At 49.8% G+C, this 50326-nt stretch carries 42 protein-coding genes; 15 read left to right on the top strand and 27 right to left on the bottom strand.

Going from position 1 to position 50326, the window contains the following annotated elements; translation table 11 throughout:
• Positions 1-187: 187 nt before the first annotated feature.
• Both E1189_RS15450 and E1189_RS15445 read right to left on the bottom strand, forming a co-directional pair.
• Positions 188-1117: an electron transfer flavoprotein subunit alpha/FixB family protein gene (locus tag E1189_RS15450; protein WP_155161228.1), complete on the bottom strand. Its 930-nt coding sequence runs from the start codon at positions 1115-1117 to the stop codon at positions 188-190.
• Positions 1117-1866, bottom strand: coding sequence for an electron transfer flavoprotein subunit beta/FixA family protein (locus E1189_RS15445; RefSeq protein WP_155161227.1), 750 nt, complete (start codon positions 1864-1866; stop codon positions 1117-1119). Before E1189_RS15445 ends, E1189_RS15450 begins: the two co-directional genes overlap by 1 nt.
• Positions 1867-2186: 320 nt before the next feature.
• On the opposite strand from E1189_RS15445, the gene E1189_RS15440 reads away from it, so the two are divergent.
• Positions 2187-3839, top strand: a complete 1653-nt coding sequence (locus tag E1189_RS15440; protein WP_155161231.1) for an electron transfer flavoprotein-ubiquinone oxidoreductase — start codon at positions 2187-2189, stop codon at positions 3837-3839.
• A gap of 116 nt (positions 3840-3955) precedes the next feature.
• On the opposite strand, the gene E1189_RS15435 is transcribed toward E1189_RS15440, so the two are convergent.
• A complete protein-coding gene (locus E1189_RS15435; protein WP_408014752.1) occupies positions 3956-4531 on the bottom strand; it encodes a DUF1285 domain-containing protein in 576 nt (191 codons plus the stop codon).
• Between the two features lie 324 nt (positions 4532-4855).
• Here E1189_RS15435 and E1189_RS15430 point away from each other — a divergent pair, with 324 nt between their 5' ends.
• Positions 4856-5851, top strand: coding sequence for a hypothetical protein (locus tag E1189_RS15430; RefSeq protein WP_230460431.1), 996 nt, complete (start codon positions 4856-4858; stop codon positions 5849-5851).
• On the opposite strand, the gene E1189_RS15425 is transcribed toward E1189_RS15430, so the two are convergent.
• The 5 genes from E1189_RS15425 to E1189_RS15405 all read right to left on the bottom strand — a co-directional run bounded on the left by E1189_RS15425 (position 5848) and on the right by E1189_RS15405 (position 12728).
• Positions 5848-6738 carry a prenyltransferase gene (locus E1189_RS15425; RefSeq protein ID WP_155161225.1) on the bottom strand — a complete coding sequence of 297 codons (891 nt, stop codon included), beginning with the start codon at positions 6736-6738 and terminating at the stop codon, positions 5848-5850. The two genes, E1189_RS15430 and E1189_RS15425, sit on opposite strands and share 4 nt — an antisense overlap.
• A 779-nt stretch (positions 6739-7517) precedes the next feature.
• Positions 7518-7913: a hypothetical protein gene (locus tag E1189_RS15420; protein ID WP_155161224.1), complete on the bottom strand. Its 396-nt coding sequence runs from the start codon at positions 7911-7913 to the stop codon at positions 7518-7520.
• Between the two features lie 286 nt (positions 7914-8199).
• On the bottom strand, positions 8200-9654 hold the full coding sequence (locus E1189_RS15415; RefSeq protein ID WP_155161223.1) for an aminoacyl-histidine dipeptidase: 1455 nt from the start codon (positions 9652-9654) through the stop codon (positions 8200-8202).
• A gap of 117 nt (positions 9655-9771) precedes the next feature.
• Entirely contained in the window at positions 9772-10578 is an 807-nt protein-coding gene (locus E1189_RS15410; protein WP_155161222.1) for an MOSC domain-containing protein, read from the bottom strand.
• Positions 10579-10664: 86 nt separating this feature from the next.
• A complete protein-coding gene (locus E1189_RS15405) occupies positions 10665-12728 on the bottom strand; it encodes a S9 family peptidase (RefSeq protein WP_155161221.1) in 2064 nt (687 codons plus the stop codon).
• A 161-nt stretch (positions 12729-12889) separates the two neighbouring features.
• Here E1189_RS15405 and E1189_RS15400 point away from each other — a divergent pair, with 161 nt between their 5' ends.
• The 3 genes from E1189_RS15400 (at position 12890) to E1189_RS15390 (ending at position 15975) form a co-directional block, all read left to right on the top strand.
• Positions 12890-13282 (top strand): hypothetical protein, encoded by a 393-nt coding sequence (locus tag E1189_RS15400; protein WP_155161220.1) that lies wholly within the window; start codon positions 12890-12892, stop codon positions 13280-13282.
• A 21-nt stretch (positions 13283-13303) separates the two neighbouring features.
• Positions 13304-14074, top strand: coding sequence for a class II glutamine amidotransferase (locus E1189_RS15395; RefSeq protein WP_155161219.1), 771 nt, complete (start codon positions 13304-13306; stop codon positions 14072-14074).
• A gap of 80 nt (positions 14075-14154) precedes the next feature.
• Positions 14155-15975 (top strand): hypothetical protein, encoded by a 1821-nt coding sequence (locus E1189_RS15390; RefSeq protein WP_155161218.1) that lies wholly within the window; start codon positions 14155-14157, stop codon positions 15973-15975.
• Here E1189_RS15390 and E1189_RS15385 read toward each other — a convergent pair.
• From E1189_RS15385 to E1189_RS15375, 3 genes are all read right to left on the bottom strand, one after another.
• Positions 15945-16931, bottom strand: coding sequence for a LysR family transcriptional regulator (locus tag E1189_RS15385; RefSeq protein WP_155161217.1), 987 nt, complete (start codon positions 16929-16931; stop codon positions 15945-15947). The genes E1189_RS15390 and E1189_RS15385 overlap by 31 nt on opposite strands.
• Positions 16932-17104: 173 nt before the next feature.
• On the bottom strand, positions 17105-18346 hold the full coding sequence (locus tag E1189_RS15380) for an OmpP1/FadL family transporter (protein ID WP_155161216.1): 1242 nt from the start codon (positions 18344-18346) through the stop codon (positions 17105-17107).
• A gap of 267 nt (positions 18347-18613) precedes the next feature.
• Positions 18614-19963: an OmpP1/FadL family transporter gene (locus E1189_RS15375; RefSeq protein WP_155161215.1), complete on the bottom strand. Its 1350-nt coding sequence runs from the start codon at positions 19961-19963 to the stop codon at positions 18614-18616.
• Between the two features lie 283 nt (positions 19964-20246).
• Between E1189_RS15375 and E1189_RS15370 the strand changes: the two genes are divergently transcribed.
• From E1189_RS15370 to E1189_RS15355, 4 genes are all read left to right on the top strand, one after another.
• Entirely contained in the window at positions 20247-20924 is a 678-nt protein-coding gene (locus E1189_RS15370) for a pseudouridine synthase (protein WP_155161214.1), read from the top strand.
• A gap of 95 nt (positions 20925-21019) precedes the next feature.
• Positions 21020-21862: an AAA family ATPase gene (locus E1189_RS15365; protein ID WP_155161213.1), complete on the top strand. Its 843-nt coding sequence runs from the start codon at positions 21020-21022 to the stop codon at positions 21860-21862.
• Positions 21863-22107: 245 nt separating this feature from the next.
• On the top strand, positions 22108-22920 hold the full coding sequence (locus tag E1189_RS15360) for a helix-turn-helix transcriptional regulator (RefSeq protein ID WP_155161212.1): 813 nt from the start codon (positions 22108-22110) through the stop codon (positions 22918-22920).
• 109 nt (positions 22921-23029) lie between these two features.
• On the top strand, positions 23030-24208 hold the full coding sequence (locus tag E1189_RS15355) for a vWA domain-containing protein (RefSeq protein ID WP_155161211.1): 1179 nt from the start codon (positions 23030-23032) through the stop codon (positions 24206-24208).
• Here the strand turns inward: E1189_RS15355 and E1189_RS15350 are convergent.
• The 4 genes from E1189_RS15350 to cysB all read right to left on the bottom strand — a co-directional run bounded on the left by E1189_RS15350 (position 24193) and on the right by cysB (position 31730).
• Positions 24193-24843, bottom strand: a complete 651-nt coding sequence (locus E1189_RS15350; protein WP_155161210.1) for a hypothetical protein — start codon at positions 24841-24843, stop codon at positions 24193-24195. The genes E1189_RS15355 and E1189_RS15350 overlap by 16 nt on opposite strands.
• 188 nt (positions 24844-25031) lie before the next feature.
• Positions 25032-29624, bottom strand: coding sequence for a tetratricopeptide repeat protein (locus E1189_RS15345; RefSeq protein WP_155161209.1), 4593 nt, complete (start codon positions 29622-29624; stop codon positions 25032-25034).
• Between the two features lie 199 nt (positions 29625-29823).
• Positions 29824-30585, bottom strand: a complete 762-nt coding sequence (locus E1189_RS15340) for a hypothetical protein (protein WP_155161208.1) — start codon at positions 30583-30585, stop codon at positions 29824-29826.
• Between the two features lie 170 nt (positions 30586-30755).
• On the bottom strand, positions 30756-31730 hold the full coding sequence (cysB, locus tag E1189_RS15335; RefSeq protein ID WP_155161207.1) for an HTH-type transcriptional regulator CysB: 975 nt from the start codon (positions 31728-31730) through the stop codon (positions 30756-30758).
• 174 nt (positions 31731-31904) lie between these two features.
• Here cysB and E1189_RS15330 point away from each other — a divergent pair, with 174 nt between their 5' ends.
• Together E1189_RS15330 and E1189_RS15325 are read left to right on the top strand one after the other, a co-directional pair.
• Positions 31905-32696, top strand: a complete 792-nt coding sequence (locus E1189_RS15330; RefSeq protein ID WP_155161206.1) for a sulfite exporter TauE/SafE family protein — start codon at positions 31905-31907, stop codon at positions 32694-32696.
• Between the two features lie 102 nt (positions 32697-32798).
• Positions 32799-33884 (top strand): 3-deoxy-7-phosphoheptulonate synthase, encoded by a 1086-nt coding sequence (locus tag E1189_RS15325; RefSeq protein ID WP_155161205.1) that lies wholly within the window; start codon positions 32799-32801, stop codon positions 33882-33884.
• 67 nt (positions 33885-33951) lie between these two features.
• Here E1189_RS15325 and E1189_RS15320 read toward each other — a convergent pair whose 3' ends face one another.
• Complete coding sequence (locus tag E1189_RS15320; protein WP_155161204.1) at positions 33952-34143, bottom strand: hypothetical protein; 192 nt, start codon at positions 34141-34143, stop codon at positions 33952-33954.
• Positions 34144-34439: 296 nt separating this feature from the next.
• Positions 34440-34925 carry a transcription elongation factor GreB gene (gene greB / locus E1189_RS15315; RefSeq protein WP_155161203.1) on the bottom strand — a complete coding sequence of 162 codons (486 nt, stop codon included), beginning with the start codon at positions 34923-34925 and terminating at the stop codon, positions 34440-34442.
• Here greB and E1189_RS15310 point away from each other — a divergent pair.
• Entirely contained in the window at positions 34906-35907 is a 1002-nt protein-coding gene (locus tag E1189_RS15310; RefSeq protein ID WP_155161202.1) for a DUF1853 family protein, read from the top strand. The genes greB and E1189_RS15310 overlap by 20 nt on opposite strands.
• 48 nt (positions 35908-35955) lie before the next feature.
• Here the strand turns inward: E1189_RS15310 and E1189_RS15305 are convergent, their stop codons facing one another.
• From E1189_RS15305 to gspE, 10 genes are all read right to left on the bottom strand, one after another.
• Positions 35956-38004, bottom strand: a complete 2049-nt coding sequence (locus E1189_RS15305; RefSeq protein ID WP_329602061.1) for an NADPH-dependent 2,4-dienoyl-CoA reductase — start codon at positions 38002-38004, stop codon at positions 35956-35958.
• Between the two features lie 301 nt (positions 38005-38305).
• Positions 38306-38809: a type II secretion system protein M gene (locus tag E1189_RS15300; RefSeq protein WP_155161201.1), complete on the bottom strand. Its 504-nt coding sequence runs from the start codon at positions 38807-38809 to the stop codon at positions 38306-38308.
• On the bottom strand, positions 38809-40158 hold the full coding sequence (gene gspL / locus E1189_RS15295; RefSeq protein WP_155161200.1) for a type II secretion system protein GspL: 1350 nt from the start codon (positions 40156-40158) through the stop codon (positions 38809-38811). Before gspL ends, E1189_RS15300 begins: the two co-directional genes overlap by 1 nt.
• A 6-nt stretch (positions 40159-40164) precedes the next feature.
• Positions 40165-41145, bottom strand: a complete 981-nt coding sequence (gspK, locus tag E1189_RS15290; RefSeq protein ID WP_155161199.1) for a type II secretion system minor pseudopilin GspK — start codon at positions 41143-41145, stop codon at positions 40165-40167.
• The gene (gene gspJ / locus E1189_RS15285; RefSeq protein WP_155161198.1) at positions 41145-41933 is read right to left on the bottom strand and encodes a type II secretion system minor pseudopilin GspJ; all 789 of its coding nucleotides are present in this window, start codon (positions 41931-41933) and stop codon (positions 41145-41147) included. Before gspJ ends, gspK begins: the two co-directional genes overlap by 1 nt.
• Entirely contained in the window at positions 41930-42346 is a 417-nt protein-coding gene (gene gspI / locus E1189_RS15280) for a type II secretion system minor pseudopilin GspI (protein WP_196221463.1), read from the bottom strand. Before gspI ends, gspJ begins: the two co-directional genes overlap by 4 nt.
• Positions 42324-42833: a type II secretion system minor pseudopilin GspH gene (gene gspH, locus E1189_RS15275; RefSeq protein ID WP_155161196.1), complete on the bottom strand. Its 510-nt coding sequence runs from the start codon at positions 42831-42833 to the stop codon at positions 42324-42326. Before gspH ends, gspI begins: the two co-directional genes overlap by 23 nt.
• 37 nt (positions 42834-42870) lie before the next feature.
• Positions 42871-43323: a type II secretion system major pseudopilin GspG gene (gspG, locus tag E1189_RS15270; protein ID WP_196221462.1), complete on the bottom strand. Its 453-nt coding sequence runs from the start codon at positions 43321-43323 to the stop codon at positions 42871-42873.
• Positions 43324-43386: 63 nt separating this feature from the next.
• Complete coding sequence (gspF, locus tag E1189_RS15265) at positions 43387-44610, bottom strand: type II secretion system inner membrane protein GspF (RefSeq protein WP_155161195.1); 1224 nt, start codon at positions 44608-44610, stop codon at positions 43387-43389.
• Positions 44611-44614: 4 nt separating this feature from the next.
• Entirely contained in the window at positions 44615-46117 is a 1503-nt protein-coding gene (gene gspE / locus E1189_RS15260) for a type II secretion system ATPase GspE (RefSeq protein WP_230460432.1), read from the bottom strand.
• A gap of 404 nt (positions 46118-46521) precedes the next feature.
• Between gspE and E1189_RS15255 the strand changes: the two genes are divergently transcribed.
• The 3 genes from E1189_RS15255 (at position 46522) to E1189_RS15245 (ending at position 50236) form a co-directional block, all read left to right on the top strand.
• Entirely contained in the window at positions 46522-47154 is a 633-nt protein-coding gene (locus tag E1189_RS15255) for a type II secretion system protein N (protein WP_155161193.1), read from the top strand.
• A gap of 87 nt (positions 47155-47241) precedes the next feature.
• A complete protein-coding gene (gspD, locus tag E1189_RS15250; protein ID WP_155161192.1) occupies positions 47242-49290 on the top strand; it encodes a type II secretion system secretin GspD in 2049 nt (682 codons plus the stop codon).
• Positions 49291-49579: 289 nt separating this feature from the next.
• Entirely contained in the window at positions 49580-50236 is a 657-nt protein-coding gene (locus E1189_RS15245; RefSeq protein WP_155161191.1) for an endonuclease, read from the top strand.
• Positions 50237-50326: the final 90 nt, after the last annotated feature.

The following is a 50326-nucleotide window of genomic DNA, read 5'->3' as shown; positions in this document are numbered from 1 at the left end:
ATTATGCGAAAGCAATAGTCCGGGCACTTAGACTTTATTAAAAGTTGCTCTTTAAATGATTAAAGGCAAGTTGGGCTCCTGCTTGATTTTTTCTGCACAAAAAACGAAAAAGCCCGCATTAACAAACCGTTGTTAATGCGGGCTTCTGCACAGGGCCGGTGCAGTCTCTTATGTGAAGCGCACAAGCTTAAATCTTGCTGGTCAGCTCCGGTACAGCTTCAAACAGGTCAGCCACCAGACCGTAGTCGGCAACCTGGAAGATTGGAGCCTCTTCATCTTTGTTAATGGCAACAATGATCTTGGACTCTTTCATACCTGCCAGATGCTGGATAGCGCCGGAGATACCCACAGCCACATACAACTCGGGAGCAACAATCTTACCGGTTTGACCCACCTGCATATCGTTGGGAACAAAACCAGCGTCAACTGCCGCACGGGATGCGCCAACAGCCGCACCCAGCTTGTCTGCCAGGCTGTAGAGAATCTCAAAGTTCTCGCCGTTACCCATACCACGACCACCGGATACCACAACACCCGCAGCCGCCAGCTCAGGGCGATCAGACTTGGCCAGCTCTTCACCAATAAAGGCAGAAGTGCCTGCATCTTGAGTTGCCTCCAGCTGTTCTACGGTAGCAGAACCACCGCTAGCAGCCGCTTTATCAAACGCAGTACCACGCACAGTGATCACCTTTACAGCGGCAGAAGACTGCACTGTCGCAATGGCATTACCGGCATAGATAGGACGCTTGAAAGTGTCGGCACTTTCTACGCTGACGATATCGGAAATCTGGTCAACGTCCAGCAGGGCCGCAACCCGTGGCAGTACGTTTTTACCAGTGGTGGTAGCAGGTGCCAGAATATGGCTGTAACCCTTACCCACTTGTGCAATTAGCAGGCTTACGTTTTCGGCCAGCTGGTTCTGGAAAGAGGCATTGTCTGCTACCAGCACCTTGCTCACACCGTCAACCTGAGCGGCTTCTTCGGCAACAGAACCACATGCGGTTCCGGCAACCAGTACGTTAATATCACCACCAACAGCCTTGGCGGCGGTAACAACAGCCAGCGTTACAGCATTCAGGCTGGCGTTGTCGTGTTCAGCTATTACCAGAATGCTCATCAGATCACCTTCGCCTCATTCTTGAGTTTCTCGACCAGCTCTTCCACACTGCCTACCTTAATACCCGCCTGACGCTCAGCCGGTGCTTCCACCTTCAGCAGGGTGATGGAAGAGGCGACTTCCACACCGTATTCCGCCGGGGTCTTCACAGCCAGAGGCTTGCGTTTAGCTTTCATGATGTTTGGCAGAGACGCGTAACGGGGCTCGTTCAAACGCAGGTCTGTGGTCACAACCGCAGGCAGGTTCAAAGCAACCGTTTGCAGGCCGCCATCGACTTCACGGGTGACATTCACCTTGCCATCCGCCACTTTCACTTCAGAAGCGAAGGTGCCCTGGGGCAGGCCTGCCAGCGCCGCCAGCATTTGTCCGGTCTGGTTGTTATCACTGTCGATGGCCTGCTTGCCGAGGATAACAAGGTCAGGTTTTTCTTCTTCGTAAACAGCTCTCAGGAGTTTGGCGACAGCCAGAGAATCCAGCTTGTCTTCGGTTTCAACTTGAATGCCACGGTCTGCACCCAGTGCCAGAGCAGTACGAATTTGTTCCTGGCAGGCCTTGGGGCCCATGGATACAACAACAATTTCTGTAGCAACCCCCTGCTCTTTTAATCGCACAGCTTCTTCAACGGCGATTTCACAGAAAGGGTTGATGGCCATTTTTACGTTGGTCAGATCAACATCGGTATTGTCAGACTTAACGCGTACCTTGACGTTGTAGTCTATTACGCGTTTGACAGCTACAAGAACCTTCATATGTTTGCAGCCTTCCTTTATTCATTGTTGGGCTGGAGCGGTGTGTGAGTCGGTCAAGGCGCGCTCACGCCTGACTCCCCCTTCGCGGAACCGAGTGTATCAGCAGACAAATACGTATTCAAACGTATGTTTGAGATGCACACACCCACTCACTTTTCATCAACAAATAGGCAAGCGAATAGCTTTTATATACGTATTTGCCGTTGGCACTTCCTGAACTCGGCTTTATAATGCCTCAAAAAATTCAAACAACTGTTTGACTCTAGGATAAGTCCAAAATTGCCGAATTGACCACACTGGAGGTCCCGATGTCCGATGAAATGCAACGTGAATCCATGGAATTTGATGTTGTCATCGTTGGTGGTGGCCCGTCAGGTTTGTCCGCAGCCTGTCGCTTGATGCAGCAGGCTCAGGAAGCCGAACAGGAACTGACCGTCTGTCTGGTGGAGAAAGGCTCCGAAGTGGGTGCCCATATTCTTTCCGGTGCTGTCTTTGAGCCTCGTGCCCTGAATGAACTCTTCCCGGATTGGAAAGAGAAAGGCGCGCCGTTAAACACACCCGTTACCGATGATGAAATCCACTATCTCACCGGCCCTGAAAGTGGCAAAAAGTTCCCCGCCTTCATGACCCACAAAACCATGCACAACGAAGGCAACTATATTATCAGCCTGGGTAACCTGTGCCGCTGGCTCGGTGAGCAGGCCGAACAACTGGGGGTAGAAATCTTCCCCGGTTTTGCCGCGCAGGATGTGATTATTGAAGACGGTGTGGTGAAAGGCATTATTACCGGCGATATGGGTATTGCCGAAGACGGCTCCCATAAAGACAGCTACATGCCCGGCATGGAGCTACGCGCCAAATACACCCTTTTTGCTGAAGGTTGTCGTGGTCATCTGGGCAAGCAGCTGATCAGTCAGTTCAAACTGGATGAAGGCAAAGATCCTTCCCACTACGGCATCGGTATCAAAGAGCTGTGGGATATTCCTGCAGAGAAGCACAAGCCCGGTCTGGTACTGCACTCCGCAGGCTGGCCTCTGACCGAGAGCGGCTCCACCGGCGGCAGCTTCCTCTATCATCTGGAGAACAATCAGGTGGTTGTGGGCCTGATTACCGACCTGAACTACTCCAACCCTCACGTCAGCCCGTTTGACGAATTCCAACGACTGAAAACCAACCCGCTGTACAAGCAATACCTGGAAGGCGGCAAGCGCGTGTCCTACGGCGCCCGCGCTTTGAACAAAGGCGGCTTGCAGTCTCTGCCAAAGATGGCCTTTGCCGGTGGTCTGCTAATCGGCTGTGATGCCGGCACTATGAACAACGCCAAAATCAAAGGCTCTCACACCGCTATGAAGAGCGGTATGCTGGCGGCTGAAACTGTATTCAAGGCCATTAGCGGTGGCGACGAAGGCGGTAAGGAGCTGACATCCTTTGCTACGGCCTTTGAGAACTCCTGGCTTCACGAAGAGCTGCACGCCCAACGTAACTTCGGCCCGCTGTTGCACAAGTTTGGTGCCTTTGTGGGTGGCGCTATCGCCTGGTTTGATATCAACATATTCAACGGTAAGCTTCCGTTCACTCTACGCGACCCGATTGCAGATCACACCCAGATGAAGCCTGCGTCGGCATGCTCTAAGATTGATTATCCAAAGCCAGACGGCAAGCTGACCTTTAACAAGCTGGATTCTGTATTCCTGTCCAGCACCAACCACGAAGAAGACCAGCGCTGCCACCTGCAGCTGAAAGACCCGGAACTGCCTATCCGCGACAACCTGCCAAAATTTGACGAACCCGCCCAACGGTACTGTCCGGCCGGTGTTTACGAAGTGGTAGAGAATGAAGACGGCAGCCAGCGATTCCAGATTAACGCCCAGAACTGCGTGCACTGCAAAACCTGTGATATTAAAGATCCAGCTCAGAATATTACCTGGGTAACACCTGAAGGGGCTGGTGGGCCGAACTATCCAAATATGTAAATGACGCCCATAACCAATAAGGCAGGGAAACCCCTGCTTTATTGGTTTTAACGAGCAAAGCTACTCTAAAATCTGTTACGCGAAAGAACTTCCAACGATTTAGCGATGAGTGGAGCTTACCGAGAGACTGGTGCGATCTGAAAAAACACGCCGCCACTTTCAACTCCGTACCACTCTCGCTCTCCCATGGAACGAATCTCTGCCATATCAACCAGTTGGTAGAACACATTCCTGTGCAGGCGCGCCTCAAGACCTTTTCGGACCAGAATGTAAGGAGCAGGCTCTTCTGTTCCCGGTGCCAGCTCAACACGCAGAGGGTTATCCGTGCTGGCAATCACACTGTCCCCGACATTGGTCATAAACCTCAGGGCAGACTTGCCATCCTCTTCCACCCGCTCCACAGAAATTGCAATGAACGGAACATCCTCAACTGTGATACCCACCTTCTCAACAGGCGTGACCAGAAAGTAATCGTCATCATCCTTACGCAACACTGTGGAGAACAGCCGTACCATGCGCTCACGGCCAATCGGGCTGTTCATGTAATGCCATGAACCATCCCGCTTGATGACCATATCACTATCGCCACAGAAAGGAGGGTTCCACTTGTGCACGGGAGGCAGAGCATTCTTTTTACTGGCTTCAGCTACCTGCTCAAGCAGGTCTCCTGTACGATCATTTTTCTCTGACACGAAACTGCCCTCTCCCACCATAAAACAGCACAAATTCACTGAATTTTTTTCAACTAGTATATGGCTTCAACGGATGGAAAATCGAGGAACTCGTGGGTGATTTTTTCATAAATCCTTCGCAGTCTCTTTTACCTATGGCACATTATCAGCCAGACAAGCTGCATTATCAGGGAACTTGTAAACCAGCGTCACAAAATAAAACTGTAAAAAGTGGAAGGTACAGAAATACCTGCTAAATAATGAGAATCATTCTCACAAAAATATGGTATTTCAGTGAAAAACTGGTGCATACCCCTTCGACAATTCGCCCTTAACCTTCTGTTTTTGATCTCCATTTTATCCTATGGAAGCAGTTATGGAGACAACCATGAAAACATTACCGAGCTATTCCCTGAAGGCTCCGCAGCATCATTCAAAATCCATGAAAAAACCTCCAGCAATAACAACCGCCAGGCCACGATTACACTGAAAGGGTCCTACGGCACCTATCCCTATCTCGCCCCATGGGACACAAGCAGCCGTCCTGATTGCCACACTCTTCAGCATGAAATTCTTGAGGCTTTCGACCTGGAAGAACAGCAGGTGCACTTTCAGTGTTTCCAGCCAGAAACAGCAGAGCACTCTATCGCCCTGCGATTAAAGGAAGATCCACAGTGGCAATTAGAGAGTCTGGTCTGGCATAACGGCTGGGTCGGCATAACAGCATGGGTTGTATCATCTGTAGCGGTGGACACCGAGAAAATGAAAGAGCTTCTGGCCAGACAAAACCGTCTTATGGAAAACTCCCGGCTGATGGCTACACAATGGCCAGGGCTTGGGACAAGAGAACAGAGCCTGCCATCTGCCGCCCTGTCCTTCCTCTATGGCAGCAAAGCCGCCTTACTTAACGGATTTGTGATTGCCTGGCATACCAAAGAGATAGTGGAACATGGAGCGCATATTGTAGCGGCCATGAAAAGCCATAACCTGAGTAGCTTTTCCCTGAACCTGCTGGCTTTGGCGTTACATACCCTGGATGGACTGGAACATATAGACAGCACTTTTGTCGGTGATTATGTGCACCTGAATTTTCGAGGCGACATCATTAAAGCCAGCCCTGCCCCCCATGCCACAAACATTAGTATGAGCGGTACATCACTGGCTTTTGCCGTACACGATTTATTTTTTGGACACTGCCACGACTGCCACACTCAATCAAAACTGAATAAAGTGTGGAAAGCCTTTGGCTACCTGCATGCAGGCTTCCACACTTATGAGCTTTATGAGGCCTTGAGCCGGTGGTATTACGGTGAACCTGCCCACGAGCACTGTCACCATTAAATCGCCACCATAAAGCAGATACCAAAAATCAGGAAGAAACGCCCTGTCAGCGGTGGCAATCGCACAAGGCGTTTTCTTTCTGAGGCCTGCTTTACAGTACGCAGCAAAGCCACAGGTTGTTTTAGCACCAAAGCGGGTACCAGCATCAGCCAGGGCAAAGCCATAGCCCCCGACAGGCCAATCGCAAAGGCCATAACAATCGCGGCAACACCCAGCAGAATATAAATCAATGAAGAGAATCTATAGCCCATACGCACGGTGAAGGTGCCAATATCGTTATCAATATCTTCATCCACATCCCGCAACTCATTAGCCAGTAGTAACATACTGGAGATCATACTCACCGGAATAGAGTACAGAAAAATATGGTGCCCCAGATTCCCTGTTACTGCGAGATAACTGCCGGATACCATCAAAACTCCCGTAAATAGAAAAACCCCCACAACACCAAGGCCACGATTTTTATAAGCAATGGGGGTTCCCGTGTAGTAGTACCCTCCGGCAGCACCCAACAGGACAATTAACAAAAGCTTCCAGCCCGCAAAGTACACAAGCACGATACCTATTGCTGCAGCAACAGAGGTTATGGCTTTTGCAATGGCCATATTCTTACGAATCATATTGCGAATATTGCTGGCGTACTTGTCATCCCTGTTCGCCCAAAGGCGTAGATCAGCATAATCATTAAACAGATTGACCGCAGCCTGCAGAAGAATGCCGGCGATCATCACCAGGGTTGCCCGAAGAGCATCCCCTTCACCTGCACCATAAGCCAGGGCAATACCCAGGCCACAGGCTACAACCGCCACACTCAGAGAGAAAGGGCGAAGCGCACGCACAAAGAAATACTTAGATGGAGCAGGGAGATTTACGGAGTCAGCACTCATTTCAACGATTCAACTTGTCATCATGTGATAAATCGGGGGAGGGAATAATAGTGAAGTCTGCTCAGTGCGCCTACCCGCACTGTCCGCAGCTTTACAAACCAGCGACAAACAGCAGATAAAAAAGAACCGGTGTGCTGGGGGAAGCATCACCGGCCAAGACCATTCAGTTATTCACACACCCCAAAACAGAAAGAGGACGTTTGCTTTACCTACTTCACATTTTCTCCCCCTTACCCCCTCTTCTTCAGGCAAGGTGGGAAAAAGAACCGGTGTGCTGGGGGAAGCATCACCGGCCAAGATCATAGGAGTGAAACACAGGTACACAATCCAAAAGTACCAAGGTCATTCGCTGACCTCGCCAGTGAGATTGTAGGGGGATATCAATCGCGCTGGCGGGTACAAGTATTACCCACTTCGATAGGAACGCCAGCTCATCATTAGATGATATTTTTATAAACTATGGTGCGCAATTTATGGAATGGTCTGAAAGAATTGCCGAGCTGGCCGTGAATTTGCTTAATTGCAATCGAGAGGGTCGGACACGCCACAGAACCGGGCATTTAAGAGAAAACGAGAGTAAGGAAAACAGAATGAGGGAAAAGAGGGAGAGTTTTCAATTATGATAGAAATGTCGGGCCATTAGCATATTGAATCGCTGCTGCCATTCTATACTCTGGCCCGCCACTGCTTGACGGCTTTTCCGGGTTATCTGATTCGTTACAGGACTCCATCGAAATGGAAACCCGCATCCTCAAATATCCCGGAATGGCATCAGAGAATTAAGCTGTTTCAGCTTCTTTCTCTTCTGCTTCAGCCTTGAGCTTGTCCAGTTCCAGCTTAGTAGCATCAAACTGTTGCTGCAGCTGCTTCTGTTTACTCTTTAGGGCTTTGTTTTCTGCGGTCATATCCCTGTTCTGCTCCTGAAGACGCTTAATCTGCTTCTTCATACGATCAGGGTTCTGTTCGCGGAGAACCTTTATTTCTTTGTCGAGTCCTTTGATCTGGTTACCGGCTTTGACAACTTTGCCATCGGCGGTTTCCAGTTGACTCTTCAGGCTTTGAACTTCTTCAGTATGCTTCGTGGTGATTTCCAGAAGCGCTTCCAGCCGACGTTGCTCAATCAGCTCGAGCTCTTCATTCTTGAAGAAACGTCCGCCCACGCTGAGCGTTCCCATTGGATTTACCTCTTGGACGATATCTTTCTGTGCGGGATTCAATTTGGAGTGATATTTTGATGTGTACGAAGCCGCTAGATTATACACATTCAAAATAATAAGTCAGCCCATTTTGCAAAAAAACCGCAAAAAAGTGCCCACTCCCTGTAAAGCTGGGCGGCACATTACCAATAAACGACATGCATCGCCAGCTTTAAGTAACCAAATCATTGCTTTCGTGTAGTCTGGTGGCGTTTTATGCAACTGCTACACACTGATCACGTACAGAGGAATAAAGTCAATAGGCTTATTCCGCCACAGGCATTCGCACCAGCGCCTCGCTCAGCAGGTTCCAGAACTTCTCAACACTATCAATTTCCACCTTCTCGTCGGGAGAATGGGGGAAGCAGATGGTGGGGCCAATGGAGAGCATATCCCAGGTAGGATACTTACTGCCCAGCAGACCACATTCCAGACCCGCGTGAATCACCTTCACAGCAGGCACTTTGCTGTACAGCGCCTCATAGGTTTCCTTCATAGACGCAAGTATCGCGGAGTCCATATTCGGCTGCCAGCCTGGGAACAGGCCCTCCAGGCGCGCTTCCATACCAGCCAGACGCATCAGGCCAACCAGACGCTCACCCATTTCAGATGTAGCGCTGTCTACCAGAGAGCGGGCAAAACAGTGAACACCAACCTTGCCGTCGCGCACAGTCATAATGGCGAAATTGTTGGACGTCTCAACAACGCCTTCCACACTTTCACTCATACGCTCAACACCGTTTGGCATGGCATGGAACAGGTTCAGCCACTTCTGCTGGTCTGCCTGTGCCATAACCTTCTCGCCAGCTTCAACAGCTGTTGCCGTAATAGTCACACCGTCATCAGTAGCTGACAGAATATTACGGGTAATGGCCAGCTGCTGATCCACAATAGCCGCAACATCTTCGGCCTTATCAGCGGGGACAGCAACAGTCGCAAAGGCTTCGCGGGGAATGGCATTGGAAAGGCTGCCACCGTCGATGTCTGCCAAACGCACACCTGCATCCTGAAGAGCTTTCAGCAGGTTCACCATAATTTTGTTGGCATTACCGCGCTGCAGGTGAATATCGCAACCAGAGTGACCACCTTTCAGACCTTTCACTTCCAGTCGCAGCCAGTTCATACCGGCAACGGTTTCCTCAGCATAGGAAGCTTCGCCCAGTGCATCTACACCACCAGCGCAGCCAACGTATAGCTCACCTTCTTCTTCGGTATCCAGATTCAAAAGAATGTTGCCCTGCAACCAGCCTGTTTTCAGCTCTTCGGCACCGGCCATGGAGCGCTCTTCATCGATAGTGAACAGGGCTTCTACCGGGCCATGCTCCAGCGTTTTGCTTTCCAGAACAGCCATAGCCGCTGCCATGCCAATGCCGTTATCTGCACCCAGAGTGGTGCCACGGGCTTTAACCCAGCCATCATCAACATAAGCTTGAATAGGGTCTTTGCTGAAGTCGTGATCTGTATCTGCATTCTTCTGGGGAACCATATCCAGGTGGCCCTGCAGAATCACACCCACACGGTTTTCATAACCTGGAGTCGCAGGCTTTCGAATCACTACGTTACCGCAATCATCCGTGTCTGCTTCCAAACCCTGCTCGGCAGCAAACGCCAGCACATGCTGACGCAAAGCCTCTTCTTCACCGGATGGGTGGGGAATATCACAGATGGACTGAAAGTGCTTCCAGAGGGGGGCAGGTTGAAGATTGTGCAATTCAGACATGACGTCAATCCTTTACAGCGTTGCTGTATTGAGAAGTATGTTGCATTTATACAACCGTAATTACGACAAACCCCATAGGGACATACCGCAATTCACACTTCTCTGTTCAATTAACGACTAGTCAAGCACCTCCACCTGCATGCCAACAGACAACAGACCGGTACCATGGTGAATCATATTCTGCCCAAAAATAACTCCCTTATCGTTACGACGATACTGCGCCAGTGTACGCAGGGGCTCTTTGTTTTTTTCTGCTGTGTCTGTGTTCACTGTTGTCATCACACAACGTGTGCAGTCTTTTACACCGGAGAACTCTATGCCGCCAATGCGTATACGATTCCACTGATCTTCGGCGTGAGGCTCACAACCTTTTACGACGATGTTTGGGCGAAAGCGTTTCATAGGTACACTGTCTTCACCATTTTCAGCTAACTTAGTGTTCAGTAATTCCAGAGAAGCTTCGGAGATCAGTAAAAAAGGGAAGCCATCAGCAAAACTGGCGCGTATGCCTTCTTTGGCATAGCGGCGATCTACCTGCCGAAAGCTGGTATCCGGCATAAACACTAAACGACAGGATTTACCAATCACCTCACTGCACCACTGGGCTGCGTTATCACCGGCATCCCGTGCGCCACATGTGTCACTCCAGACTGTAGCCGAACACACGCCCCCCTGATCAGGCCGGGATACAGCCAGTTCACCCTGTTCAGGATGCCTTAACACAAGGCCACTCACTGTCGGCACACAGACAATCTTCACCATTTGCGGATGTGTGCGCTGACTCACAAACAGTCCAGTGTTACTGTCAATAACCATCCAGCGTCGGTCACCGGTCAAACCAAAACTATCCACTGTCCAGTTTGTCGCAGTAAGCTGGCGACAGGATTTAACGGGGTACACTGCAAGTTCTGAAACGATCAACATTTTTTACATTCTTCTCAGCACGACTTTCGTCTGAAAGTGTATCCAGATTCCATTCACATCAGCAGGTGCTGCCCAGTGAATAACTGTTAGTTACTGTCTCTGCCTGCCCCCACAACGGTCAAAATAAACGCCTGCTCAAAGGCTGCTTCCTTCATGGCTTCATAACGACCAGATGCACCAAAGTGCCCTGCTCCCATATGGGTTTTCAGAAACACAGGGCTGTTACCGGTGTTTCGTTCACGCATGCGGGCAACCCACTTGGCAGGTTCCCAGTACTGCACCCGGCGATCCTCCAGCCCACCCAGAACCAGCTGGGGCGGATAATTTGCGGCCTGAATATTGTCGTAAGGAGAGTAGGTTTTCATATAGTCATATACGGCCTTGTCCGCCGGATCGCCCCACTCATCGTATTCGGTCACAGTCAAAGGCAGATTGGGGTTTTGCATAGTGGTGAGCACATCCACAAACGGCACATCCAGCACAGCACCGGCAAACAGTTCAGAAGCCATATTCAGCACAGCCCCCATCAGCAGACCACCGGCACTGCCGCCGGAAATCACCAATTTATTTTTATCCGCAAAACCTTCATCAATCAGCATACGGGCGCAGGCCACAAAATCGTGGAAGGTGTTTTTCTTAGACAATCGTCGTCCATCCCGGTACCAGTATTCCCCCAGATCAGCACCGCCACGGATGTGGGCAATAGCAAACAGCAGACCACGGTCCAGCAGATTAATGCGCCCACGGGCAAAGTAAGGATCTTCACTGGCACCGTAGGAGCCATAGCCATACAGCATCACAGGGGCTGGTTTTTGGAAGCTCTCCTTTAAACCTACAATGCTGACCGGCACCTGAACACCGTCGTGACTGGTCGCCATCACACGGCGGGTTTCGTAACGGGACGCATCAAAACCGCCGAGCACGGGCATCTGCCTGCGCAGGGTTTGCTGCCCGGTTTTCAGGCACACATCAATCACCGAAGGCGGGCAGTTCATGGATTCGTATTCCAGACGCAGGAAATCCGCTGCATACTCCGCATTATCACAACCGCCCACAGACCAGGCTTCGTCAGGGAAATCCAGTGTCCGTACACTGCCTTCTTTTTCCCGGATACGCACCTGCACCAGCCCGCCTTCCCGTTCAAAAGTCACAATGTGTTTGAGGAACAACTCGTAATCTTCCAGGGTCACATCATCACGGTGAGGCAATAGTTCCTGCCACTGATCCGGTGTTTCAAAATCAGCCGTCACCAGACGGTAATTAATACCTGTATCATTGGTGCGAATAATCAGCTTCCCGCCATCGGAATCCGGGTAATACTCCAGCCCTTTTTGTCGGGGGCGAATCATCTTCAGGGGCGTCTCGGGGGTGGTTAAATCGCCCACAAAGCATTCCGAAGTATCCGTACTGGCCAGCTCTACGAAAAAACAGGTTTCCGCGCGGTCTGGATAAGCGGAGAGGAAGAACCGTTCATCGCTTTCTTCCAGAAGGGTCAGGTCAGCTTTTCTGCCTGTGCCTAAACGGTGGAAACACAGCTGCCATGGGCGGTAGTTGTCGTCCAGACGGATATACCAGAAAGACTGACTGTCTTTCGCCCATACGACACTGGCCGCACAACCGTCCAGTACATCGTCCAGCAGCTCGCCGGTGGCGAGGTTTTTGATCCGTAATGTCCAGCTCTCATTGCCAGCAAAGTCTTCCGCCCATGCCAGAAGCTGATTATCGGGGCTAACAGCCATAACGCCGAGATCAAAGTAATCGTGGTCGTCCCCCAGAGCTGTGGAGCGTTCGTTACCGTCAAAAATAACCTGTTCGGGCTGATCACCATGGCGGCGGTAGTGAACCGCATAATCCTTGCCCTTAAAAGTACGGCTGAAAAAGGTATAACCATGCCATGTGTAAGGCTGGGATTCGTCGTCTTCCTTCAGCCGGGCTTTCATCTCGTCGTAGAGGGTTTTCTGAAGCGCATCTGTGGAGGCCATACCCACTTTGGTGTAGGCATTCTCAGCCTTTAGCCAGTGCTCGACCTCTTTGCTGTCCCGCTCTTCCAGCCAGCGATATTCATCCACCCGTTGCCCGTGGGAATCTTCAACCTGAACGGGCCGGGAAGGTGCAACGGGGGGCCTGGCGGAAAAAGGGGGAAAATCCATAAAACAGCAAAATCCTGAGGTATAAAAATAAGAGAATGGCTGATTGTGCCCTGAAATCTTATGATTGCAACCTATGCTTTTCAGGGCTGTGCTTTCCTCAACGGCGGGAGATCAGTAAAATCAAAGAATTGTTTATTTTTGACTAGGTTACAGAACATTCCATGACCCTCACCCAGTATTTAATTGCCTGGACCGTTTATATCACTGCAGCCATTGGTTGTCTGGTGGTATGGGGCAGAATGACAGCGGGTCTGAACCCCAAACTGGCCAGCTGGCTGAGGTTCTGGGCAGCCTCACTGGTGCTGACTCCCGGCTTTACCGATCAGGATATGACCTGGTTTTCCCCCGCAACCCTCGCCATGATTTATGATGGCCTCACCCATGGCCCGGAAAGCATGGTGCACAATGGCATAGTTGTTGTTGTATCCCTGATTGTTTTCTCTCTGCTGAAGCTGTTGTTTTTCTCCACGCCCAAGGGCGCCCGGGCTTCAAAAAATAGCCAGCCCACCTCCCCCAAGCGCACTGAACCCAACGTAAGTGCTGATCCATCCTGATGCTGTACGAGGAAGTCATCTATGTGTGAACTGCTGGGCATGAGCGCCAACACACCCACTGACATTGTTTTTAGTTTTACCGGATTGATGCAGCGCAGCGGTGTCACCGGCCCCCACCGGGATGGCTGGGGTATTTCCTTTTATGAAGGCAAGGGCATTCGGGATTTTCGTGATCCGAACCCTGCGTTCACATCTGAAATCGCTCAGCTGGTTCAGCAATATCCTATCAAAAGTGAAACCGTCATCAGCCATATCCGTCAGGCTAATGTCGGGCAGGTATGTCTGGAAAACACTCACCCCTTTACCCGGGAGCTGTGGGGGCGCTACTGGACCTTTGCCCATAATGGCCAGCTGAAAGAGATCAGATCCAAACCCCTCAAGCACTACTTTCCCGTGGGAACAACCGACAGTGAATACGCCTTCTGCTGGCTGATGGATCAGGTACGGGAACGTTTCCCCAAACCGCCCTCGCGCACAGAAACCCTCTGGCGTTTTATCCGCACCCTGTGTGATGAGCTGCGCACCATGGGTGTTTACAACATGCTGCTCAGCAATGGCCGGGATCTGGGCTGTTACTGCTCCACCAAACTCTGCTGGATTACCCGTCGTGCGCCATTTACCAGAGCGTCGTTGAAAGACGCGGACGTGACTGTCGATTTCCATCAGGAAACGACACCAGATGACGTTGTAACTGTAATTGCGACCATGCCACTCACAGATAACGAAGAGTGGCATATTATGGAGACGGGAGAGATTCAGATTTTTCGTAAGGGGGAAGCTCTGGTTCTCTAGCGTTAACAACAATGTTAGTGATTCCGCCATGCAAATCCGCAAAAAATAGCCCGTAAGCCTCACTGCGGATGGAGATAAGCATGGAGACACGTGGGCTCATACCACCTCCGACACCAGCGGATAGTACTGTCCCGGAGCCTTTAGCCGGTGAGAAGGAATCAGTCGCTCAAAAAGGTAAAGACAGCTCTGCAACAGCAGTGGCTCAGGCTGCTGCTGTTCAGCCAAAACACCGTTTTCACTTTGAAAATGGGTATTGTTACATTCCTTTTGGCGAATGGAATAAATCTCTTTTAAAACGCAAAGCAGACAAATGCCTGTTTTTCATCAGCTCCATGCGTCATGCACTCATTGTTCCTGCAACCTATGGCTACCCACATCTAACCATTGATATTGCTGAAACACGCTTCCCCCATGCACTGCATAAGACAAACGATAAGGTCGCCATAAGGGTGTCCTGTGCCCACTTCTCCGCATCAAAACGTGGAGACCGCTTCGGGTTTTACCTGTGTGGCAGTCAACTTATTCCAGATAAAAAACTTCCCGCGGATATCGAACACACCGTGTGCCGCATTTTGAAACAGGCCTCATTGCCCTACTGGCTGGTGCAGGAATACAGCCCTCCCACTGAGCCCCCTGCTGAAACGCTCCCGGCGCGCGAGGAAACGACACCACCTGACAGAGAAGAGCCAGCTTTTCAGCCACCTGAGCTGCCACCCCCACCAGCCGACACCAGAGTCGTTGCACACCCTATGGCCAAAAAACCAGCCAAAAAATCAGCCAAAAAATCAGCCAAAAAACCAGCCCAAAAGAGTAAGCGCCCACCACAGGCGCCTGCCACCGTTGTTCCCCCGAAAAGCTCTTATGATATCTGGGGTGAACAGCTGCAGGTTGATAACTTTCTGGAAGCCCTTGATCAGCTTGATCTCTCTGTATTCAGTGAACAGCAGCTGCCACAGGTATTAGATTACTTCCGTCATACCAAGGCCAAAAGAACGCGTCAGACCAACGATTACAAGTGCAAGATATTAGAAAGAGTAAGAGTGATACCAGCCACATTATGTGAGAATCTGGAGCTTATGGTGACAGCCACAGAAAAAACCGGGCGCAGGCAAAAGATATACCAGAAAGCTTCTATCAGAAAAACAAAAAAAGAGATTCTTGCCACAAAAGATGTCAGCTCTCCTTCGGGGGGTGGGTACGATATGTCTCAGTACGATGCGGCACTGGATTCCGGGCTTCATCAGATACGCCCTGAACATCTTTTTCCTGCCTCAAAAATCCCCAGCCCAGATGATCAGGAGAAGTATGCCGCCTACCGGGCTGCAATGCTTCTCTCTATCAATAATCTGGGCGTAAATTTCTACACCCTCAGGAGCCAGGAATTTTTTGGCCGTGCTTACTATCTTGCGCGCCATCTGATTGTTGCATGCAGGAAATGCGCACCTTTCATTGAGAGGCAGGTGATGCAATTTGAGACATTTATGAGCGATCTCAGTGATCACTATGACAGGAAAAGGAAAGAAGCCTCAGTCGATATTATCACCCCTGAGGACTTGCTGAAGCAACAGGAGAGCAGTAACAAGATCAATGCTATTAACGATGAGGCCATTCAGACGTTCAGCAGCCTTGCACAGACACTGGGGGATATATCCACTCAATTGCCCTACCTGACTCTGAAGACATGGACACTCTTCGAGAAAAAGGCGGCTGTTTTATTAAAAAATATCCGCAAATTTGACCCTGCCAACAGAGACGATATGTGCCTGGCCCTGACATATATGGAGACCTTAATAGCGCTTCTGGAATCATTGGAAGACGTGCCCGGTGAAAAATATCATTCAGCGCAAACGGGTAAGCCCTCCAGGGCTGCTCAGGCAGCACCACGAGGGACTTCAGAATGAAACGGACAGGCACAGGACGCAGCCATCTTTTCCTGCTGCTGCAGGGCACGGCACTCATCCAGCAGCAAACTGCGAAACCACATATGGGCCGGGTCACGGTTAACAAGGCTGTGCCAGGTGAGCTGATACTGCGAGTTGAGGCTTGCCATCTCGGCAGGCAGAGCCACCACCTGCAGGTTATAGCGATCCACCAGCATCTTATTCAGGAATGTGGTACCAATCATCATGGCATCGGACTGACTGACCACTTCAAAGGCGAGATGGGGGTCGGATGTGGACAGCATCACTTCACGGTTGGCCAGCAGCATAGCTATTTTACTGGCAAACGGATTCTCTTCGTATTCTGCAATAGTCAGCCGCACATGGGGGTAGGCAAGAAACTGGGTCCGGGTTAACTTCTCAAGGCTTGCGTAAGGGTGATGACGAGCCATCAAAACCTGCCCGCCCACCGGCCCGATAATCTGCCGATGCAGATCCGCCCGCTCCAGTGGCAGGATATTGATACAGACATCAAGCTTACCAGTCCCCATATCATTCAGGCTGTGTGGCGACCAGGGATGAACCCGCACCTTCACCTGAGGCGCCTCTTTGCGCAAACGTATCAGCAAGGGCGGAATAATCTGCATGGACAGATGTTCCATCACGCTGACAGTGAATTCCTTCGTACACGTGGCCGGGTCAAATTCCGGTGGGGTAATCACACGGGACACCATGCCCAGAGCATCCCCCAGCTCGCTTTTCAGTTCAACGGCTCGTGTTGTAGGTTGCAAACCGTGGGGGCGGCGGATAAACAGGTCATCACTGAAAATATCCCGCAAACGCCCAAGGGAGCGGCTGATAGCCGACTGACTGAGGCACAGTCGATCCGCTGCCCGGCTGACACTGCATTCTTCCAGAAGAACATGCAGGGTCACCAGCAGGTTAAGATCAACACGTCGCAAATTGTCGGGTTTCATACAGCACTCCACAAACCCGGCTGTGCAGAAAATTGTGTAAAAAAGAGGCACGGCCAGATTGCGGGATACTAACCGGTTATACGGCGGCGGTAGGATAGGTATTTGCCGACAGACAAACCTGTACGACAAAAGGCAGCCGTTTGGCTGCCCTTTGGGGTGTCTTCTAAACGAGATTAGAAGCGGTAGTTGTATTGCAGGCTGAAGATGTGGGCATCGGAGTTTTTGATTTTGCCGACTGGCGCATCATTGTGCTCGTAGATATCTTCACTGCCGCCGTTGATGTAGCCATAAGCAAAGTCGACAGTGTTGTTATCACTCAGAGCGTAAGTACCACCAACGGTGTACCACATACGGTTTGTATCAGGGATACGGAAGGTGCGGTAGTAATCATCTACTGGGCTTTCATCTCTGGCGATACCGGCGCGCAGAGTCAGGGCATTGCTGTAATTCCAGGTTGCACCTACAGAGTAACGGTTCACGTCGTTCCAGTGTTCTTCAACGGATGGGATGTTTGCACCGTTAGCAAGATCAAACTCAATTCTCTTGAAAGAAGACCAGAATGTGCGTTGAATGCTGGCCTGCAGAGATACGGTATCAGTCAGGTCATGATTAATGGAGAGTTCAGCAATTGCTGGAAGAGTTAGGTCAACCTTGCCTTTTGTATTCCAGTTAGCGCCTCCAACCCCAGGTGCACCATTAAATACATCAGACTTAACTTTTCCTTCCAAGGTGTTTTTAACTTCAGAACGATAGCTCAAACCAACACGAGTTGCGTCAGTTGCCTGCCATAATGCACCAACATTCCATCCCCATGACCAATCATCCCCTTTCATCGCCATCAAGGTCTGAGAGCCTGCTGCCACAGGAGTTGAAGAGGTAAGCTCTGCTTCTGTATGAACAGCATTAACACCAAAGCCAAAGCTCAAATCTTCGTTAAATTTATAGGAAATGCTGGTATTGAAATTCATGGAAGTGACTTCACTCTTATCCGCCTTATCTAAACGGCTAAAAGAAGAACCATAATCAGTACCAAAGCCAAAGTTAGTAAAACCACCAAAGCCAACTGCAATCTGATCGTTGATAGGCATAACCATATAAGCAGCAGGCACAAAAGCTTCACCGGCTACTTTCTTGGAACCACTGTTGCTACCGCTAGCATCTTCAACATGAATCCCAGGAACCACATAGCTACCCACCAGAGTAATGGTGGTGCTGTCGATCATGCTCATACCGGCAGGGTTACGCGCTACAACAGAGGCATCATCTGCCATTGCAGCTTCACCTGCGAAGGCGCGGCCAAGGCCGGCAGCGGAATGTTCGCTAACCTGGTAGCCTGCTGCATTGGCCTGCATTACAGGCAACATGGCTGCACAGAGTGCAGAGAGGGTGAAAGCTTTTAAGCCGTTGCGGTTCATGGAAAACCTCAGTCTGTGTGATTTTTAGCGTGCGTTATTGAACGGCCTTTTATCGTAATGGCCTTATCTGGTTACGAACCTTACTAATAGAAACCACACAAAACTAATGACTTTTACTGCATTCTGAGTTGCACAGACTGCATATCTTTTTAGTATGTAAAAAATTTGTAACGGCGCATTTACATAAGCAAACAAAAACCCGCTAATTCGGATGAACTGGCGGGTTTTTGTTAGGAGTTGATTGGTGTTTAATCAATCACGCATACATCAGAATACATAGTTGTACTGTACGCTGAAGATGTTGACTTTGGCTGCTTTGATTTTGCCTTCAATAGTTGCGAGCGGAGTGATATGGGATACATCAGCCTCTTTGGATCTCAACAGAGCGTAACCAAAATCAACTTTCTGGGCATTATCAATCTTGTAGCTGGCACCAGCTGTGTACCACTGGCGATCAACATCGGGAATGCGGAAGTCACGTTTGCTGTTTCTTACAGGACTGTTGTCGTAGGCATAACCAGCGCGCAGAGTCCACTGGTCATCCAGCTTGTAGGTTGTACCAATTGCCCAGCGGGAGCTATCCCTGAAGTCTTTTTGTTCAGACGGAACCGGGACACCACTTTTCAGCTTAACGGTGATTTCTTTAAAGCTGGACCAGTAAGTGCGCATGTAGCTTGCGTGAACAGCCAGCTGGTCAGTAACATCCTGATAAACAGACAGTTCAGCAATAGCTGGCATATCAAAGTCGACAGAGCCTTTGCTGTTAAACTGGGGAACAATCCCTTGCCCATTGAAGACATCGGATTTGGCCTTACCCTCAAGGCTTGTTTTTACTTCAGAGCGATAACTGGCACCAATACGTGTTCCTTTCAAAGGTTCCCAAAGCACACCAGCATTCCACCCAAAGCCCCAGTCATCACCCTTCACATTGATAATAGTGCCGGAACCAAGCGCGGCTGGGTCAATTTTGGAAGCACTTTTTTTAAGCGTGGCTAGGTCAATATTTAATAGTTCAGTGATAGCTGACAGATCTGATTGGAGAGCAGCCAGCGCCCTATTTTTTGCTGAATTATTCAGGTAGCTATCCAGCTCACCCTGCACGTAAACCGCATTAACACCAAAGCCAACGCTCAGGTTGTCCTGGAGCTTATACGCAAGGCTGGTATTGAAGTTCACAGACTTCACATCGGAATGGGTAGCACCAGCAGCTGCCGTGGACTCTTTTCCATACTTGGTGTTAAAACCATAATTACTGAATACACCAAAACCAACGCTCAGCTTGTCGTCAATCGGTGTTGTGTAAAACATAGCTGGAACAAATGAGGATTTAGCAACATCTTTATTGTGGGTTGTATGCCCAGACACTCTGGAATCAACTTCAACATCAGTTTGTACATAGCTGCCCACAGCCGAGAACATAGGGCCTTGCAGTTCCGTCATACCCGCCGGGTTACGGGCAACCACAGAAGCATCATCAGCAATAGCTGCTTCACCGGCAAAGGCGCGCCCTAAGCCAGCCGCACTGTGTTCATTGACCTGAAAAGCACCCGCATTTGCCTGCGTGGCTGCGCAAAGTGCTGTCAGTGCAAAAAACTTTATTGCGCTGTTGCGTGTCATGATAACCCCTTTTACTGGTGCCAAACTGTCTTGTTAGCTCCTGTGCAACAAAGCCATTTCGCACGAAATATACAATTCATTTACAATGGCGGGGAATTCTACAAAAACTTGTACATCGGCTCTAATGACTTGCACTTCTATCAGGTTTTACTGATACGCATATCTCTTCTAACGACATTTGCAGTACATTCTCCTATGGCAAAGAGGCAGAAAAACTCAGGTTCCGCTAAGGGTTTTGTTAAGATACCGGCGCTGACAACTTCTCACCCCAGACCCAGAACGAATGACTGCAATCGAAACCCCTGCGCCTTTTCTTGTCCCTTTCTGCGAAGCACCCGTTGATATCCTCTTTGCAGACGACACTTGCTTGCTGGTCAATAAACCTTCAGGCTTGCTTTCCGTTCCGGGGCGACACCCCGCCAACCGTGACTGTGTGATCTCCCGCCTGCAGGAAACCTACCCAGATGCCCAAATTGTTCATCGGTTAGATATGGACACTTCAGGAGTGATGGTGATCGCCCGGGGAAAAGAGAGTCACCGGCATTTGAGCCGTCAGTTTCAGGAGCGGGAAACCGAGAAAAAGTATTGCGCTGTTGTGGCTGGTTTGGTGGAAGAGGATAGCGGAGTCATTGAGCTCCCTCTGCGCTGCGACTGGCCCAACCGCCCTAAACAAATGGTGGATTTTGAACAGGGCAAACCTGCTCTCACAAACTACGAAGTTTTGGAGCGATGCCCTGAAGCCAATACCTCTCGCCTAAAGCTCACACCCGTCACAGGCCGCTCCCACCAGCTGCGGGTTCACTGCACGGAGCTGGGGCACCCGATTCTTGGTTGCCGGTTTTATGGCAGCGCAGAGAGTATTGCGGCCGCGCCACGGCTCAACCTCCACGCCAGCTACCTCAGGGTGAAACACCCGGTGACCGGTGATGCGTTAATCGGGCAGTCTGAGCCTCCGTTTTAGAGGGTGGCCACCCCTCTGAAAACATTGATATAAGTCAAACCCGCAGATAGAGTACAAATCCGATAACAACGACGAAAACCGCTGCGGGTGTAAGAATGAAGTTCAACAGTACCGATGAGTATATTGCCACGGATGATCTGCGTCTGGCGGTTAACGCCGCCATCACTCTGGAGCGCCCTCTGCTGGTGAAAGGGGAACCCGGTACCGGTAAAACTATGCTGGCTGAGCAGCTGGCTCAATCCCTGAACATGCGCCTGATTCCCTGGCATATCAAATCCACCACCCGGGCCCATCAGGGCTTGTATGAGTATGACGCCGTTTCACGCCTGCGGGATTCTCAACTGGGTGTGGTGGGTGTGAACGATATCAGCAACTACATCATCAAAGGCAAACTGTGGGAGGCTTTTGAATCGGATGAGCAGGTTGTGCTGCTGATTGATGAGATTGACAAAGCAGATATTGAGTTTCCTAACGATCTTTTACTGGAACTGGATCGCATGGAGTTTTATGTGTATGAAACCCAGCAGCAGGTCAAAGCAAAGAAGCGCCCTATTGTGATTATCACCAGTAATAATGAAAAAGACCTGCCCGATGCTTTCCTGCGCCGCTGTTTCTTCCACTACATCAGCTTCCCTGACCGCAAAACAATGAAAGACATTGTTCAGGTACACTTCCCCAATATAAAAGAAGAGCTGGTGCAAGAAGCGCTGGAGGTGTTTTTTGATGTCCGCAAGGTGCCCGGTATCAAGAAAAAGCCGTCCACCTCGGAACTGGTGGATTGGATCAAGCTGCTGATGGCTGACGACATTTCCGAAGACCTGCTGCGTGAGCGCGACCCCACCAAGGCTATTCCCCCTCTTGCAGGCGCTCTGGTAAAAAACGAGCAGGATGTGCAGCTTTTGGAAAAGCTGGCCTTTATGGCGCGGAGGGGCGGTTAAAAATTCGCCACACGATATACGCATAACCCTGACACAATTGACAAACCCCCTCCACAGCTTCGCCTTATGCAAAGTTATAAGGCGAAATCTTTTCCCTTAACAAAGACAACGGTTTTTTTCTTTTCAACCTGCCTAGGTACCCCCTTCCCTTGCTATTCACGAATCTGCATTATCTGGGTACATAAAAAGACACTTATGTCAGTCAACAGTTTTGAAAAAGCTCTGGAAAATCTGAGGGGATCCTTATGCAACAGGTTAAACCTGAAGGTCGTGTAGTACTCAGTAGCCAAATGGCTATGGAAGACAATGGTCGTGACAGCGATGATATTTTCACACAGTCTTCACGGTCACTGGAGATCATCCAGATGGAAATCCAGAATGTGATTTCCAAATACGGCTTTACCAGCTTCCGTTACAGCTCTATGCCCACAGATCTGGGCAGCCGTGACAGCTCTGGCATGCTGAACTTTGATGTCAAACAGCGCGCCGATGGTCGTGAAGGCTTTGGTACAATGTCTGATAAAGTGCTCAGAACTTACTATCACACTCTGGCGGAAGGGGATGATACTCTGCAGCGTTTGATCTCTGCCTATGAGCCGATCATCTATCCGACACCCGGTACGGGCAGCACCCCGGCCATTGAGCTGTTCCGCCGTTACGGTATTTCCAGTCAGGTGCTGATTCCCCTGCGCTGGCAGACAGGCTCCGACTGGCTGTGCGTATTCTCACTGCAAAGTGATCTGTTGCCTGATGAGCTGGCTGCCCATTACCAGTCTGTCCGCAAAGTGCTGAATGTTCGCATTCTGGGCTGGCATCTGGAACTGATGGCTTTCCGTCAGGAAAAGTTCAACCCTTACATTGTCCGCAAGGTGCTTTCGCCCCGCGCTCGCCATATCCTGAAGCTGGCTTCTGAAGGTCTGTCTTCCCGGGCTATTGCTGAGATGACAGATATCAGCGACAACGGCGTAAACTACCACTACCGTGAAGCCAAACGTGTTCTCGGTGCCCGTAACCGCACCCATCTGGTTTCTCTGGCCAAGGATCATAAAATTATTTAATTTTTCTTGTCCGGAAGATAACAGAAGCCAGAGTCATTATTGAGTAATGTCTCTGGCCTCTTTCTTTTGCTAACCTATGCAGCTCGCAACACATTAAAACGACAAGAATATGCTGCTGAATTTCTTCGACACCCTCCGACGCTACAAGGCACCGGTCAGTATTCGCGAATATCTGGATCTTCTCGAGGCACTCAAGGCCAATCTGGTGTTTGCAGACCGTGAACAGTTCTACCATCTTGCCCGCGCTGTTCTTATCAAGGATGAACGTCACTTTGATCGTTTTGATCGTGCGTTTTCCGCGTTCTTTGAGGGGGTCGATACCCTGGAAATGCTCCCGGAGGCCATGATTCCTGAAGAGTGGCTGCGCAAAGAGTTCGAGAAATTCCTTTCCGAGGAAGAGAAAGCCAGGGTCATGGGCCTTGGTAATTTTGAGGAGTTGATCAAACAGTTTAAAGAGCGTCTGGCGGAACAGCAGAAACGTCATCAGGGCGGCAGTAAATGGATTGGTACCGGGGGCACGTCTCCCTTTGGGGCTTATGGATTTAATCCCGAAGGCATCCGCATGGGGCAGGATAGCGGCCGCAATCAAAGTGCCGTAAAAGTCTGGGATAAACGGGAATTCCGTAATCTTGATGACTCCGTTGAGCTGGGCACCCGCAATATTAAAGTGGCCTTGCGTCGTTTAAGAAAGTTTGCCCGTGAAGGTGCGCAGGAAGAGCTGGATATGGACGACACCATTCATTCAACAGCCCGGGCCGGTGGCATGCTGGATATCAAAATGGTGCCGGAGCGCCACAATAATGTGAAAGTGCTGGTGTTTATGGATATCGGCGGCACGATGGACGCCCACGTCAGAGTGTGTGAGGAGCTGTTCTCCGCCATCAAAACCGAGTTCAAGCATCTGGAGTTTTTTTACTTCCACAATTTTATTTATGAATCTGTGTGGAAGGATAACCTGCGCCGTCATAAGGACCGTATTCAAACTCTGGATATCTTTCATAAGTTTGGGGAAGACTACAAAGTGATTTTTGTGGGGGACGCCACCATGGCACCTTACGAAGTCACCGAAGCCGGCGGCAGTGTGGAGCACTGGAATGAGGAAGCGGGTTCCATCTGGATGCTGCGGTTTATGGACAAGTACCGCAAACTGGTGTGGCTGAATCCTTATCCGGAAACCCATTGGGAATACACCACATCCACTGACCAGATTCTCAAGCTGGTTGATAACAGGATGTATCCCCTTACCGTGAAGGGGATTGAGGATGGCATGCGTTATTTGAGCCGGTAAGTCAGTACCCTGTTGCTGCGCTGTACACGAATACCTTGCAGCTCTTTCATTTGGGTGAGCTGATAGGAGATCTGAGAACCATCACTCATGGCCAGGTCATACTGATAACCGTTGCCAGCACTGTAAGCGAACACTTCCTTGACTGATGCAGGTTCTTCCAGCAGCAGGAACTGACTGAGATACTGACGGCTGTTTAAAGGCTGCACCCGCTCTTCCGGCTGACTGGCAAGGTGTCCCACCATCTCTCCCATATGGGCAAAAGTCCCGTACTCCGTCACCCGTATTAACTCTTCAACCTCGCCTTTTACGGGCTTATTTTCAGGGGATTGCTTGATTCGGGTGAAGACCATACCACCGTCTTCCTGTAAATCTTCATACTCTGGCAGGCCAAGTCCGGCTGGAGGTGTTTCACTGAAGTGGCTGCTTAATCGCAGGGTGCTGCCATTGAGCCACTTTTCATGGGTCATGACAACCTGACCGGGCCAGGATTGACCATCAGCCTCCAGAGTGACCTGAAAACCCAGGTTTTGTGTCGTGTGAGTATCACCACTTAAAGCCACGGCCAAAGCGGCTCCCAGTGACAAAGTGATACCGAGTGAGAAGCTGAGAAATGATTTGGATACACTGGATTCCATAAATGGTCTGCCCCGAAGTCATTGATCTTAAAAGTCACGGCATCCATTCCAGCTGTGTTAAGGCGTGCGCCTCTTCCTTGCCTGAAGTCAGACAGAGTAACTAACACAAGGTTCAGCCAGCCTAACGGCCTTTGTCAGTCATACTGACTGTGGCGGTCAGGCTGACTGACAAGAGAGGTGAGGGAGAATCAGATTTCGGATGTATCCTGTTGTAACTGTGTTTTCCGTTCAGCTTGAACACGCTCAATAATCCCGAGGTGCATTCGAATTTCAGGGGTTTGAGGATCAATGGATTCAAACAATACTTGTGCTGCCTGAAGGTTCTGGTTGATACCTTTGAAACAGTACATCAGGCTCAGCGCTCCCATATAGGCCTCTTTCGGCTCCATATCTACGGGTTTACCTGAACCGATCCGTTCAACAGCACGGGTCATCTTGTCATTCCAGACTTCCCATTCTTCCAGCTCCAGCTCTTCTTGAATGTGGTAGGCGTGATCGCAACGATCTTTGAGAATCTCGACGGCATCGTCCCGGGCATCCTCATCAGTGACTGCCAGGTTTTCAAGTCGATCAACAGCTCTCAGGAAGCCACTGCTGTCCCCCCCTTTCACTTCTGTACGCAAGGCAAGAGCCCCCTGCAGCAGGCGTAACTGTCGGGTTACCAACTCTCTCACTGCCTGATCGTCCTCTCTGGCAATCTCAGCAGCGTAGTTATCAAGAAGGTTCAGAACCTTGTTTGTGGTTTCTGTACCACCCGCCACAGCCGCATCCTTTAGCGCAAACATGGCGTCCAGATGGTCATTGGAGTCCCAGAAATAACAGGCCAGCAGAAGTCTGGCCTCGACATGACTGCTATCCTTCTCTGCAATCCTTTTCAGTACCGGAACGGCTCGGCTGATACGGCCCGACTTCCACAGGATTTCTGCAAGATTCATCGCCTGCATGCCCGTGGCATCGGCACACTCTTCAAAAGATTCCAACAGCTCAGGGCTGATTGGTGCCAGCACACTAAAGCCAGCATTGTAGATGTACAGTGCCAGCCCTTGTGTAGCAGGGTGTTGCAGTGCGTCGTGAGCCGCGCGGCGCAACTGGGACATCATGGATTCATTGCCCGGTTCTCTGGCCTCTTTCACCAGGGAATCCACATGCAGGCTGTTCAACAGATAAAGAGCTTCCTGCAGTCGGGCCTGATTCTTCATGCACTCTTCAACCCGTCCAAGGAGTTGATCTAAAGCGATGGTGGACTGTCCCTTCTCGTAGACTTTCGCCAGCAAGCTATCCAGCTCCTGCTGAGTGCTGCGAGGAAAACAGTAGAGACCGGTGGCCAGATTCTGCATGGCAGCAATATTCAATGCACCGGCCCCATCAACAATCAGGTTCTGTTCCAAAACTGCTGGCAGAGGAATTCTGGCATTACCCAGCAGCGGACTACGTACAACAGGGCGGCCATTTTCCTGCCCTATGGCGAAGGCTATGTTACTCATAAAATAAAGAACAACTCGCACGCCTGTATTCAGGACAGACGCCATAATCCTGTTACCCAGCCCGGATTGCGGATCTGCCTTGACATTGACTTTTAACTTGCGAAGTTTACTCAGGTGTAAAGCACCATTTGAAACCACTATATCTCCGCTCACATTCAGGGTTTTATTGCGAAACAGCTTTTTCACAAAAGCGGGCATAGGGAGCGAATTCCGTATCTGAACACCCGGTGTCGGGCCAACCAGCTCTTGATGGAGAGCCTCCCTGTTTTCTTTCGCTTGTTGCGCGGCGAAAAGTTGCCCCTCTCTTTCCTGAAGGTGCTCAAAGCTCCTTTCTTCTTCATCCTGCATGGCTCTGACATTGAAGGACACCTGATCATTCACAAGGTCATTAAACCCGATTGATGCTCCCTTAACTGTTAAGTGACCATTAAGGTTATGATCCAGCATTAAGCCCAACCCACCCACTTTCATACGGCCAGAACTCACATTTTCAATACTCGCCCGCAAGGTTTCATGGGCCAGCACAACTTTTTTTGTATTACGCCCTTTATCGGTTTCAGGCATTTCTGTCATCACCACTTTCACACCACAGAGATGACCTTTCCCGTTGAGTGGAAACGAGAAATGATGTCGAGGCCACAGAGGATTCTCCATGCCCGTATCAACCACAATGTCCCCATGACCTTCAAGATTGATACGACCAAGATCCACTGTCGTTTTGTTTTCTTTCACATTCCTGTGCTTAACCGGTTCGGACGTAACATAAACATCACGTATCTGTCCTGCAACATCTTTGGGCAGTTGTAGCCGCACGTCTTCCGTCAAAACTAACGCAGATTTCAGGGTATCACCCTTCAGGCCATCAATATCAACCCGGCTTTTGCCCGTCAATCTGTCATAGACGACACCGGTTCTACCTTCCATAACAATTGTTGCTGCACCATCAATCAGAAGATTATCTAAGGGGCCTTTCTTTTCTTTTGTCCTCAGTTCTTCGGTATTTTCATCCATAGCCGCTACAAGGTTTTTCATGAACGCCGGCTTGCAGGTCACAGTCACTAAACCGGAATTTCCCTGATCTTTCTGACCTACGCTCAGGCACACCTCATCCTGAGATGTGCCTGTTCTGTTTATGTCAATGCTAATCCCACTGACACCCCCACTCACTTCCAGGTTACCTTTTGTTTTCAGATCCAGGCGGCCAACTTCTACATGAGTTGACGAATCCCCCTCCGTGCGCCAAACCGCTTTTTCCGGGCTAAGCCTGGTTGTCCGCTTATTCACGTTCTGCACAAGGTCAACCTTAAGGTCACCAATATATCCACTCACTGTGTGACAGGCATCAGGGGGAAGTTTCTCGAGAAAACCTTTTGAAACAGGCGTTTTTTCCAGAACTTGCAAAGGGTCGGGCGGAAGAAGCTGACCAACCGCCTTGCTGGCCAGTGCTACTGGCCCAGTGGCATCAACATGAATGGAGCCGACCTTAACCCCCAGAGAGGCCATGCGCGAGGTTTCGCTCATCTCTCCTTTCAAGTCGGGATTCAGTGCTACATTCAGGTTCTTCACTGCAACGGTGAGATCTACCTCTCCATGGGTATCAACATCCAGCTGATGCACATGAACATTCACGGGTAATCGCAGCTGTGCCAAGGCCTTGTGCAACACCGAATCAGGGCTACGTCTGGCCATATTCAAACCACGTGTAATGGTTTCTGCCGTGGTGCCTTCCGTTTCAACACTCACCTTTCCGATGTCTGCACTGACATGTACGGGAGCATCTTCTTTATCACCGGTGGCCGCACTGATCATGGCTTTTGCCAGCTGGCCCATAGCCGGAGCCAAATCCTTTTTCTTGCAGTCGAGATACTTTTGAAAAGCTCCTCCAATAGGGCCGCCCAGGGTAAGTTTTATCGGTGTAATACTGAGTCTGACATCAGCTTTAACACCACCATCAATGGGCGCAAGGACACTGGCTTCCACATCCGACAATTCAATATCAACAAACGGATGACCATTTTCATGCCGGGTAACAATACCCGTAGGGTTGAAAGTCACATTGCTCAGTTCGAGAAAATCATCCTCAAAAGGAATTTTCAATCTGGAAACTTTCAGCTGTGGCAGGCTGGTTTTCCCTTGATGTACACGACGAAGACTTAACACCAGAGAAACCAGTTGCCGGTTAAAAATATCTTGATTCTCTTTTGCTAAAGCCAGATTGTGCTCGTAGGCCTGTTTTTGTAGCTCAAGCTGTGTTTCCACGTCACTGCGTCTGTCTGTGACTTCGTCATCTGCGGCCAATGCCTGTGCAGCCATACGCACTTCATCTTCTGCCTCCTCGAGGGTACGCATGAATTTGTCATTTTGCGTTTGCAGCTGTGCAATTTTGTTTCTGTAATGCTGAGCCTGATCGCTGCTGGGGTCTTTCTGTTCGGCATCACGCAATTTCTGTTGATTGCGGACAATGTCTCCCTGCAGTTCTGAGTGCTTATCCTTAATATCCTTCAGTCTGCTATCCGTTCTTTTCTTAGTCTTTTCGTGCTCTTTATGGAGTTTTGATTGCATTTTGCGGGCTTTACCAGCCTGTTTTATTTTTTCTTCCAGCTCGGCAATCTTTTCCTTGTAATGGCTGGATTCGTAAGAGTCCACGGGCAGATACTTCTTTAATGCCTTCTCAGCGACCCATCCAATCACTTTTTCTGCCAGATTTCTTTTCGCATTGAGGTTTTTTGGTGAGCCAGATTGGTGTTCAAAACCTGGATGATTCAAAACCTCATCAATATCTGTATTAGAATCCAGATTGCTGAAGTCAGCTCCAAATGTCTCAACGGTTCCATCATCACTGATACTGGAGCTTCTTCTGTGCTCACCGTTGTTAACAAGCTTATCTGGCAATTGGTGTGAACCCACAAAGGGTAAAGCCGACTTGGGCAATGGCTGCATTGCACTTTTGGGGGGCGGAGAGTCAAGGGGTTCAGCGGGAACCGGCTTAGGTTTGGCTTTTATAAACCGTAAAAGCTTTCTTTCTTTTTGGGGAGGTTTTACCTGCGGGATAACAGGCTCATGACTTTCCGTTCTTCTGCCTGAAATGTCTGAGCTGGACTCTATGCCAAACTCACTATGGAACTCTTTAACACTGGCCTGTGCTTTGGTTTCCTTAACCTCTCTACCAATACGAACCAGAAGAGTCCGGCGCATCTGGCTGATTTTCTTTCTGGTTCCACGGAAAGGCTGTTTTTTTGAAACCCCAGTTCCCTGAGGAGAGTACTTATCCCCGGAACTATCTATACCACCGTTCATCCTTAAAACTCCCTGGAACCGTTCTCACCCTTTTAACGGGCAGGCCTTGTTTCAGGTTAGCCAGAGAAGCAATAGCACAGAGACAACGGGAATCAGAGCGTCATTTTTTTCAGTAACTGCCAGTGTAAATCAGGGTCTTACCGGCACCTGCCGGTATACTGGCAACAAGGTATCTGTTCTACGGACCCTGCAAATCCTCTCATAAAGCACCCTTGGCAGGTTTTTTATCCAGTTCCTGAAGCTCTACCTGTAACTGGCGAAGTTGCTCCCGCAGCTTCAGGTCTTCAACATTTTCCAGACTTTTCTCAAACTCAGACTTGGGCGGAGCCTGGATATGAGTTTGAGACTCAAGCGGTTGAACGACAGCTGCTTGATGACTCCATACTGCCCAGAGTATGAAAAAAATAGCCACCGTCATTACCACCGTCAGGAATATCCCCAGGCTCTGGAGCTTTGACGTACTCGGTGCAGCAGTTGAGACTGCCAGCGGTTCAATTTGACGAACGTCTACTGTGATATTTTCAATCACAGGTTCTTTCTCGGGCTTTTCTCGCGGCCCTTCAACAGGGGCGAAAGAAAGGGCGGAAAAACTTGCACTGATTGTTGGGATAGTGGAATCAGCAGATGCTTGTGCAACAGCATTATCAACAGCGACCAGAGCGTGTTCGTCAATGGTAAAAGAAGACGACAGTTCCGGTTCATGCACAACCAGAGGTGGCTCGACACTTACCAGTATTCCTGCCCGCTCGAGGGTGTTTTGGTATTTTTCTACCTGTGAAGAATGAAGGTTCTTTTTAATCACAACGGGCCTGCCGGAAAACAGCAGACTCAGTTTGGCGTTGTCGTTCACTTTCAGAAGACGGGATAGATTAGACCTGGCCTTTTTCTGATCGAAGCCAATAAGAATATCCCCTCGAAACACCAGTCGGTGAAGCTGCTCCCCGGCTTTCTCTTTCGACATTTTCAATCCCTGCTATCTATCCGGTTTGTATTGTTATTTCCGGCGGTTCACATTACTCCTTTGTAAACCGTATAGATAAGATAATAACTAAGTCTTGTAGAGCGTGAAACACCTGAACAAAGAAAGGAGAGCCGCAGCTCTCCTTTCTTTTGAGCGGATAGAAAAATGTCTCAGAGCATGGGCAGCTCAACATTTTCAAACAGCTCTTCAATATCTGCCTTGTTGTGACGGGCAACAGCCTCATCCACCAGCTCACGGGTAAGGTGAGGTGCGAACTTCTCAATAAACTCATACATGAAGCCACGGAGGAAGGTGCCACGACGGAAACCAATATGGGTCACACTGGGAACAAACAAGTGATTGGCATCCAGAGGGACAAGATCTTTATCCAGTTCAGGGTCATAAGCCATACGGGCAACAATGCCGATACCCAGCCCAAGGCGTACATAGGTTTTGATCACATCAGCATCTGCAGCCGTAAACACAACCTTGGGGGCGATACCCTCTTTAATAAAGGCGTCGTCTAATCGGGAACGTCCGGTAAAACCAAAAACGTAAGTGACAATCGCATACTTGCCAATATCTTGCAGGGTCAGCTGAGGCAACTGTGCCAGTGGATGATTGCGGGGTACAAGAATGCACCGGTTCCACTTGTAGCAAGGCATCATAATCAGATCACTGAACATCTCCAGCGCCTCTGTGGCAATGGCGAAGTCAACGGTGCCGTCTGCAGCCATTTCAGCAATCTGACTGGGTGTTCCCTGGTGCATATTGAGGGAGACATCAGGATATTTCCCAATAAATTCCTGGATCACGTTGGGTAAAGCGTAGCGAGCCTGGGTGTGAGTGGTAGCGATGGAGAGCGTACCCTTTTTCTCGTTGCTAAATTCCTGTGCAACCTGCTTGATAGAGTCTACTTTCCTAAGAATCTCTCCTGCAGTTTCAATAATTTTCTCACCTGCAGGTGTGATTCTGGTCAGATGCTTACCGCTACGGGCGAAAACTTCTACTCCCAGCTCATCTTCCAGAAGCCTGATCTGTTTGCTTATTCCCGGCTGGGATGTGTAAAGGCTCTGTGCGGTGGCCGATACATTAAGATCATGGTGGGCAACTTCCCAGATATAGCGTAACTGTTGAAGCTTCATTCTATTTGTCTCCGCTCCGCCCATATACGGTGAGGGTATAAAAATATAATAAAATATTACTTTATAGAATAGATAGTGGTCGATACATTTGCCAGCAGCCTGATAAGAGGAGGGTTTTTAAAATGATTATTCCCAAGTGGCGAAACATTACTAACTGTAGACAATAATTTTAATATGGATGCTCTTCTTTATAACGTTCTACTTTATGCAGCAGCCGGTGCAGGGGTTGGTTTCGCGGTAGGACTCACAGGCATCGGCGGCGGCTCTCTGATGACGCCTCTGCTGCTACTTTTCGGCTTTCCCGCGCCTACGGCAATCGGGACAGATTTGATGTACGCCTCTATCACCAAGGCTAACGGCGTTGTCGCTCACCAGCGTCAGGGGAGTATCAACTGGAGGCTGGTCGGTTTGCTGGCTTCAGGCAGTATTCCTGCATCCCTGTTCACTATCTGGTTACTGGATAACTACTTCCATAGCAGTGAGGCCTATACCCGTATTCTGACCAGCAGCCTTGGGCTTATGTTGATTCTCACTGCATTGATCCTGTTATTCCGCCACAGAATTGTGGCCTCTGGTGAGAATGAGGGCGTGGTGAACTGGTTACAGAGTAAATCTCACCCCGTCACGGTTATCATGGGCCTGTTCCTCGGTTTTCTGGTCACACTCTCCTCTGTTGGTGCCGGAGCCTTTGGCACGGCGATCCTGATGGTTTTGTTTCCCACTCTGGCTGCCGTAAGGGTGGTGGGCACCGATCTGGCCCATGCAGTTCCTCTCACCCTTGTAGCCGGTGTTGGCCATTTATTCCTTGGCAATGTCGATTTCATGTTGCTGATCTGTCTTCTGTCAGGCTCTATTCCTGCTACGCACTTTGGTGCCAGGATCGGTCAGAAACTTCCTGAAGTTCTTCTCCAGCGGATACTGGCCGTGATCCTTCTGATCATGGGTATTCGTTATGCACTCACCTGAGTGCGCTCTCACCGAAAGATTGTGGACACATGTAGTTTTTATTAGAGTGTCCACTGCCTTCTGGCAAAACGACGAAAAGCCTCTCTGAAGTGGATATACCTGATGACAACAGATCTCAATCCCCCCTCCGTAGAAGACCTTAACATTGAGGCACAAACCGTCCTTATCACCCCTAAGGACATGAAGGCCAGTATTCCTTTAACTGAGGATATGCGCGAGAAGATTCAACAGAGCCGCAATGTCATTCGCAACATTCTGGAAGGCAAAGACAAACGCCTGTTCGTTGTGGTTGGCCCCTGCTCCATTCACGATACCAAAGCTGCTCTGGAGTACGCCGAAAAACTGCAAGCCCTGTCCGAAGAACTTTCCGATACATTGTATCTGGTGATGCGCGTTTACTTCGAGAAACCAAGAACAACGACAGGCTGGAAGGGTTTGATAAACGACCCGGATATGAACGATTCATGCCATCTGGAAAAAGGTCTGCGTATGGCTCGTCAGTTGTTGCTGGATATTGTGGAGATGGGCCTGCCAACATCCACTGAAGCACTCGACCCTATCTCGCCGCAGTATATTCAGGATCTGATCAGCTGGTCTGCCATTGGGGCACGCACCACAGAATCCCAGACCCACCGGGAAATGGCCAGCGGCCTGTCATCAGCCGTTGGCTTCAAGAACGGTACAGATGGTGGCCTGACCGTAGCGATTAACGCTTTGCAGTCTGTATCCAGCCCCCACAGTTTCCTTGGTATCAATCATAACGGTCAGGTTGCGGTGACTCACACCAGAGGCAACCCTTACGGTCACGTTGTTCTGCGTGGCGGCAATGGCAAACCTAATTACGATTCTGTGAGTGTGGCAATCTGTGAAAAGCAGCTGGAAAACGCGGGTTTGAGCACTAACCTGATGATTGACTGCAGCCATGCCAACTCCAACAAAGATCCAAGTCTGCAGCCTCTGGTGATGGATAACATCGCCAACCAGATTGTGGAAGGAAACAACTCGATTGTCGGCCTGATGGTAGAAAGCAACCTGGGGTGGGGAAATCAACCCATTCCAGCCGATCTCAGCCAGCTCAAATACGGTGTATCTGTCACCGATGCCTGCATTGACTGGGAAACGACAGAAACCACTCTAAGGGATATGGCAGGCAAACTACGAAACGTACTGCCCGGACGTGAGCGTTAATCATTATTAGAAATCTTTAACTCCTCCCCTGACTGGGGGAGGCCTGAGGATAATGATATCCGGGTACTTATAGATCCAGCCCGAGCTGGGTAACGGGCAACTCAAACTGGCGGGGTTCGGACTCAATCAATCGGTGTTTTCTTAAACCCGGCATATTGGAAATACGCTGGTCCAGAATAGCTGTACAGATATGGCACGTTGTACCCAGATGTTTGTTAGCCAATACCTCAAACCCTGATTCATTTTGAATCAGTTTCATACAAAGAGTCCGGTTTCCCTGCCCTTCGATATCATAGTTAGCCTCGACAATGTGACGCGGCCCGAATTCGGGGGCCGTCACAAAGTAGTCAGAGAGTATGCTCTGTTTGTAACGCTTCACGATTGATCAGTCTGAACCATAAGCTGCAATTGGAAAGGCGACGTAGCCTACAGGAAATCAACACCAGATACTAATACGAAGAAATATCCAATGAGACGGCACAGCTCTCCAGCGGAAAAAGACGCCGTCAGACTATGGGAAAGCAATGGTCCGGGTACTTACTCTCTCTGTCATTTTTACTCATCATCAAAGGGCTGGTACTGGATACGATTCACCAACCAGATTTTATCGCCCGATGGCGCCTTTACCCTCACTTCGTCGTCTACCGTTTTACCCAGTACAGCGCGGGCCATGGGGGAATTGACTGTAATGTGGCCTTTTTGGGTATCAATCTCATCACTGCCCACTATACGACAGCGTAAAATGTCCCCATCCTCATTCTCCAGCTCAACCCATGCCCCGAAAAAGGCCTTGCCTTCCTGCTCAGGGGAATATTCAACAACCTTAACCACCTCCAGTCGTTTTCTCAGAAAGCGTACACGGCGATCAATGGCCCGCAGCTCCCGCTTACCTTCCTTATATTCCGCATTTTCCGAGCGATCTCCCAAAGCTGCAGCTTCCGACACGGCTTGTGTCACCTGTGGCCGTTTAACTTTCCAGAGATAATCCAACTCTTCCCGTAAAGTATCCTTTCCGGCCTGTGTGATCAGGTGTGATTTCATAAAACCTCAATGTGAAACGGCGGTTGACCTTGACAACAAATCCCTTAATGTAACATTAGATACCTATGAAAAAAGAAGGGGGAAGGTTATTCAAACGGACTTACTGGCCCATGAAATCGACTGGCTTCTCACAAGCCCTCCTTTATTGACGCCCAAAGCCCACCCTCGCATTCTCGCCCAGGGGGCGAATCGGGCGCTCTTGCCCTGGCTTGCCAGACAGGCTCTCGAGAACACATCTGTTTTTGAGGATATGCTCGCTCAGCGCCGTTCAACACGCCTGGGTATCCGCTATGAAACTCTCTGGCAATTTCTGTACAAGCAGACACCGAATTGCAAAATTCTCGCAAGCAATCTTCCTGTAAGGGATACCACACGTACACTAGGTGAGTTCGACCTCCTCTATCAAAAAATGTCACAGCCTGCGCCTCGGTATATTCATCAGGAAATGGCGATCAAGTTTTATCTGGGAAAACCCTGTAGTCAGGGCAACTGGTTTGACTGGATAGGCCCCGATCATTCCGATCAATTGGGCGTCAAAATGAAAAAGATGTTTGACTCTCAAATTCGCCTTTCACACACAGACGACGGCAAACGTGTACTTAATCAATTAACAGGCCATCAAATCTGGGAGCAAGAGCTCCTCATTCAGGGTTACCTGTTTTATCCCTGGAATAAACCCTGCCAGGCACCAGACAACAGTCACCCTCGGCATCTACGTGGTGACTGGTTGCCTCTTAAGCAACTAAGACAGTACTGCGAAAGCCTCGGAACTGACGCTTTCCTGATACCACCCAGACAATTCTGGTTATCGCTGCAAGCCCCTTCAGAAGAACTCACGGCCTTACTCACCGTTTATTCTTTATCTGACTTTTCATCCAGCCTGACCCAGCATATTACGCAAACCAATAAACCCATATTGGCAACGGCAGAGTTGCTTTCAGGCACACGCAAACTGTTCTTTGTCACTCCTGATCATTGGTGACCCCACAGAGCTAAAGCTTGTGGGGGGGGGGGATTTAACCTCTAGCTATTAGATTTCTGCAGCGAGTCTTGATCCCTGATCAATCGCCCGTTTGGCATCCAGCTCGCGGGCTTCATGGGCACCACCAATCAGGCTTACGTGCACACCCGCAGCTTCCAGTGGTTTTTGCAGCTCACGGAGAGGCTCCTGCCCGGCACAGAGTATCACGTTATCGACCTCTAACAGCATATCCTCCTCGTTCCGGGTAATATGGAGACCATCGCCGTCAATTTTCCGGTACTCAACCCGATTCAGCATTTTTACCCCTTTGCTCTTCAGGGATGTACGATGAATCCAGCCAGTGGTTTTGCCAAGGTTCTGTCCCACTTTACTCTTCTTACGCTGCAACAGATAAATCTCTCTCGGTGAAGCTTTCGGGGCAGCAGACACACCTTCTACACCACCACGGGCGTTGAACTCAAGATCAATACCCCACTCTTTAAAGAAGGCTTGGGCATCAGGAGTTGCTGAAACACCTTCATGAGTGATGAACTCGGAAACATCAAACCCAATTCCTCCCGCACCAATCACCGCCACTTTTTTACCAACGGGCTTGTTGTGCAGTAAAACGTCCAGGTAACTGAGTACTTTTTCATGATCAATGCCGGGGATGTCTGGCACTCTTGGCGCAATACCGGTTGCCAGTACAACATGGTCATAACCTGTGCCACTCAGATCTTCGGCACTCACTCGCGTATTCAGCCGCACATCTACACCTGTAGATTTGAGCTTATGATCAAAGTAACGGAGGGTTTCATAAAACTCTTCTTTACCGGGGATGCGCTTCGCTACATTAAACTGGCCTCCGATACTGCTGGCCTGATCAAACAGAGTTACCTTATGTCCACGTTCCGCAGCAACGGTTGAGAAAGCCAGCCCCGCAGGCCCTGCCCCTACAACCGCAATACGCTTGGGTGTTTCATTATGATGAAGAGGAATATAATTCAACTCAGTTTCATGGCAGGCGCGAGGATTCACCAGACAACTGGTCAGCTTACCCGAGAAGGTGTGATCCAGACACGCCTGATTACAGCCAATACAGGTGTTAATACTTTCACTCTTACCGGCGGCAGCTTTATTCATAAACTCCGGATCAGCCAGTAAAGGGCGAGCTATAGACACCATATCAGCCTGCCCTGAAGCCAGAATACTTTCTGCCACATCCGGAGTATTGATGCGATTGGTGGTAATCAGCGGAATGTTTACTTCACCTTTAAGCTTGGCGGTGACACTGGCAAAGGCGCCTCTGGGCACCATAGTGGCAATGGTGGGAATGCGAGCCTCATGCCAGCCGATACCAGTATTAATGATTGTGGCACCGCACCGCTCAACAGCTTTTGCCAGATCGACAATCTCGTCCCAACGACTGCCGCCTTCCACCAGATCCAGCATGGAAAGACGGTATATAATGATAAACTTGGGGCCTACAGCGATGCGAACGCGGCGAATAATATCCAGTGGCAGACGTATACGATTCTCATAGCTGCCACCCCAGTGATCTTCGCGCTTATTCACCCGTGCTGAAATAAACTGATTGATGAAGTACCCTTCAGACCCCATAATCTCTACGCCATCGTAACCGGCGTGTTTGGCCAAAGCCGCACAGTTCACAAAATCATAAATTTGCTTTTCGATCTCGTCTTCAGTCAGCTCGTGGGGCTGGAAAGGATTGATGGGAGCTTGAACAGCCGATGGCGCAACACATTTGGGGTTATAGGCATAACGTCCCGCGTGTAACATCTGCAGGCAGATTTTACCGCCATGCTGGTGAACTGCCGTGGTCACCTTACGATGCTGAAAGGCTTCTTCTTCATTTGTAAGCTTGGCAGCCCCCTGAAACACAGCGCCCTCTTCGTTCGGAGCAATACCTCCAGTGACAATCAAACCAACACCACCACGGGCACGCTCTGCGTAGTACGCGGCCACCCGTTCAAAACCATTAGGGCGTTCTTCCAGCCCCGTGTGCATAGAACCCATCAGACAGCGGTTTCTCAAAGTGGTGAAGCCCAGATCAAGGGGCTGAAGAAGGTGTGGGTAGTGCAGGCTTGAGTCGGCCAAAAGCAACTCCTCTCGTTATTCTATTTTCTGACGGAAAACAGCTACGAACCCCCTGCTACTTGCCGCCTGGTCTTTTACAATAGGTCTGACAGAGTCAAAGTAACCAGACGGGCAGCAAACAACAATGATAGGCACTGACAAAAATATGATTCCTCTGTGCCTTGTTATATTTGAGGCTTGCACTCGCTCGCCTCCCCGTGAAGTCCCGTTCGCTCAGCATGACAATGCCGCCATCTAGCTCAAGGAAAGCGGAACGGGTGGAAAAAGTAACTACAGAGCTGCCAACGATATAAAGATCAGATTAACGGGCCAGACGCAGGAATACCTTGACCATACCAGTCTGATCTGTACGCTCCACCCGAATCTGGCGGACTTCCAGCCCTTCCCTGTTGTGGAGTTGTACCAGCCACCCCAACAGCTTCTGGTAAGGTGCGGCATCCAGCCAGACTGACACACCTTGTCGGGCGGGCTGTACACGGGTCAAATTCAGTCCGGCTCGCTTACCACTGCTGGAGATAGCAGCGGCTGCGTCTTTTTTCGGCCCAGTGTTTTGGCTTTTTATAAGCACTTTGGTGCGCTCATAATTTGCAGCTAAAAACGCTTGAGTTTCCCGTTCAAGAGTCAACTCTGCGTATTCTTTGTCTGCCCAGTCATCTAAAGGCTTCCACACAAGAAACCAGAACAGTACGATAACCATGAAGCCAGAAAGTGCCATCAAGGCACGCTGGTCTTTCTGGGGCATATTCTGGAAACGCTCCCGCACAGGATCAATAACAGGAGTCAGCTTATTTGTCAGTACACTCATCAGGCTCTCCTCACTGTCAGACGGGCAGACACACCTTTGACATCCTGATTCCCGGTATCCATTCGGGCGTTAAGACCAGCGGATTTCAGTGCATCCACATAACGATTAAGAAGCTCGAAGCTGTCAGCATGAACATCAAGGGAAAGGCGGCCGTTGACCTCATTAAAATCCATTGCCTTCGGTATAATGCCTTTACCAATTTCGTCATCGCTGACATTAGAAATCACTTTCAACATATTAAGGAAATCAGCACTGCTTTGTTGCTGGCTGGAGTCTCGCAGAAAGCGTGTTAGATTATGACGAACATCCACAACCCGCCGGTCGTCAGGACGCAGCTCTTTATAGGTGGAAAAATTTTCATTCCTCAAAGCTTGCGCCTGATACTGGAAATAAAAACCGCTTCCGGCATTAAACAGTAGTTCAATCGTTAGCCATAGCCCTGCCGCAACGGCCACAGGGCGCCACTGACGCCAGCGCCGGGAGGATTTGCGTGTACATTTGAATGCACCAGTGCGAAAATCCAGTAGCTGGCGCTTTTGAAGAGATCGTGCCATTTCCGACAAAAGGAATGGGAGCAGAGAGGCTTCTGCACGTACCTCACAACTCACCGGAACATCCTGCCCTGCTAAAGTTTCAAGACGTTGTACTGCAGAACCGTTGAGTTCGTCGGTGTAAACAGTCATACCAGCCATCACCGGTTGACGGTGTTCGACAGCATCATCTTCCTGAAGACCATTTTCTTCAGCTTCATCTTCCAGAAGGCCGGGCACAACGATATCAAGGGCATCTCGATCCAGCCATTGGCCGAAGCTATTATGGGAGGCAACAAAAGCATGTTCTCCTTCCAGCCAGACCGTTAATTCCCCGTCTTTACCCTTGAGAAACTGTGTTTCCGAAAGCACTTTCACAGGGTCAAGATCGACAGCCGCAAACTTCTGAAGAATGCTAGTCATGGCGCTGTGACCGATGCAGGCAGCATAGACTGTATCATCACCAATCTGAGCTGAAACCAGATGCTGGCTCTCAATATCCGAAGCCAGCCGCTCCTCCAGAAGATAAGGTAATGCCTGTTGCCAGTGCCTGCGCTGATTCTCTTGCAAGTGAATCAAATGACTGTTGGCCATAAAACCTGAAACTACCAGCACCACCGGCAAGTCCTGCTCATCATCGGACAGGGTCTGCCACCACTGGGAAAGTTGTTCCAGATTTCCAACCTGGAGGGTACTTTCCGGGTCGTCAGCTGCGCTGCCATCCTGCGTCACCCAAAGCCACTCCAGTGAAAGTTGCCCCACACTCACATCAGAATCCGGACACAGCCTGACAATCAGTTGTGTTTTCGTTTTTATCAAACTTTCCTACCTCACTGATTCCCTTAAGGTGTTGACCCATCGGGGGTATTGCCCGATTTCCCGGGAAATAACGGTGACTTTACCTTCTGCATTTCTGGCGAGGCGACTATGCAGGTAATAAGTAATATCCCGATAACGCGCCTTGATATACACACTAAAGTAGTAGCTTTTGAAAACCACCATCCCTGCCGCTTTCTTATCTATTTTATTGCCGATCAGTGGATGCTTAATCAATTCTTTCATATCAGCAAAGCCATCCTTGCCACGCCCGTCAACAAAGGCTTTGGCATCCGATTCACTAATGCGCTCATCCAGCATACGCAAAACCTCCGCTGATACGGTATTGATATTCAAACCATCATTAGTAGGCAAAATAGTCACCAGCGGTAATACCCTTTCAAAATCTTCCGGCGAGAGAATATCCATAAGCCGCAATTCAGATACCGATGCCAGAGGGGCGTCTCCTGTCCTGTAGGGCGGAGCCAGCAGTAAATAATAGTTATCCTCAGCTCCCCCAGGGAGTGCATCCTGATTGTCATCCACCCAATCCACAATGCGGTAAGCCAGCTGTGCATCGATGCCATTAGCCACAAAAAGCTGTTCCAGCATCTTTAATTTGTCTTTAGTATCCTTCCCGGTTTTTCCTGCCAGCATATTAAGGTTGAATCGCCCCTGATCGTCCAGAGTCTGAATGGTGATTTCACCATCCTCTGTTTCCAGTGTTTTATCCAGTTCAGCCCAAGGTTCATACCAGTGATCAACAGCACGTTTAGCCTTCCGGTCCTGTTCAGCGTCTTCTTCCAACAATACGGCAACAAACTGTTCCGCCCCCATAGCATAGTGACGTGCCTGCATATTTTGGAGATAACGGGAGGTCTTCTCCGTATTAAAGTGCAGATTCGACACAATTCGCGTCGCCATGACTGCAATCATTGCAAAGATAAGCAAAACGAATATCAGAGCCACACCTTGTTCGCGACGAGGCATTAGTCATCCTCCGGATAAAGAGGAACTGATATTATTGAGCCATTGCCAAAAGGCGTGGCTTGCCCCCCGTCAGGCTGTGTTTGACTACCCTCACCGGAATTACCTGCTGGATATTGTGGTAACGAAACTTTCTTTTCATTTTCCCTGAAGGAAACGCCTGCAAGGAATTGCTGTACGCTCCCCAGTCTAGGGTGCAGGATAGTGTACTCCACTGCGGCAGGCACCATTTTCAGGCGTTCACTTTGTTTATCACTGGCAGGAGGCCAGCTGCTGTGCCAGCGTTTTTTATTATCCCGAAATCTAAGAGAAAAACCCTGAATATTATCCAGAAGCACCTGCTCACGGTAGGGTGTGTCGGGTGCTCTATCAAGGGTTTCCCAGTAACGCCTGAGTAAGCGTCCGCCATCGTAGGCATAACTGACTCGCTGCAATTCACTGCGTTTAGCATTGGTATAGTTTCGCCACCCATGGCGGGTAAATGTCACAAGTGCATTCTGAGCATTAGTGGTAACGGCTGCTTCATAGTCACCAAATTCGTTGCGAATGGGGCGCATCGCCATTTGAGATAAATCGGTATTCAGAATCGCCAGCGCTCGCTGCATCTCACTACTCTGCTCAAACAGCGCCAATGTAACCTCATGGGTACTGCTGACTGATTTAAACAGCCTGTAGCAACCGGCTGCCAGCAAACTGAAAATAGCAATAGCAATCAACAGTTCCAGAAGGGTGAACCCCGACTTTCTGGACTGCCTTTTAGCGTTCGATATGCAGGAAGAAAAGTGACTCATCTCTCCCTCTCCCGCCGGATGTAACCCGTCAAACGAAATAGTGGTCTGGCCTTATCATCAGGACGCGCCTTACCGGGAAAGACCTTCACCTCAACTTTGCGCAGGTTACGCTGAGCTGTTTCTTCAATCACATCGCGTATATACCACTGCTTGCCACTCAGCTCTATGCTGCTGTTTCGCTTTCCCGGATCGGGAAATGAGCCTTCAATGTAATAGCGGTTCAGCTGCTGGTCAGCAATCCATGAAGCCTGTATTTTTTCCTGTATATAAGCAGTCTGACGAATAGCCCTGCCATCAGCCACCAGCAGAATACTGGCTGCCAGAGCAAAAACAGCCAGAGCAACAAGAATTTCCAGCAACGTAAAACCGGCTTCTGAAGCCCATGCTGATTTAGGGGGTCTGGACCGGGCCAACACCATCACTCTCCAGAATCACCGAGTAGCGATGATCGTCTCGTAGGGTAAATTCAAACCGAAAAGGAGTGACCTGGGTATCTGTTGAAAAAATCCATGCAGGTTTCTCATTGTCCAAATCCTGCCACTTCTGCTCAGGGGCGTCCGTCACAGCCGAGCTGTCCCCATAATTGGTAAGGACGACATTATCGGGAAACCGGTATTCACGGAATGACTGCTCATTAAGCAATCGCCACTTATCTTCATCTCGTGACCAGATCCACCAGCGATAGCCGTTCCCCGTCATCGATAGCCCCATTTCTGTATTTTCCAGCAAGGCTCTGTCTCGCGCCTGCTCCATCAGGGTTTGCAGCCTCAAGGCTTCATCTTTCACCGTCTGCCCCGGACCACCCGCACTCGGAACAATCATTGCTACACCAACCACAATCCCTATAATTAGCAGCACTACCAGCAGCTCAAGCAGTGTAAAGCCCTGTTGGCACCCCATTCTGTGAACCAGGAGTCCTTTCTTTTGTGGTTGCACGCTAGTCGTCCCAGTTGCCTATATCAGCGTTGAAGCCTTCTCCTCCCACACGGCCATCAGCTCCAAGAGAGTAAAGATCGTAGCTGTTGGTATTGCGTGTTCCGGGCTGCTCATACTGATAAGGATTACCCCATGGGTCCTGGGGGATTTTTTTCAGATAGCCATCTGGGTTCCAATTGCGAGGTTCCGGACTACCCGAAGGCTCATGCACCAAAGCGTCCAGCCCTTGATCAGTACTGGGATAAAAGCCATTGTCCAGACGGTACATTTCCAAAGCACTGGCAACAGCTTTTACATCAGCATTGGCGACTGTCACCTTGGCTTGATCTGGACGGCTCATAATATTGGGCACAACAATCGCAGCCAGCACCCCCAAAATAACTACGACCACCATGATTTCGATCAGGGTAAAACCACCCTGCCTGGCAGGCATACCATTGCGTTTTAACATCATTTCCACTCCTCCAAAAACTCTTCTAATAATCTGTTAGAGGTCAATAAATTATGCGGTACACGTCTAGCCTAACAAGCTGTCCATGCTGAGAATGGGTAGAAGGATAGCCAGTACAATCACCATCACAATACCGCCCATCACCACCAGCATCAGTGGCTCAAATATCCCAACCAGCATGGAAACCCGGTTTTCCAGCTCCATCTGTTGATTATTAGCTGTGCGCTCCAGCATATTATCCAACTCACCCGTAGCCTCACCGCTGGCAATCATATGCATCATCAGGGGAGGAAACAGAGAGGTGTCCTTTAAGGCTTTATGCAAACTGGCACCTTCACTCACCTTCTTCGCCACAATAATGACCGAAGCCTTCATGGCATCATTGCTGACCACCTGTGCGGCTATAGCCAGAGCATCCACAAGAGAGACACCACTTCGGGTCAAAATACTCAATGTGCTGGCAAACTGTGCGGTATTTAAGGTCCGACTGAATCGCCCAATCACCGGTAATGAAAGAATTCGCTTATGCCACACCAGCCGGACAGCGGGCTTAGACAGGCTATACCGAATACAAAAAAACGCGATCACGCTGCCTAACAAAAACCAGGGCCACCACACCTGAAACCCTTCACTGACGGCTATAAGGAAGCGCGTTAGTGCAGGGAGTTCCTGCCCACTCTCAACAAAGACTTTAATCACATCCGGTACAACATAGCCCAGAAGAAAACTCACAATGCCAACAGCCGCCAGCATCAAAATCACGGGATACAACATAGCCAGCTGAACCTTCTGGCGGGATTGCATGCGTTGCTCTGTGTAATCTGCTAACCGGTTAAGCACCTTGTCGAGGTAACCGGCATGTTCACCGGCAGCAACCGTGGCACGGTACATTTGAGGAAAGTAGTTCGGGAAGGTATCCAGGCTTTGAGCCAGGGTATACCCCTCTAGAACCCGTGAACGAATCGCCAGCACCGCATTACGGGTACGACGATTCTCCTGTTGTTCAGCCACGGCCTGCAGTGCCTCTTCAATAGGCATAGCGGCTTGCACCAGTGTCGCCAGCTGGCGAGTGATAAGCGCTAACTGGGACGCAGAGAGCCCGCCACCGAAACTAAAGGCCGTTGATGTGGAATCTCCCTTTTTCTTCTTCTCAGCCACCTCTTCGACAGACAGTGGTGTCCACCCTTTATCCCTAAGGGTCTGGCGAATCTGTCGTGCACTGTCCGCTTCCAGAGTTCCCCTCTGCTGCTTACCCGCCTCGTCCAGTGCTGTGTATTCAAATGCCGCCATGGAGTTAGTCGTCCTGAGTTACACGGAGCACTTCTTCCAGAGTTGTCACCCCGGCCAGCACTTTGAACATGCCATCGGTGCGAATACCCGGTGAGGCTTGTCGCATATATTCCACAATGGCCATTTCACCTTCATTACGATGAATCATCCTTCGAATCTGTTCATCTATGATGACCACCTCATAAATACCTGTTCGCCCACGATAACCATTGAATTTGCAGTCACTGCAGCCTTTGGCGTGATAAAGAGTCGGGGGATGCTCAGGGTCAATTCCAAGCTGCCGGCATTCAGCATCATCCGCGATGTACCCCTCTTTACAGTTGTCGCACAGTAAACGAACCAGACGCTGAGCCATCACCCCCACAAGGCTGGAGGAGAGCAGGAATGGTTCCACTCCCATATCCTGCAAACGGGTAATAGCCCCCACAGCCGTATTGGTATGGAGTGTTGAAAGAACCAGGTGGCCGGTCAGAGAGGCCTGGACAGCAATTTCTGCCGTTTCGGTATCACGTATTTCCCCCACCATCACAACATCCGGGTCCTGACGGAGAATGGCTCTCAGCCCGCGGGCAAAGGTCATATCCACCTTGGTATTCACTTGCGTCTGACCAATGCCTTCGAGGTTATATTCAATAGGGTCTTCAACAGTAAGAATGTTGCGGCTGGCATCATTCAAAGAGGACAGACCGGCATATAGGGTAGTGGTTTTACCAGAACCCGTTGGCCCGGTTACCAGAATAATGCCATGGGGCTGGGATAGCATATGGCGAATACGGCTCATGTGCTCTTCAGGCATACCCAGATGTTCAAGACTCAAACGCCCTGCCGCTTTATCCAGCAAACGCAACACTACTCGCTCTCCATTACTGGATGGCAGTGTCGATACACGTACATCCACCTCTTTGCCTGCCACACGCAGGGATATACGGCCATCCTGCGGAATACGTTTCTCGGCAATATCCAAACGTGCCATAACCTTGATACGGGATACCAGCAATGCCGCCAGAGTCCGCTTCAGGCTGAGAATCTCCCGTAAAACACCATCCACACGGAACCGGGCCACCAGCCGACTCTCAAAGGTTTCGATATGAATATCAGAGGCACCCTCCTTGATGGCTTCGGTCAGTAATGCGTTAATCAGGCGGATAACCGGGGCATCGTCAGACTGTTCGAGCAAGTCCTCGGTCTCCGGCACGGCATCGGCAAGACTGAACAGGTCTGGGTCATCGCCTATACCTGCCACATGCTGCAAGGCATCAGCACTGTTCTGGTGATAACACTGGGTCATCAGCTCAGAGAACTCCTCTCTCTCCAGCCTGCGATAAACCAGTGTGCGCCCGGCAAAACGGCGTACTTCAGCAAAAATATCAGGCTGGGGCCTGCCATGGCTCAGTAGCAGCGCCTGGCCATCCTCTTCAGTGAGAATGACTTGATGGCGATTAGCAAACGGAAACGGCAATAACGCAACCGGGCCATCCTGGCTGGATACAGATGCCTCTGGGGCCAACTGGTCGGAGGCCAAATCTACAGAAGATGTACTCAACACTGAGCTCCTGATCTCGAAGTCATAACTGTGACATCACACCTTTATTATTGTTTCGATCGGCCAAACTCAGGATACACACAGAAAATTCATTGTTTTTATTATTTTCACCTGTTCTACCGACACGATCCTGTCAGTGGAGTCGGGCAGCATGCCCAAACCCGCGCTTAAAAATATGAAACAGGTGTTATTTTCGCAATGTATTTTGCAACATCTTCTTACGCATCTTCGAAAATAACATCAAATTTGCAAAAAAAAACCGATAACGCCTTATCAAGTTTGACGTTTTTTGAATTCCACTGTTATCTTCATAGCAGGGCAAACACCTACAATTCTACGGACATTACGAGCCTTATTTAAGCATCAATATGAATAACGACATACTGGCCATCGGGCGCCAATGGCTCGTCAAAAACCACCGACATGTTTTACTGGTGGGTTTATGCACCGGGCTTATTAGCTCTTTAACACTGCATTCCGTGCGTCTGGCTGAAGAAATAAAAGCCGAGCCGCCCGAACGCTCCAGCTACGATCCTGGCCAGAAAAGGCAGACATTAGCGGCCAATGATTTTCAGCTTCTGTTCGGCCAGGCCAATGAGAAACCCAAAGCTCAGAGTGCCTTGGAGATTCCTGCTACCAATCTGAATCTTACCTTGCGGGGTGCTCTTGCAGGCATTGGTGATGTCCCCTCCAGCGCCATCATTCAAGGCAACGACGGGCAGGACCGTTTGTATCATCCTGGAGATACCATTGTCCGTGGAGTCACTCTGGAAAGCATTCATTCCCGCCATGTTGTGATCAGCTATAACGGCCGGTTACAGAAATTACTGTTCCCAGAAGTCAGCAATCAGGGAGCAAAGCCCTATACTCCATCGCCTCCGTCGGCAAACACGCAAACCAAGCTTCCCCCCGGCCCGCTCAACAACGTTGATCAGGTTCAGGACTTGGAGAAAAAGATGGATAGCCTGCGGCGCCGGTTTGAAAACAGCGACGACAGCTGAGTAGCTTCACTACACCGTCATACAAAATCGGGCAAGGAAATATTCAGCATGTCGATAACTACAAAGAATTCATGGGTTGGCACTTAAATGACGATGCGCACTTTACTACCGTCAGGCGGTTTCAGCCTGAAAATAGCACTTCTGGTAGCCGCAACATCCTGGTTACCAACGACCTACTCCAGTCAACAAGCGTCGACTGCACAGGTGGAAGTGGATACCACAGCCAGTTCCCAGTCAGAGAAATCGACTGAGGAGAAGCGCTGGACACTTAATCAGCAAAATGCTGATATTCGTGAATTTATCGCTCAGGTGGCAGTTATCACCGGCGAAACATTTGTAATCGACCCACGCATTAAAGGTGGCAACACCGTAAGCGTGATCTCTTCTCGTCCTATGACGAAGGACCAGATTTACGATATTTTTCTGGAAGTACTGAATGCCAATGGTTACGCCGTTATTCCAAAAGGCAAAGTTCGCAGCATCATCCCCAGTACTACGGCAAAAACTGCCAGTCCGACATTTAACGGTCAAGATAAGCCGGCCAGTGCCACAATGGTGACCCGTGTCATCGACCTTCACAGCGTCTCAGCTGTGGAAGTTATCCCCATTGTCAGGCCTCTGATTGCTCAGTATGGCCATGCAGCGGCATCCGCCTCAGGCAATGCTGTAGTTGTCAGTGACCAGAAAGACAATGTGGATCGAATCACCAAACTGGTACGGGAGCTGGATCAAGCCAGTGACAACGATTACGAAGTACTGCCTCTGGAACATGCCTGGGTAGGAGATGTGGCCAAAATTATTCAGGACACGCTCGCCACCTCCAAAGGCCAGCTCCCCAGTGGTATGCAGGTCATTGCCGATGAGCGCAGCAACCGGCTGGTTATCAAAGGTAACGCCAACAAACGCTCACGGGTACGCAAACTGGTTCAGACTCTGGACAAAGAAGGCATTCGCAAATCCTCTACGAGAGTTATCTTCCTGCGCCACGCGGATGCCAAGAACCTTGCCGACATTCTGAATGAAGCCTCCCAGACCATTCAGGATGAGTCTACGGATGCAAAAAGCTCTTCCTCCAGTAAGAGCCGTCCATCGAATCGATCGCAAGCATCCAGCCAGTCTGGAAGTAAATCCAGTAATAAAGGTTTGGGTGGTCATACTTTTATACGAGCTGACGAAACCACCAATGCCCTGATTATGATTGCCGACCCAGATACGCTAAAAGAGCTGGAAGGGCTTGTGCGGCAGCTGGATATCCGCCGGGCACAGGTCCTGATTGAAGCGGCTATCGTGGAAGTCTCCGGAAATATCAACGACACCCTTGGTCTTCAGTGGGGCTACCAGGGAAAAACGGCTCCCAGTCAAAGAAGCGTCGACGATCCATCCATCGGCAATCCCATTTCCGTTGTTGGTGCGCCGCTGGATTATGCCACGATGTCTGTTGGGCAGGTCTTACTGAGAAATAGTAATTTTGGCGTACTGGTCAACGCTCTTAGCAAGCAGAGCAACGTGAACCTTATGTCCACGCCAAACTTGATGACGCTGGACAATGAGGAAGCTGAATTTATCGTGGGTCAGGAAATCTCCTTCACCACAGGTTCATATCAGCAGAGCAATAGCTCAAATACCAACCCTTTCAGCACGACTGAGAGAAAGCCTGTGGGTTTAACATTAAAAGTAACCCCTCATATTGGCGACGAAAGCACATTAAGGCTTGAGATTGAGCAGGAGCTATCCAACGTGATTGAGCCAGGCTCTTCAGTCAACAATAACAACCCCGTCACCTCCCAGCGTAAAATCAAAACCGTGATTATTGTCGATAATCAGGAAACCATTGTACTGGGTGGCCTGCTGAAGGATAACGTCCAAAAAATAACTGATAAAGTGCCGCTGTTGGGAGATATCCCCTTACTGGGACGACTCTTCACTAACAAAAAAGATGTGTTGGAAAAACAGAACTTAATGCTGTTTATCAAGCCCAGTATTGTCAGGAATAGTGAAGATGCTCAGGCTGCCACAGCCGATAAATACTCCACCCTGAGAATGATCCATAACGGAAAAAGTACCTCTCCCCTAAGAGGCAAAATGCCAGACAATGCAGATGGTTTATTCCACGGTGAGAACCATTACACAAACTAAATCATCACCTGCGGGCGTTCTACGCTCGCAGGTCCTGCTTTTAATAAGTTGTGACACAGCAAGAACGGAAAAGATGCCGTCTGCCTATGCAAAAGCAATGGTTTGGGTACCTATAACAACACCATTGAACGACTCCAGCCTTTTTCTTTCTAGTCTTTTATTCTTCAGTTGAGCATGTTTGAATTGTGGTTATTCTTCAATTCATGCACTCTCGATAATGTCCCTTTCCAGCCCATCAACCTTTTATCGCTTACTATGCTGTTTCTTTTGGCTCTTTAGTCTCTGCATCATGACTGCAGCTCAAGCATCGGGCACTCCCTCAAGCTTTAGCGCAGCCAAAAGACAAGCCATCAAAATTTACCACGGCCATGAAAAGACTTTTTACTGCGGCTGCGATTTTTCTATCAATCAGAAAAAACTTACCCCCGACTTAGACTCATGCGGGTATCAGATTCGCAAGCAGGAACGCCGCGCCAGTCGTATTGAATGGGAGCATGTTATGCCTGCTTGGGTATTCGGACATCAGATGCAATGCTGGCAGGACGGCGGCCGTAAAAAATGCAAAAAAGATCCTGCGTTTAAGTCTATGGAAGCCGACTTATTTAACCTCACTCCCGCCATCGGTGAAGTGAATGGCGACCGCTCAAATTACAGCTTCGGCGTACTTCCCAGCACTCCCAATATGTACGGACAGTGCGATTTCAAAGTCAACTTCAAACAGAGAACAGCAGAGCCCCCCGCAGCAAAGCGAGGAAAAATTGCCCGCATTTACCTCTATATGGCGGCCCGTTATAGGCTAAGGCTCAGTAAGCAGGATAAACAGCTCTACACAACCTGGAATAAAATGTACCCCGTTACACCGTGGGAAAAAGAAAGGAATGAGCGTATCAGTCAAATACAGGGTTGGAGTAACCCATACGTTTTAGAGCGGTTAGAACAACAGTAAGCCAACAGTCTCAGGTTACGCCCGTCAACCCAGCCTAAGTACCCGGACCATTGCTTTCGTATAATGATGGCGAGTGGATTTTTTCGCACT

The organism is Parendozoicomonas verongulae, assembly GCF_009711465.1.
GTDB classification, from domain to species: domain Bacteria; phylum Pseudomonadota; class Gammaproteobacteria; order Pseudomonadales; family Endozoicomonadaceae; genus Sansalvadorimonas; species Sansalvadorimonas verongulae.
Note: the sequence above shows the minus strand (reverse complement) of the source record. Positions and strands in the feature narration are given on the sequence as shown.

Excerpts from the sequence above, each read along its gene's own strand:
- E1189_RS15450 (WP_155161228.1), bottom strand. The coding sequence starts at position 1,117 with ATGAGCATTCTGGTAATAGCTGAACACGACAACGCCAGCCTGAATGCT.
- E1189_RS15445 (WP_155161227.1), bottom strand. The coding sequence starts at position 1,866 with ATGAAGGTTCTTGTAGCTGTCAAACGCGTAATAGACTACAACGTCAAG.
- E1189_RS15440 (WP_155161231.1), top strand. The coding sequence starts at position 2,187 with ATGCAACGTGAATCCATGGAATTTGATGTTGTCATCGTTGGTGGTGGC.
- E1189_RS15425 (WP_155161225.1), bottom strand. The coding sequence starts at position 6,738 with ATGAGTGCTGACTCCGTAAATCTCCCTGCTCCATCTAAGTATTTCTTT.
- E1189_RS15420 (WP_155161224.1), bottom strand. The coding sequence starts at position 7,913 with ATGGGAACGCTCAGCGTGGGCGGACGTTTCTTCAAGAATGAAGAGCTC.
- E1189_RS15415 (WP_155161223.1), bottom strand. The coding sequence starts at position 9,654 with ATGTCTGAATTGCACAATCTTCAACCTGCCCCCCTCTGGAAGCACTTT.
- E1189_RS15410 (WP_155161222.1), bottom strand. The coding sequence starts at position 10,578 with ATGTTGATCGTTTCAGAACTTGCAGTGTACCCCGTTAAATCCTGTCGC.
- E1189_RS15405 (WP_155161221.1), bottom strand. The coding sequence starts at position 12,728 with ATGGATTTTCCCCCTTTTTCCGCCAGGCCCCCCGTTGCACCTTCCCGG.
- E1189_RS15400 (WP_155161220.1), top strand. The coding sequence starts at position 12,890 with ATGACCCTCACCCAGTATTTAATTGCCTGGACCGTTTATATCACTGCA.
- E1189_RS15395 (WP_155161219.1), top strand. The coding sequence starts at position 13,304 with ATGTGTGAACTGCTGGGCATGAGCGCCAACACACCCACTGACATTGTT.
- E1189_RS15390 (WP_155161218.1), top strand. The coding sequence starts at position 14,155 with ATGGAGACACGTGGGCTCATACCACCTCCGACACCAGCGGATAGTACT.
- E1189_RS15385 (WP_155161217.1), bottom strand. The coding sequence starts at position 16,931 with ATGAAACCCGACAATTTGCGACGTGTTGATCTTAACCTGCTGGTGACC.
- E1189_RS15380 (WP_155161216.1), bottom strand. The coding sequence starts at position 18,346 with ATGAACCGCAACGGCTTAAAAGCTTTCACCCTCTCTGCACTCTGTGCA.
- E1189_RS15375 (WP_155161215.1), bottom strand. The coding sequence starts at position 19,963 with ATGACACGCAACAGCGCAATAAAGTTTTTTGCACTGACAGCACTTTGC.
- E1189_RS15370 (WP_155161214.1), top strand. The coding sequence starts at position 20,247 with ATGACTGCAATCGAAACCCCTGCGCCTTTTCTTGTCCCTTTCTGCGAA.
- E1189_RS15365 (WP_155161213.1), top strand. The coding sequence starts at position 21,020 with ATGAAGTTCAACAGTACCGATGAGTATATTGCCACGGATGATCTGCGT.
- E1189_RS15360 (WP_155161212.1), top strand. The coding sequence starts at position 22,108 with ATGCAACAGGTTAAACCTGAAGGTCGTGTAGTACTCAGTAGCCAAATG.
- E1189_RS15355 (WP_155161211.1), top strand. The coding sequence starts at position 23,030 with ATGCTGCTGAATTTCTTCGACACCCTCCGACGCTACAAGGCACCGGTC.
- E1189_RS15350 (WP_155161210.1), bottom strand. The coding sequence starts at position 24,843 with ATGGAATCCAGTGTATCCAAATCATTTCTCAGCTTCTCACTCGGTATC.
- E1189_RS15345 (WP_155161209.1), bottom strand. The coding sequence starts at position 29,624 with ATGAACGGTGGTATAGATAGTTCCGGGGATAAGTACTCTCCTCAGGGA.
- E1189_RS15340 (WP_155161208.1), bottom strand. The coding sequence starts at position 30,585 with ATGTCGAAAGAGAAAGCCGGGGAGCAGCTTCACCGACTGGTGTTTCGA.
- cysB (WP_155161207.1), bottom strand. The coding sequence starts at position 31,730 with ATGAAGCTTCAACAGTTACGCTATATCTGGGAAGTTGCCCACCATGAT.
- E1189_RS15330 (WP_155161206.1), top strand. The coding sequence starts at position 31,905 with ATGGATGCTCTTCTTTATAACGTTCTACTTTATGCAGCAGCCGGTGCA.
- E1189_RS15325 (WP_155161205.1), top strand. The coding sequence starts at position 32,799 with ATGACAACAGATCTCAATCCCCCCTCCGTAGAAGACCTTAACATTGAG.
- E1189_RS15320 (WP_155161204.1), bottom strand. The coding sequence starts at position 34,143 with ATGAAACTGATTCAAAATGAATCAGGGTTTGAGGTATTGGCTAACAAA.
- greB (WP_155161203.1), bottom strand. The coding sequence starts at position 34,925 with ATGAAATCACACCTGATCACACAGGCCGGAAAGGATACTTTACGGGAA.
- E1189_RS15300 (WP_155161201.1), bottom strand. The coding sequence starts at position 38,809 with ATGAGTGTACTGACAAATAAGCTGACTCCTGTTATTGATCCTGTGCGG.
- gspK (WP_155161199.1), bottom strand. The coding sequence starts at position 41,145 with ATGCCTCGTCGCGAACAAGGTGTGGCTCTGATATTCGTTTTGCTTATC.
- gspJ (WP_155161198.1), bottom strand. The coding sequence starts at position 41,933 with ATGAGTCACTTTTCTTCCTGCATATCGAACGCTAAAAGGCAGTCCAGA.
- gspH (WP_155161196.1), bottom strand. The coding sequence starts at position 42,833 with ATGGGGTGCCAACAGGGCTTTACACTGCTTGAGCTGCTGGTAGTGCTG.
- gspG (WP_196221462.1), bottom strand. The coding sequence starts at position 43,323 with ATGATGTTAAAACGCAATGGTATGCCTGCCAGGCAGGGTGGTTTTACC.
- gspF (WP_155161195.1), bottom strand. The coding sequence starts at position 44,610 with ATGGCGGCATTTGAATACACAGCACTGGACGAGGCGGGTAAGCAGCAG.
- E1189_RS15255 (WP_155161193.1), top strand. The coding sequence starts at position 46,522 with ATGAATAACGACATACTGGCCATCGGGCGCCAATGGCTCGTCAAAAAC.
- gspD (WP_155161192.1), top strand. The coding sequence starts at position 47,242 with ATGACGATGCGCACTTTACTACCGTCAGGCGGTTTCAGCCTGAAAATA.
- E1189_RS15245 (WP_155161191.1), top strand. The coding sequence starts at position 49,580 with ATGACTGCAGCTCAAGCATCGGGCACTCCCTCAAGCTTTAGCGCAGCC.